This window comes from Pseudonocardia benzenivorans CB1190 (assembly GCF_000196675.2).
Taxonomy (GTDB): Bacteria; Actinomycetota; Actinomycetes; order Mycobacteriales; family Pseudonocardiaceae; genus Pseudonocardia; species Pseudonocardia benzenivorans.
The window spans coordinates 5275998-5331994 of the sequence record NC_015312.1 but is presented as its reverse complement, the minus strand read 5'-3'; the positions used below and the strand labels follow the sequence as shown (position 1 = coordinate 5331994).

General features: G+C 73.8%; 56 protein-coding genes, 2 pseudogenes and 2 riboswitches (1 of these 60 only partly in view). Of the genes and pseudogenes, 20 read left to right on the top strand and 38 right to left on the bottom strand.

Features of this window, described 5'->3' with window-relative positions; all coding sequences use genetic code 11:
- Positions 1–384: 384 nt before the first annotated feature.
- The 8 genes from PSED_RS24990 (at position 385) to PSED_RS24955 (ending at position 7127) form a co-directional block, all read left to right on the top strand.
- Complete coding sequence (locus PSED_RS24990; RefSeq protein ID WP_013677018.1) at positions 385–1398, top strand: thiamine pyrophosphate-dependent dehydrogenase E1 component subunit alpha; 1014 nt, start codon at positions 385–387, stop codon at positions 1396–1398.
- 11 nt (positions 1399–1409) lie between these two features.
- Complete coding sequence (locus PSED_RS24985; protein WP_013677017.1) at positions 1410–2390, top strand: alpha-ketoacid dehydrogenase subunit beta; 981 nt, start codon at positions 1410–1412, stop codon at positions 2388–2390.
- Positions 2387–2626 (top strand): lipoyl domain-containing protein, encoded by a 240-nt coding sequence (locus tag PSED_RS24980; RefSeq protein WP_013677016.1) that lies wholly within the window; start codon positions 2387–2389, stop codon positions 2624–2626. The genes PSED_RS24985 and PSED_RS24980 overlap by 4 nt, the downstream gene beginning before the upstream one ends.
- On the top strand, positions 2623–3159 hold the full coding sequence (locus PSED_RS24975; RefSeq protein ID WP_013677015.1) for a VOC family protein: 537 nt from the start codon (positions 2623–2625) through the stop codon (positions 3157–3159). The genes PSED_RS24980 and PSED_RS24975 overlap by 4 nt, the downstream gene beginning before the upstream one ends.
- A gap of 32 nt (positions 3160–3191) precedes the next feature.
- Entirely contained in the window at positions 3192–4016 is an 825-nt protein-coding gene (locus tag PSED_RS24970; RefSeq protein ID WP_233899150.1) for a class I SAM-dependent methyltransferase, read from the top strand.
- Positions 4017–4123: 107 nt separating this feature from the next.
- Positions 4124–4987 (top strand): dioxygenase family protein, encoded by an 864-nt coding sequence (locus PSED_RS24965; protein ID WP_013677013.1) that lies wholly within the window; start codon positions 4124–4126, stop codon positions 4985–4987.
- A gap of 64 nt (positions 4988–5051) precedes the next feature.
- A complete protein-coding gene (locus tag PSED_RS24960; RefSeq protein ID WP_013677012.1) occupies positions 5052–6278 on the top strand; it encodes a CaiB/BaiF CoA transferase family protein in 1227 nt (408 codons plus the stop codon).
- Between the two features lie 69 nt (positions 6279–6347).
- Entirely contained in the window at positions 6348–7127 is a 780-nt protein-coding gene (locus tag PSED_RS24955) for a DUF4118 domain-containing protein (protein WP_013677011.1), read from the top strand.
- On the opposite strand, the gene PSED_RS24950 is transcribed toward PSED_RS24955, so the two are convergent.
- The 8 genes from PSED_RS24950 to PSED_RS24915 all read right to left on the bottom strand — a co-directional run bounded on the left by PSED_RS24950 (position 7073) and on the right by PSED_RS24915 (position 13967).
- Positions 7073–7369, bottom strand: coding sequence for a hypothetical protein (locus tag PSED_RS24950; RefSeq protein ID WP_013677010.1), 297 nt, complete (start codon positions 7367–7369; stop codon positions 7073–7075). The two genes, PSED_RS24955 and PSED_RS24950, sit on opposite strands and share 55 nt — an antisense overlap.
- A gap of 30 nt (positions 7370–7399) precedes the next feature.
- Complete coding sequence (locus PSED_RS24945) at positions 7400–8218, bottom strand: ABC transporter permease (protein WP_013677009.1); 819 nt, start codon at positions 8216–8218, stop codon at positions 7400–7402.
- Positions 8215–9186 carry a daunorubicin resistance protein DrrA family ABC transporter ATP-binding protein gene (locus tag PSED_RS24940; RefSeq protein ID WP_013677008.1) on the bottom strand — a complete coding sequence of 324 codons (972 nt, stop codon included), beginning with the start codon at positions 9184–9186 and terminating at the stop codon, positions 8215–8217. The genes PSED_RS24945 and PSED_RS24940 overlap by 4 nt, the downstream gene beginning before the upstream one ends.
- A gap of 50 nt (positions 9187–9236) precedes the next feature.
- Positions 9237–10091: a DUF4097 family beta strand repeat-containing protein gene (locus PSED_RS24935; protein WP_013677007.1), complete on the bottom strand. Its 855-nt coding sequence runs from the start codon at positions 10089–10091 to the stop codon at positions 9237–9239.
- Entirely contained in the window at positions 10088–10591 is a 504-nt protein-coding gene (locus PSED_RS24930; protein ID WP_013677006.1) for a hypothetical protein, read from the bottom strand. The genes PSED_RS24935 and PSED_RS24930 overlap by 4 nt, the downstream gene beginning before the upstream one ends.
- A gap of 39 nt (positions 10592–10630) precedes the next feature.
- Entirely contained in the window at positions 10631–11653 is a 1023-nt protein-coding gene (locus PSED_RS24925; protein ID WP_013677005.1) for a helix-turn-helix domain-containing protein, read from the bottom strand.
- 57 nt (positions 11654–11710) lie between these two features.
- Positions 11711–12676 carry an alpha/beta hydrolase gene (locus PSED_RS24920; protein ID WP_013677004.1) on the bottom strand — a complete coding sequence of 322 codons (966 nt, stop codon included), beginning with the start codon at positions 12674–12676 and terminating at the stop codon, positions 11711–11713.
- 94 nt (positions 12677–12770) lie between these two features.
- Positions 12771–13967 (bottom strand): alpha/beta hydrolase family protein, encoded by a 1197-nt coding sequence (locus PSED_RS24915; RefSeq protein WP_013677003.1) that lies wholly within the window; start codon positions 13965–13967, stop codon positions 12771–12773.
- 272 nt (positions 13968–14239) lie between these two features.
- On the opposite strand from PSED_RS24915, the gene PSED_RS24910 reads away from it, so the two are divergent.
- On the top strand, positions 14240–14503 hold the full coding sequence (locus tag PSED_RS24910; RefSeq protein WP_013677002.1) for a hypothetical protein: 264 nt from the start codon (positions 14240–14242) through the stop codon (positions 14501–14503).
- Positions 14504–14553: 50 nt separating this feature from the next.
- On the opposite strand, the pseudogene PSED_RS35390 reads toward PSED_RS24910, so the two are convergent.
- The 6 genes and pseudogenes from PSED_RS35390 to PSED_RS24890 form a co-directional block, all read right to left on the bottom strand.
- Positions 14554–15120 (bottom strand): annotated as a pseudogene (locus PSED_RS35390) (hypothetical protein); the annotation flags it as partial.
- Positions 15121–15188: 68 nt separating this feature from the next.
- Positions 15189–15530 (bottom strand): annotated as a pseudogene (locus PSED_RS35750) (hypothetical protein); the annotation flags it as partial.
- A 110-nt stretch (positions 15531–15640) separates the two neighbouring features.
- Complete coding sequence (locus PSED_RS24900) at positions 15641–15850, bottom strand: hypothetical protein (protein ID WP_132975726.1); 210 nt, start codon at positions 15848–15850, stop codon at positions 15641–15643.
- Entirely contained in the window at positions 15847–16152 is a 306-nt protein-coding gene (locus PSED_RS24895; RefSeq protein WP_041760006.1) for a VOC family protein, read from the bottom strand. Before PSED_RS24895 ends, PSED_RS24900 begins: the two co-directional genes overlap by 4 nt.
- Before the next feature lie 24 nt (positions 16153–16176).
- Entirely contained in the window at positions 16177–16311 is a 135-nt protein-coding gene (locus PSED_RS35385) for a hypothetical protein (protein WP_013677000.1), read from the bottom strand.
- Complete coding sequence (locus PSED_RS24890; protein ID WP_083845282.1) at positions 16287–16646, bottom strand: ATP-binding protein; 360 nt, start codon at positions 16644–16646, stop codon at positions 16287–16289. Before PSED_RS24890 ends, PSED_RS35385 begins: the two co-directional genes overlap by 25 nt.
- Positions 16647–16722: 76 nt before the next feature.
- Between PSED_RS24890 and PSED_RS24885 the strand changes: the two genes are divergently transcribed.
- Entirely contained in the window at positions 16723–19512 is a 2790-nt protein-coding gene (locus PSED_RS24885; RefSeq protein WP_013676999.1) for an FAD-binding and (Fe-S)-binding domain-containing protein, read from the top strand.
- Positions 19513–19753: 241 nt separating this feature from the next.
- On the opposite strand, the gene PSED_RS24880 is transcribed toward PSED_RS24885, so the two are convergent.
- From PSED_RS24880 to PSED_RS24855, 6 genes are all read right to left on the bottom strand, one after another.
- Positions 19754–20014, bottom strand: a complete 261-nt coding sequence (locus PSED_RS24880) for a hypothetical protein (RefSeq protein WP_013676997.1) — start codon at positions 20012–20014, stop codon at positions 19754–19756.
- 202 nt (positions 20015–20216) lie between these two features.
- Positions 20217–21065, bottom strand: a complete 849-nt coding sequence (locus PSED_RS24875; protein ID WP_013676996.1) for a hydroxypyruvate isomerase family protein — start codon at positions 21063–21065, stop codon at positions 20217–20219.
- A 184-nt stretch (positions 21066–21249) separates the two neighbouring features.
- Positions 21250–21714 carry an SRPBCC domain-containing protein gene (locus PSED_RS24870; protein WP_013676995.1) on the bottom strand — a complete coding sequence of 155 codons (465 nt, stop codon included), beginning with the start codon at positions 21712–21714 and terminating at the stop codon, positions 21250–21252.
- Positions 21711–22061 (bottom strand): ArsR/SmtB family transcription factor, encoded by a 351-nt coding sequence (locus PSED_RS24865; RefSeq protein WP_013676994.1) that lies wholly within the window; start codon positions 22059–22061, stop codon positions 21711–21713. The genes PSED_RS24870 and PSED_RS24865 overlap by 4 nt, the downstream gene beginning before the upstream one ends.
- Positions 22058–22528 carry a VOC family protein gene (locus tag PSED_RS24860; protein WP_013676993.1) on the bottom strand — a complete coding sequence of 157 codons (471 nt, stop codon included), beginning with the start codon at positions 22526–22528 and terminating at the stop codon, positions 22058–22060. The genes PSED_RS24865 and PSED_RS24860 overlap by 4 nt, the downstream gene beginning before the upstream one ends.
- 420 nt (positions 22529–22948) lie before the next feature.
- A complete protein-coding gene (locus tag PSED_RS24855; RefSeq protein ID WP_013676992.1) occupies positions 22949–23509 on the bottom strand; it encodes a winged helix-turn-helix transcriptional regulator in 561 nt (186 codons plus the stop codon).
- Between the two features lie 173 nt (positions 23510–23682).
- Here PSED_RS24855 and PSED_RS24850 point away from each other — a divergent pair, with 173 nt between their 5' ends.
- Entirely contained in the window at positions 23683–26145 is a 2463-nt protein-coding gene (locus PSED_RS24850; protein ID WP_013676991.1) for an MFS transporter, read from the top strand.
- A gap of 101 nt (positions 26146–26246) precedes the next feature.
- On the opposite strand, the gene PSED_RS24845 is transcribed toward PSED_RS24850, so the two are convergent.
- Entirely contained in the window at positions 26247–26876 is a 630-nt protein-coding gene (locus tag PSED_RS24845; protein WP_083845482.1) for a TetR/AcrR family transcriptional regulator, read from the bottom strand.
- A gap of 106 nt (positions 26877–26982) precedes the next feature.
- Here PSED_RS24845 and PSED_RS24840 point away from each other — a divergent pair, with 106 nt between their 5' ends.
- Genes PSED_RS24840 through PSED_RS24830 form a run of 3 tightly spaced genes read left to right on the top strand, consistent with a single transcriptional unit; the run spans position 26983 to position 30006 of the window.
- A complete protein-coding gene (locus PSED_RS24840; protein ID WP_013676989.1) occupies positions 26983–27840 on the top strand; it encodes an enoyl-CoA hydratase/isomerase family protein in 858 nt (285 codons plus the stop codon).
- Positions 27841–27847: 7 nt separating this feature from the next.
- A complete protein-coding gene (locus PSED_RS24835; RefSeq protein WP_013676988.1) occupies positions 27848–29071 on the top strand; it encodes a CaiB/BaiF CoA transferase family protein in 1224 nt (407 codons plus the stop codon).
- Positions 29068–30006, top strand: a complete 939-nt coding sequence (locus tag PSED_RS24830) for a fumarylacetoacetate hydrolase family protein (RefSeq protein WP_013676987.1) — start codon at positions 29068–29070, stop codon at positions 30004–30006. The genes PSED_RS24835 and PSED_RS24830 overlap by 4 nt, the downstream gene beginning before the upstream one ends.
- Before the next feature lie 101 nt (positions 30007–30107).
- Here the strand turns inward: PSED_RS24830 and PSED_RS24825 are convergent, their stop codons facing one another.
- On the bottom strand, positions 30108–31061 hold the full coding sequence (locus PSED_RS24825) for an alpha/beta hydrolase (protein WP_013676986.1): 954 nt from the start codon (positions 31059–31061) through the stop codon (positions 30108–30110).
- A gap of 115 nt (positions 31062–31176) precedes the next feature.
- Between PSED_RS24825 and PSED_RS24820 the strand changes: the two genes are divergently transcribed.
- The 5 genes from PSED_RS24820 (at position 31177) to PSED_RS24800 (ending at position 36259) form a co-directional block, all read left to right on the top strand.
- Positions 31177–31641, top strand: a complete 465-nt coding sequence (locus PSED_RS24820; protein WP_013676985.1) for a MarR family winged helix-turn-helix transcriptional regulator — start codon at positions 31177–31179, stop codon at positions 31639–31641.
- A gap of 127 nt (positions 31642–31768) precedes the next feature.
- Positions 31769–31861, top strand: a riboswitch (SAM riboswitch).
- A gap of 244 nt (positions 31862–32105) precedes the next feature.
- Complete coding sequence (locus PSED_RS24815) at positions 32106–33782, top strand: dipeptide ABC transporter ATP-binding protein (RefSeq protein ID WP_013676983.1); 1677 nt, start codon at positions 32106–32108, stop codon at positions 33780–33782.
- Complete coding sequence (locus tag PSED_RS24810; protein ID WP_013676982.1) at positions 33779–35038, top strand: LLM class flavin-dependent oxidoreductase; 1260 nt, start codon at positions 33779–33781, stop codon at positions 35036–35038. Before PSED_RS24815 ends, PSED_RS24810 begins: the two co-directional genes overlap by 4 nt.
- A 4-nt stretch (positions 35039–35042) precedes the next feature.
- Complete coding sequence (locus PSED_RS24805; RefSeq protein WP_143770610.1) at positions 35043–35450, top strand: hypothetical protein; 408 nt, start codon at positions 35043–35045, stop codon at positions 35448–35450.
- Positions 35447–36259 carry a DUF1684 domain-containing protein gene (locus tag PSED_RS24800; protein WP_013676981.1) on the top strand — a complete coding sequence of 271 codons (813 nt, stop codon included), beginning with the start codon at positions 35447–35449 and terminating at the stop codon, positions 36257–36259. The genes PSED_RS24805 and PSED_RS24800 overlap by 4 nt, the downstream gene beginning before the upstream one ends.
- A 48-nt stretch (positions 36260–36307) precedes the next feature.
- Here the strand turns inward: PSED_RS24800 and PSED_RS24795 are convergent, their stop codons facing one another.
- The 7 genes from PSED_RS24795 to PSED_RS24765 form a co-directional block, all read right to left on the bottom strand.
- Positions 36308–37036, bottom strand: a complete 729-nt coding sequence (locus tag PSED_RS24795; protein WP_013676980.1) for a GNAT family N-acetyltransferase — start codon at positions 37034–37036, stop codon at positions 36308–36310.
- Positions 37037–37087: 51 nt separating this feature from the next.
- The gene (locus PSED_RS24790) at positions 37088–38149 is read right to left on the bottom strand and encodes a transporter substrate-binding domain-containing protein (protein ID WP_233899148.1); all 1062 of its coding nucleotides are present in this window, start codon (positions 38147–38149) and stop codon (positions 37088–37090) included.
- A 66-nt stretch (positions 38150–38215) separates the two neighbouring features.
- Positions 38216–39052 (bottom strand): amino acid ABC transporter ATP-binding protein, encoded by an 837-nt coding sequence (locus tag PSED_RS24785; protein WP_013676978.1) that lies wholly within the window; start codon positions 39050–39052, stop codon positions 38216–38218.
- Positions 39049–40059 carry an amino acid ABC transporter permease gene (locus PSED_RS24780; RefSeq protein WP_013676977.1) on the bottom strand — a complete coding sequence of 337 codons (1011 nt, stop codon included), beginning with the start codon at positions 40057–40059 and terminating at the stop codon, positions 39049–39051. Before PSED_RS24780 ends, PSED_RS24785 begins: the two co-directional genes overlap by 4 nt.
- Before the next feature lie 165 nt (positions 40060–40224).
- Complete coding sequence (locus tag PSED_RS24775) at positions 40225–41598, bottom strand: NtaA/DmoA family FMN-dependent monooxygenase (RefSeq protein ID WP_013676976.1); 1374 nt, start codon at positions 41596–41598, stop codon at positions 40225–40227.
- A gap of 85 nt (positions 41599–41683) precedes the next feature.
- A complete protein-coding gene (locus tag PSED_RS24770; protein WP_013676974.1) occupies positions 41684–42688 on the bottom strand; it encodes an LLM class flavin-dependent oxidoreductase in 1005 nt (334 codons plus the stop codon).
- A 91-nt stretch (positions 42689–42779) separates the two neighbouring features.
- Positions 42780–43955 (bottom strand): FAD-dependent oxidoreductase, encoded by a 1176-nt coding sequence (locus PSED_RS24765; protein ID WP_013676973.1) that lies wholly within the window; start codon positions 43953–43955, stop codon positions 42780–42782.
- Positions 43956–44177: 222 nt separating this feature from the next.
- Positions 44178–44269, bottom strand: a riboswitch (SAM riboswitch).
- A 273-nt stretch (positions 44270–44542) separates the two neighbouring features.
- Between PSED_RS24765 and PSED_RS24760 the strand changes: the two genes are divergently transcribed.
- Entirely contained in the window at positions 44543–45754 is a 1212-nt protein-coding gene (locus PSED_RS24760) for a thiolase family protein (protein WP_013676972.1), read from the top strand.
- 14 nt (positions 45755–45768) lie between these two features.
- On the opposite strand, the gene folD is transcribed toward PSED_RS24760, so the two are convergent.
- The 9 genes from folD to PSED_RS24715 form a co-directional block, all read right to left on the bottom strand.
- Positions 45769–46626 carry a bifunctional methylenetetrahydrofolate dehydrogenase/methenyltetrahydrofolate cyclohydrolase FolD gene (folD, locus tag PSED_RS24755; RefSeq protein WP_013676971.1) on the bottom strand — a complete coding sequence of 286 codons (858 nt, stop codon included), beginning with the start codon at positions 46624–46626 and terminating at the stop codon, positions 45769–45771.
- A 10-nt stretch (positions 46627–46636) separates the two neighbouring features.
- Positions 46637–47566 carry a formyltetrahydrofolate deformylase gene (gene purU, locus PSED_RS24750; protein WP_013676970.1) on the bottom strand — a complete coding sequence of 310 codons (930 nt, stop codon included), beginning with the start codon at positions 47564–47566 and terminating at the stop codon, positions 46637–46639.
- A 70-nt stretch (positions 47567–47636) separates the two neighbouring features.
- Positions 47637–48335, bottom strand: coding sequence for a sarcosine oxidase subunit gamma (locus PSED_RS24745; protein WP_013676969.1), 699 nt, complete (start codon positions 48333–48335; stop codon positions 47637–47639).
- A complete protein-coding gene (locus tag PSED_RS24740; protein ID WP_013676968.1) occupies positions 48328–51198 on the bottom strand; it encodes a 2Fe-2S iron-sulfur cluster-binding protein in 2871 nt (956 codons plus the stop codon). The genes PSED_RS24745 and PSED_RS24740 overlap by 8 nt, the downstream gene beginning before the upstream one ends.
- On the bottom strand, positions 51195–51446 hold the full coding sequence (locus tag PSED_RS24735; RefSeq protein ID WP_013676967.1) for a sarcosine oxidase subunit delta: 252 nt from the start codon (positions 51444–51446) through the stop codon (positions 51195–51197). Before PSED_RS24735 ends, PSED_RS24740 begins: the two co-directional genes overlap by 4 nt.
- A 46-nt stretch (positions 51447–51492) precedes the next feature.
- Positions 51493–52791, bottom strand: coding sequence for an FAD-dependent oxidoreductase (locus tag PSED_RS24730; RefSeq protein WP_013676966.1), 1299 nt, complete (start codon positions 52789–52791; stop codon positions 51493–51495).
- A gap of 41 nt (positions 52792–52832) precedes the next feature.
- Positions 52833–54188 (bottom strand): type III glutamate--ammonia ligase, encoded by a 1356-nt coding sequence (gene glnT / locus PSED_RS24725; RefSeq protein ID WP_013676965.1) that lies wholly within the window; start codon positions 54186–54188, stop codon positions 52833–52835.
- Positions 54189–54296: 108 nt separating this feature from the next.
- Entirely contained in the window at positions 54297–55619 is a 1323-nt protein-coding gene (locus PSED_RS24720) for an FMN-binding glutamate synthase family protein (RefSeq protein ID WP_013676964.1), read from the bottom strand.
- A 15-nt stretch (positions 55620–55634) separates the two neighbouring features.
- Positions 55635–55997: the 3' portion of a glutamate synthase gene (locus tag PSED_RS24715; protein ID WP_013676963.1), read on the bottom strand. 342 nt of this gene lie beyond the right edge of the window; the window shows 363 of its 705 coding nt (coding positions 343–705); the start codon falls outside the window, past its right edge — the gene reads right to left on this strand; its stop codon occupies positions 55635–55637.

Below are 55997 nucleotides of genomic sequence, written 5' to 3'. Positions count from 1 at the left end.
GGGGTCGGGGACTGCGGGGCGGCGGGCCGAGTGGGCCGGGTCGCAGACTATGGGCTGTTCGTCGGCCAGGCCGGTCGTGATCGCCGTTGACGGGACATGAGCGCACGCAGCTGCCCTCATGTCCCGCGGATGCCGATCACTACCCGCGCCGCGAGGCGTGACTCCGGCATCCGCAGCCGCCGGGCGGTGGACGCGGGTGGGGGTGCCCCGGTGACGGCTCCGCGAGGTGACCCCGCGGCGCGGCGCGGGAGTCACGGGGCAGACCGCGTCGGTCCCGAGGCGGTCGCGCGCAGGGACAGGTTCTGCTGCACCCGGGGCCGTAGACCGTCGGCCTGCCGTCGGCGAGCCTCGGGGGGACGATCTGGCCATACGGGAAGGACGGCGATGGCGACCCCCCGGACGGACGTGCGAGAGCCCGCCGTCGACGACGCGACGGCCCGCACCCTGCACGAGCGGATGCTGCTCATCCGGCGCGCGGAGGAACGGCTGATCGTCGCCTGTGCCGACGGGAGTCTGCCCGGCGGCGTGCACCTCTACATCGGCGAGGAGGCCGTGGCCGTCGGCGCCTGCTCGGTGCTGACCGACCGCGACTACATCACCAGCACCCACCGCGGCCACGGGCATTTTCTCGCCAAGGGCGGCGACCTCGACGCCATGTTCGCCGAAATCTGGGGCAAGGCCACCGGCATCTGCAAGGGGATGGGTGGCTCGATGCACGTCGCCGACGTGTCGAAGGGGATCCTGGGCGCCAACGGGATCGTCGGGGCCGGGTTCGCGATCGCGACCGGCGCCGCGTGGGGCGCGAGGCTGGAGGGCGAGGGCCGCGTCGCGACCTGCTTCTTCGGCGACGGCGCCGCCAACCAGGGCTCGTTCATGGAGAGCATGAACGTCAGCGCCGCGTGGGAGCTGCCCACGGTGTTCCTCTGCGAGAACAACGGCGTCTCCGAGTTCACCGTCACCTCGACCGTGACCGGCGGGGTGCTCGCCGACCGGGCGCGGGCGTTCATGCCGGTCGAGGTCGTCGACGGCAACGACGTGCTCGCGGTCCGGGCCGCCGTCGGCGCGGCGGTGGAGCGGGCCCGGGCGGGCGGTGGACCGTCGTACGTCGAGGCCACGACCTACCGCATCCGCGGCCACCTGGAGGCCGAGCAGCACATGCTCGGCGGCGGCACCTACCGCAGCGCGGACGAGATCGCGGCATGGCAGGCCGACGACCGCGACCCGGTGCTGCGCTCGGCCCGGCGACTGCTCGACGCCGGAATCTGCGACGCCGCCGAGCTCGAGCGGATCGACGCCGACGTCCGCGCCCGGGTCGAGGCGGCCGTCGCGTTCGCCGAGGCCGGACCGGCCGCGGACCCGGAGCTCGCGCCGCAGCTCATGTTCGGCCCGACGGCGTAAGGGGAGACCTCATGGCGCGCAAGCGGTTGATCACCGCCATCAACGAGGCCCTCGTCGAGGAGCTGGAACGCGACCCGAAGCTGATCGTCTTCGGCGAGGACGTCGAGCTGGCGATCATGGGCGACACCCGCGGGCTGGTCGAGCGCTTCGGGCGCGACCGCATCCGCAACAGCCCCATCTGCGAGCAGACGTTGACCGGGATGGCGGTCGGCCTGGCGTCGGCGGGCTACCGGGTGGTGCTGCACCTGATGTTCAACAACTTCATCTACACCGGCATGGACGCCATCGGGAACCAGATGGCCAAGCTCCGCCTCATGACCGGCGGCCAGATGGAGCTACCGATCACGGTCGTCGCCGGCTACGGCGGGGGCAACTCGAACGCCGCCCAGCACTCCGACACCGCCTACTCGGTGCTGATGAACCTCGGCGGCATCCAGGTCGCGGTGCCGACGAACTCCGCGGACGCGAAGGGCCTGTTCAAGACGGCGGTCCGTGGCGCGACCCCGACGTTCTTCCTCGAGGCAGCCGGGCGCGGCGGCGAGATGGGCGAGGTCCCCGACGGGGAGCACCTCGTCCCGTTCGGCCGCGCCACGGTGGCGCGCGAGGGCACGGACGTCACCGTCGTCGCCATCGGCCGGATGCTCAAGCCGACCCTGCGCGCCGCGAAGGCGCTGGCCGACGACAGCATCTCCGCCGAGGTGATCGACCCCCGCACCCTCGTCCCGTTCGACGAGGAGACGGTGCTCGCCTCGGTCGCGCGGACCGGCCGGCTGGTCGTCGTCGACGAGGCCCGGGACCGCTGCAGCGCGGCGAGCCAGATCGCGGCGGTCGTCGCCGACCGGGGTTTCGACTCGCTGCGCGCGCCCGTCCGCCGGGTGACCGTCCCCGACGTCGCGCTGCCGTACGCGTCCAACGCCGAGGCCGCCCTGATCCCCGGCCCGGAGCGGATCGCCGAGGCCGTCCGCAGCGTCACCGAGAAGCAGTTCGCATGAAGATGACGCTGAAGCTCGTGCGAGTCGGCATGAACATGACCGAGGGCACGATCGTCGCCTGGCACAAGGAGCCCGGCGACCGGTTCGTCCCCGGCGACGTGCTCTACACCGTCGAGACCGAGAAGGTCTCGCACGACGTCGAGGCGACCGCCGACGGGACCCTCGTCGAGATCCTCGTGCCGGTCGACGAGGACGCCGAGGTCGGGCAGGGCGTGTGCGTCGTGGAGGTGTCATGACCGGCGAGTTCGGGTTCGGCCAGCCGCACGGCGGTGTCATCCAGACGGCGTTCGTCGTCACCGACCTGCGGGAGGCCGTCGACTTCTGGACCGGCGACCTGCGCGCCGGACCGTTCTTCCACTTCCCGGAGTGGCGGGGCGGTGACCCGGTCTACCGCGGTCGTCCCAGCACCGCGGCGGTGACCATCGCGATGGGCTTCGCGGGCCGCATGCAGATCGAGCTCATCCAGCCGCTCGACGAGGAGCCGTCGGTCTACAAGGAGCTGCTCGACCGCTCGGGTCCCGGCTTCCACCACCTGGGCGTCGCGAGCGAGGACATCGACGCCGACGTCGCCCGCTACGAGAAGGACGGCTGGACACTGGCCTTCCGCGCGGGCGTCGGGAACGGCGAGGTCGCCTACCTCGACGGCGGTCCCGCGCGGCCGGGGATGATCGAGCTCATCGAGGCGTCCCCGGGCTTGGACGCGAGCTTCACCGCGATGTGGCGGGCCTCGCTGGACTGGGACGGGACGGACCCGCTGCGACCGCGGTGACGACAGGCCCGGTTGCTCGTAGCGTGTGCGCGGTGACCGACCCGACGCTGGGCGAGCTGATGGTGGGCGTGGAGGGGCTCGCGCTGCTGCGGCTGCTCCACGCCGACGCGGCCGAGGCCCGGGCCGCGAGGCTCGCCGAGACCCGCGACGTCCTCGACCGGCCCGACCGCGGCTCGCCGCTGGGTACCGAGGTCGACGTCGACGAGGGCTACGTCCAGTGGTCCGGGTCCTACGACGGCCCGCTGCGGCTGTTCGCCGTCGAGGGTGCCGCGGTTCGCCCGCGGATCGACCCGTGGCCGGCCGGCACCGTCCTCGACGCGGCGTGCGGCACGGGGCGCTGGTCGGAGTACCTCGCCGGGCGGGGGCACACCGTCGTCGGGGTGGACCGCTCGCCCGCGATGCTCGCGCTCGCCCGGCCGAAGATTCCGGACGGCCGGTTCCTGGAGGGCAGGCTCGACGCGCTCCCGCTCGACGACGCGTCGGTCGACGCCGCGATCTGCGCGCTGGCGATGGTCCACCTCGCCGACCTGGCCCAGGCGTTCGCCGAGCTCGCGCGGGTGGTGCGGCCGGGCGGGCGGGTGGTCGTGAGCGACGTGCACCCGTTCCTCGTGACGCTCGGGTGGCAGGCGCAGTTCGCGGGCCGCAACGGGCGGGCGTTCATCCGGCTGCACCCCCACCTGCTCTCCGACTACGCCACCGCGGCGTTGGAGGCCGGGCTGCAGGTGCGCGGTGTCGCCGAACCGGTGCTGACGCGCGAGGCCGCGGCGACACCCACGGCGACCCTCATCCCGGAGGCCAACGAGGCGGCCTACGTCGGACTGCCCGCCGTCGTCGTCTGGGAGCTCGCGCGTCCGTGACCGGGCGTGCCGCGCCCGGGCACACCACCGTTGCCACGCACCCCGTCGCGGGCAGAACATCGAGGGACGAGCGTCGCCACCACCGGCGCGACCCGGAAGGACCGAGCATGGATCTCGTCACCGAGGACAACATCACCGAGCTCGCCGTGGACCGGTGGGCGACCGCCCACGACTCCCGCACGGCCGAGCTGCTCAGCGCCCTGGTCCGGCATCTGCACGACTTCGCCCGCGAGGTCCGCCTGACCGAGGCCGAGTGGATGGCCGCGATGCGCTGGCTGACCCGCACCGGCCAGATCAGCGACGACCGCCGCGAGGAGTTCATCCTGGCCTCGGACGTGCTGGGGCTGTCGATGCTCGTCGTGCAGATGAACAACCGCCTCGACCCGGCCGCGACTCCCGCGACCGTGCTGGGCCCGTTCCACATCGACGGCTCGCCGGAGCGCGGCTACGGCGACGACATGTCCGACGGGCTGCACGGCACCCCGCTCTACGTCCACGGCACGGTCCGCGACCTCGACGGCAAGCCCGTCGCCGATGCCGTACTCGACGTGTGGCAGGCCGACACCGACGGGCGCTACGAGTCGCAGGTCGTCACCGACGAGGCGCGGCTGCGGGCCAAGTACACCTCCCGCGCCGACGGGGAGTACTGCCTGCGCACCGTCGCGCCGCTGGGGTACGCGATCCCGATGGACGGGCCTGTCGGCGAGCTGGTCGCGCGCACCGACATCAGCCACTTCCGGCCCGCGCACATGCACTTCCTGATCGCGGTCGAGGGCTACGAGCCGCTGATCACCCACCTGTTCCGGGAGGGCGCGCAGTACCTCGACAGCGACGTCGTCTTCGGGACGAAGCAGGAGCTGGTGGTGCCGTTCGTCGAGCACGAGCCGGGTCCCGCGCCCGGCGGCGGCCACTGTGACGTCCCGTTCCTCGTCGCGGAGTACGACTTCGTGTTGCAGCCCACGGCCCGGTAGCCGCGTGTCCGGTTAGGCTCCCCTGCGCGTCGCCCGTCGTGGGACGGGCGCCGGAGGAGGAACGGTGCACGGCCGGACGAACCACGACGGGGACCCCACGCGACTGCCGCTGTCCGGGGTCCGCGTCCTGGAGCTGGGCAACTACATCGCGGCACCGACCGCCGGACGGCTGCTGGCCGACTTCGGCGCCGACGTCGTCAAGGTCGAGCGTCCGCGCACCGGCGACGAGCTGCGCAACTGGCGGCTCTACGCCGGGACGACGTCGATGCTCTATCGGACGATCAACCGCAACAAGCGGTCGGTGACGCTCGACCTGCGCTCGCCGGAGGGCCGCGAGGCGGTGCTGGCGCTGGCCGCGCGCTCGGACGTCCTGCTGGAGAACTTCCGGCCCGGGACGCTCGAGAAGTGGGACCTCGGGCCCGACGTGCTCGACGCGGTCAACCCCGAGCTCGTCGTCGTGCGGGTGTCGGCGTTCGGCCAGACCGGCCCGCTGTCGTCGCGGCCCGGGTTCGCCGCGGTCGCCGAGGCCATGGGCGGGCTGCGTGAGCTCGTCGGCGAGGAGGACCGCCAGCCGGTGCGGGTCGGGGTGTCGATCGGCGACTCGATCGCGGGCCTCTACGCCGCGTTCGGCGCGATGATGGCCCTGTTCGAGCGCGAGCGCGCGCGTGCCGCCGACGCGCGGGTCCCGGTGTCGGACAGGACGATCGACGTCGCGCTGAGCGAGGCCGTCTTCTCGATGATGGAGTCGCTCGTCCCCGACCATCTCGCGTACGGCGTCGAGCGGCGCCGGACCGGCGGGCGGATGGAGGGCATCGCGCCGTCCAACGCCTACCCCTGCGCGGACGACTCCAGCGTCGTCATCGCCGGCAACGGCGACGGCATCTTCGGTAGGCTGATGACGCTGATCGGCCGCGCCGACCTGGGCGCCGACCCGGACCTGGCGGCCAACGCGGGCCGGTGGGCCCGGCGCGACGAGCTCGACGACGCCATCGGCGCCTGGACGGCACAGCACCCCCGAGCCGAGGTGCTGCGGCTGCTGGAGGAGGCGGGCGTGCCGGCGGGTCCGATCTACACGGCTGCCGACATCGTCGCCGACGAGCAGTTCAGGGCCCGCGACATGATCCAGTACCTGCCCGTCGACGTCGGCGGGGACGCCCCGCGCGAGGTGGGCTTCCCCGGCATCGTCCCGGTGCTGGGGGAGCGGTCGCTGCCGATCCGGTCGCTGGGCCCGGATCTGGGCGAGCACACCGACGAGGTCCTCGCCGAGCTGCGCGCCGACCCCCGCAGCTGACCAGGTCGGGCGTCAAGGTCTCGTCAAGGACCGTTGTCCGCCGGGCCCGCCGGGTGTCAGCTGGTCGGCATGGGGACCAGGACGTGGGCAGGGCCGTGGGCGCTGACGTGGGCGGTGGTGCTGCCCGTCGCGACGGCCGCGGTTCTCGGGCTGCTGCGTGCGGTGGTGGTCAACACGAGCGCCTCACTGATCCTGGTGCTGGTCGTCACGGCGGTCGCGGTCCGTGCCGAGCGGGCCGCCGGCCTCCTCGCGGCGGTGATCGCCGCGCTCGCCTTCGACTTCTTCCTCGCGCCGCCCTTCTACGAGCTGACGATCTTCGAACGAGCCGATCTCGAGACCACCTTGTTACTCCTCGCCGTCGGTGCTGCCGTCACCGAGCTCGCGCAGTGGGGCAGGCGGGAGCGGGCGCGCGCGAGTCGGCGTGAGGGCTACGTCGCGGGCGTGGCCGGGGTCGCGCGGATGGCCGTGGACGGGGCCACGTCCGACCTCGTCACGACGGTCGGCGCGATGATCGCCGAGGTGCTCGACCTCGACCGCTGCGAGTTCCGGCCCGGACCGCCGCGCCCCGATCGGCCCCGGCTGCACCCGGACGGGAGCGTCACGTGGAACAGGCGCCCCGTCGACGTCGGACGCGAGGGCCTGCCCACGATGGACCGCATCGAGCTGGCGACCGGCCGCGGCGACGGGGTCTACGAGCTGACGGCCTCGACCCGCGTCCGGCGCCCCGACCTGGAGCGACGGCTGGTCGCGGCGACCCTGGCCGAGCAGGTCGACACCCGCCCCACGGCGTCTGCTCATATGAGCGGCTCCGGCGTCCAGGACCGCGGCAGCGGCTCGGGCCCGTCGTAACGCGTGCACCCGCAGCGGTGGACACCCTGGATCCCGTTGAGCCGCAGCACCTCCGAGCCGTGGCAGCGGGCCTCGCCCTCGTGCGTGCCGTAGCCGTGACCGCACGAGCAGATCTCCCGTGCGCCGGGCCGTGGGCCTCGACCCCGGCGGCGTTGCGAGGCGCGGCCGATGAGGTAGCCCGCCCATCCCGGGACCAGTGCCAGCAGCGCGCCGACGAGCAGCGTCGTCGTGGTCGCGTCCATCGGTGTGCTCCTTGCCGGTCGTCGTGGTGCTCAGCCGTGGTGGCGGATCGAGGCGCGTTCGTAGAGGCGGCGCGACCACGCGAACCCGGCGCCCGCGATCACGACGCACCAGCCGAGCGCGAGCCACCCGGTCGCGCCCGCCGGGGCCGTGCCCGTCAGGAACGTGCGCAGCGTCTCGATGACCGGGGTGAACGGCTGGTACTCGGCGAACCAGCGCAGCACCGTCGGCATCGAGTCGGTGGGCACGAACCCGCTGCTCAGGAACGGCAGCAGGATCAGGAACATCGGGGTGTTGCTCGCCGTCTCGACGCTCTTGGCCTTCAGCCCGAGCGCGACCGCGAGCCAGATCATCGCGAGTCCGGCGAGCGCGAGGATGCCGATCGCGCCCAGCCAGCCGAGGACGCCGGCAGTCGGCCGGAACCCGACCGCCAGCGCGACGGCCGTGACGACGGCGAGCCCCACGAACACCTGCAGGAGACTGCCGATGACGTGGCCGGTGAGCACCGCCGTCCGCGAGATCGACATCGTCCGGAACCGGGCGACGATGCCCTCGGTCATGTCCATCGCGATCGAGATCGCGGTGCCCTGGACCGCGCCGGCCACGGTCATGAGCAGGATGCCGGGGACGACGTAGTTCGCGTAGGCCGCGCGGCCGGTGAGGCCGGCCGCCGACCCGGGCAGCCCGCTGCCGAGCGTCCCCCCGAAGACGTAGACGAACAGCAGCAGGAACACCACGGGCATCCCGACGAGCAGGACGGTCAGTGACGGGTAGCGCAGCATCCTCCGGACGTTGCGGCGCAACATGGTGCGGGAGTCGCGCAGCGGCAGGGCGGGGGCGAGGGCGGTCATCGGACCAGCTCCTTCTGCTGGGCCTCCGCCGCGGGGCGGGGGCGACCGGTGAGGGACAGGAACACGTCGTCGAGGTCGGGACGGTGGACGGTGAGCTCGTCGGCCTCGACGTGTGCCGCGTCGAGGCCGTCGAGCACGGCGCGCAGCGAGCGGACCCCGCCGTCGGCGGGGATCTGGAGGGTCAGGGTGTCGTCGTCGCGACGTGCCCGGGAGAACGTCCGCGCGGCCGTGTCGAAGGCGGCGCGGCCGGTGAACCGGACCTCGATGTGGCCGCCCGGGATCATCCGCTTGAGCTCGGCGGAGGTGCCCTCGGCGACGATCCGGCCGCGGTCGAGCACCGCGATCCGGTCGGCCAGCTCGTCGGCCTCGTCGAGGTACTGCGTGGTGAGGAAGATCGTGACGCCGCCGGCCGCGAGATCGCGGACGACGTCCCACATCATCCGGCGGGTGCGCGGATCGAGACCGGTGGTGGGTTCGTCGAGGAAGATCACGGCCGGGTCGCCCATCAAGGTCATCGCGAGGTCGAGCTTGCGACGCATCCCGCCCGAGTAGGCCGACGGTGCCTTGGCGGCCGCGTCGACGAGGTCGAACTGCTCGAGCAGCGCCGCGGTGCGCCGTCGTCCATCGGCCCGGTCCAGGTGCAGCAGATCGGCCATGAGCCGCAGGTTCTCCTCCCCGGTGAGCAGGTTGTCGACCGCGGAGAACTGCCCCGTGACCCCGATGGCGCGACGAGCGGCATCGGGGTCGGTGGCCAGGTCGTGACCGGCGATGCGGACGGTTCCGCCGTCGGCGGCCAGCAGGGTCGTGAGGATGTGGACGGTCGTGGTCTTGCCGGCGCCGTTGGGTCCCAGCAGGGCGAAGACGGAGCCGGCAGGGACGGCGAGATCGATGCCGTCGAGCACGACCTCGGTCCCGAACGACTTGCGCAGGCCGGTCGCGAGGACGGCCTCCGGGCGGGTTGCGGACATGGGTTGTCTCTCCTCGTTGATCGGGAGCTCTCGGTGGTCTCGGGACGGCATCAGGCACGGCGGACGACGATGTCGCCGCCGGCGGTGCGGGCGTGGACCTCGACGGTGTCGGTGAACCCGTCCGGGTTGTCGCGGGGGTTGAGGGAGTTGCGGATCCGGCCGGACGCGGAGCTCACGTCGAGCCATGCGGCCGTCCCCGCCCGGATGCCGACCTCGAGGACGCCCGAGGTCGTCACCAGGTCGACGACGCCGCGCGCGACGTCGTCGACCCGGACGCCGCCGTAGGCGGTGCGGGCGGTGACACCCGCCTCCGCGCGGTCGACGCGGATGTCCCCGTAGAGGCCGGTGACCTGCAGGTCGCCGCCGACGTGGCCGACACGGGTCTCGCCGTAGTCGTTCTTGAGGACGCCGCCCGCGTCGAGGGTGCGGACGTGCAGCTCACCGGCGCTCGTCGTGAGCTCGGCGTCGTCGGTGGCGCGGTCGACGCGGATGTCGCCGTAGGCCGTACTCGCCTGCAACGGGCCGGCCTGCTCGACCCGGATGTCGCCGTAGCGGGTCGTCAGCCGGCACTCGCCGAGCGGGCCCGCGCACCGGTACTCGCCCATCGCGAGCGTGGCCTGGATCCGGGTCCCGGCCGGCGCCTCGATCAGGACGTCCTCCGCGGCGCTGCCGCGGAGCCGGTCGAGCGCCCAGCCGAAGCGGCGCCGGGTGGGGCCGGTGATCGCGAGGACACCCTCGGCCAGGACGACCTTCGATGTCGGCGGGCTGTCGGAGCCCGTGCTGACGGTGACCCGGGTGTCGGTGCGGTCGCCTGCCACCACGCGCACGCCGCCGTGCGGGAGGTCGACGGTGACGAGGACCGGCTCGGGGGTGTCGAAGACGTAGGACTCGTCCACGTCGCTCACCCCACCCAGCCGGTGAGCCGGCCGCTGCGCGAGCGCGCCGCGGGGTCGGGACGGTCGCGGGCCTCGAGCGCCGTCGTCGCCGCGCGGACGAGCCACGCGTTGACCGACAGGCCCTCGCGGCCCGCCGCCTCCTCGATCCGGGCCTTCAGGCTCTCCGGCGGCCGGAAGTTGATCCGCGACGTGGCGCCATCGGTGGCGTCAGCCTGGCTCGCCGGCGGCGGCTCCTCCGGTGCCGCGGTGCCGGCGGGCTCCGGCTGCGCGGGCAGGGCCACGACGAAGTCGGGCTCGCGGCCGCGCAGCCGCAGGTGGACCGAGCCGGGTGCCAGCTCACGGGTGATCTCGTCCGCCGCCACCGACAGCGCGTCGAGCAGCATCAGCCGCGTCGCCGAGTCGAGGGCGCGCACCAGCCGCTCCGCGAGCGCCCGCACGTCGTCGCCGCCGGCCTCGGCCGCGACGACCAGCTCGCGGTGCAGGCCGTCGACAAAGCCGTCGAGTTCCATGGCGCCATCATGGCGCCATGATGGCGCCATGTGCAAGTGTCACCAGCGATTTGCTCGTAGCAGGCGCAGAGCGAGGGCGATCGCGAGCCGGGTCCGCCCCGCAGGAGTGACGACCGACCAGCCCAGCGCGTGGCCGATCTGGTCGACGCGCTCCTGCAGCGTCGAATGATGGACGTGCAGCTGGGTCGCCGCGGCCCGCAGGCTCGGGTCGGCGGCCACGGCGAACAGGGTCGTCGGGGCCCAGCCGAAGCGGGCGACCACCCGCTCGATCGCGGCGACCTCGATCGACGCCGCGCCCGAGTCACAGCCGTCGGCGAGGGCGAGCAGACCCGTGACCTCGGCGGCATCGACGCTGGTGGGGCCGGGCTCGTCGGGTGCGGTGGTGAGACGCAACGCGAGCCGGGCCAGCTCGTGCGAGAGGGGCAGGTCGTCGAGCCCGACCGCAGGCCCGACGGCGTGCCGCGCGGGCCGGGGACCGGGGGTCCCGGCGGCCTCGACCGTGACGACGAGATCGCCGGGCCGGACCGCGACCCGGCTCCCCGCGGGCGGCGCGCCGGTCCCGACCGTGACGACGAACGCGTCGCCGACCAGCGCGAGCCGGCGCGCGGCCGCCCGCCGGACCTCCGGCGCCGCCCCGGGATCGACCAGCAGCTCGACGGCAGCCGGGTCCTCCCGCCGGCCCAGCGGCCGGGTGCGGTCGAGCACGATCCGCGCGGTCGCGGCCATCCGCTCCAGGATCACGGCGTCGAGCGCGTCGCGGGCGGGGTCGCCGGCGCCGGCGGGGCGCTCGAGCCAGACGACCGCGCCGTCGTCGTCGTGCAGCGCAGCCCGGGTGCCGGTGGGCTCGCCGTCCTCGCGCCGTCCGTCCAGCAGCACGCGGACGACGGCCCGCCGGGCGGGGTCCCGCAGCCCCGCCGCGCAGCCGGCCAGCACCGCGGCGGCGCGGACGACCGCCTCCAGTCCGGCCCGCGACTCGACGAGCGCGTCGAAGTAGGCGATGGCGTGCAGCGCGGCGCCCGCGTCCGGGTCCAACGAGCTCACACGGCCCGCGAGTTCGCGCATCCCGGCAGTCTCCTTCGCCGAGCCCCGTGCCGTCGAGCAGGTACCGGGTCCGGCCCGTCAGCCGGACAGGACCCGGCGCAACCAGTTCTCGCGCGCGGCGCGGGCCTCGCGCGAGAGCGTCGCCGTGGGCACGACCGAGTCGAACCCGTGGAACGCGCCCGGCCAGACGTGCAGCTCGGCCTGCCCGCCCGCCTGCCAGAGCCGCGTCGCGTAGTCGACGGTCTCGTCGCGGAACGTCTCGACCGCTCCCGCGTCGAGGAACGCGGGCGGCAGCCCGGCGAGCGACGTCGCCCGGGCGGGTGCGGCGTAGGGGGAGACGTCCGGGCCGCCTGCGGCGTCACCGAGCAGTGCCGCCCAGCCCGTCGCGTTCGACGTCCGGTCCCACAGGCCTTCACCGTCGAGCTCGGTGCTGGACGGGGTGCGGGCACGGTCGTCGATCATGGGACAGATCAGCAGCTGCGCCGCGAGGGCCGGGCCGCCGCGGTCCCGCGCGAGCAGCGCGACGCCCGCCGCGAGCCCCCCGCCCGCGCTGCCGCCCGCGACGACCAGCCGGGACGGGTCGACACCCAGCTCGGCGGCCTTGCCCGCCAGCCACTCCAGGCCCGCGTAGCAGTCCTCGAGCGGTGCCGGGTGCGGGTGCTCCGGCGCGAGCCGGTACTCGACCGACGCGACGACCATCGGCACGGTACGCAGCCAGTCCGCGGCCCAGTCCAGACCCACCCGCCGGTTGCCCGCGACCATGCCGCCGCCGTGGATGTGCAGCATCCCGGGCAGCGGCACGGCGGGGTCCGCGTCGGCCGGTCGCAGTACGGTCAGCGCGACGTCCGGCGCACCGGCCGGGCCCGGCGCGACGTGCTCCGCCACGTCGATCCCGGCCAACGACTCCTCGGCGATCCGGTAGGCGTCGGTGATCGCGCGCAGGTCGGCGATCCGTTCGGATGTCACCGTCGGTGGGTTCACCTGGTGCACGAGGCGCAGCGCGGCCTCGAGCTCCGGGTCGAACGGCGGGTGGGTGCGGGTCATCGTCGGCTCCTCGCTGTCGGACGACCCGACGCTATGCGTGCGCCGCGCACCTCCCCAGCCGTCGCGCGGCGGGCGTGCCCCGCCGGATGGCGGGTCACGCGCCGGCCGGGCAGGTCGAGGCAGGAGGCGTGCCCCGCTCCACCGCGGCGAGCCAGGGGAGCAGCGTCGGGAGGGCGTCGAGCGCGACGAAGCCGTGGTCGACGCCGGGCAACGGCAGCGAGGTCACGTGCGTGCCGAGGGCGCACTGCCGGGCCACGAACGCCGTGGTCACCTGGGGCCGCACGAGGGTGTCGGCGCCGCCCTGCGCGACGAGCAGCGGCACGTCGAGCCGGGTCGTGCCGGGGGTGTTGGCGGCCAGCAGCCGCGCCCATGGCTGGACGAGGCCCGGATCGCCCCCGAGATAGTGTCCGACCAGCGGCGTCGCGATGTCGTGCAGCTGTGCGTTCTGGCCGATCAGGCACAGCCGCGCCATCGCCGGCGTCGCGGCGGCGCCGGCGGGGGTGAGGATCGTGTCGAGCGGTACGCCGTACGCCGCCGAGTACGCGGCGAACGCGTAGGCGCCGATCGTCACGCCCGAGACGTCGCCGATGTCGGCGCGCAGCAGGTCGGCGAGGTCGGTCGCCGGGGCCGCGGTGGCGACGCCGAGCAGGCGCAGCTCGGGTGCGTAGGCGGCGGCCAGCTGCGCCGCGAACAGCACCGCGTGCCCGCCCTGCGAGTGCCCCCACAGCAGCAGCCGGTCCGACGCCCCCGCCTCGGGCAGGGCCCGCGCGGCGCGGGCGGCGTCGAGCACGCTGTCGCCCGCCGTCGCCCCGATCAGGTAGGACGCCGGGCCGGGTGCACCCATCGCCGGGTAGTCCGCGGCCGCCACCACGTACCCGGCCCGCAGCAGGTCGGACAGGCCCTCGACGAGATCGAACGGGTCGTCGCCGACCGACGGCGCGCACCGCTGCGCGGTACCGGTCGTCGGGTGCCCCCAGGACACGACGGTCCGCCCGCCGGCGGGAGCGGGGCCTGCCGGGGCGACCACGACGCCGGAGGTGAGCAGGTCGGCACCGGTGACGTCGCGCGAGTGGTAGAGCACCCGCCACGCGATCGCGCCCGCGGGCGCGCTGCCCAGCCGCTCCGACCGCACGAGGGTGCCCGGCGCACCGGGCGGGATCGGGTCGGGCAGCGTGTAGAACGGCCCGGCGGTCCACGAGTCGACGAGTCCGTCGACGGCCCGGCGCTCGGTGTCGCTGCCGCACGACGCGAGCAGCAGGACTCCCGCGAGCAGGAGCGGCAGCCACCGCATGCGTCGGGCCCTCCCGTCGTCCGCGGTCGCCGTCGTCGGGAACGCGGACGACGATCCTCGCCCACCGGACGCCGTGGGCGCCAGTGCCCGTCGCTCGGCGCCACGGCGTCCGAGGTGGACGGGCCGTGCCCGCCAGGAGTCGGGTTTCCCCCCGCGGGATCGGGGGCGCACTCGATCGTCCGCCGCGGCCCGGGACGGCAGGGTTCTCGTCAGCAGGAACACCCCCACGGCACGAACCCCCCAGCACGAACGACACCGAGAAGAGGCCCGAGATGTTCAAGTCCCACTGCAGCACCGGCAAGTACCACAACGACAACACCTGGAACCGCGAGTGCAACGACAGCTGGTCGGAGAAGCACCACAGCTGGGACGACAAGTACTCGCACTGCTGGGACAACGGCCGCTACGACGGCAACGACGACTGGTGCGACAAGTCCTACGACGACAAGAGCTGCCACGACTCCTACGACAAGGGCTGCCACGACTCGTACGACCACTCGTCGTCGGGCTACGGCGGACACCACGTCTACAACTGAGCGACCGCGCCCGCGACCGCCCCGGTCCCCGTGACCGGGGCGGTCGTGTGTCAGAGCTCGACGACAGTGCCCAGGCCACGGGTGCCGGCCGCCCGCAACACGACCGCCGCCGCCGCGACGTCCTGCACCGCGAGGCCGACCGAGCGGTAGATCGTGCGCTGCCGGTCGTCGGTCCGCCCGGCGCGGGTGCCCGCGACGAGCTCGCCGATCTCCACGACGTCGTCGAGCGCGACGAGGCCGCGCGCCACCGCGTCGATGACGTCGTCGGCACCGGCGGGCCACGCGGTCAGGACGGTGTCGCGGTGCTCGACGACGAGCAGCGCGGAGGCCATCAGCGCCGGGTCGACCTCCCCGCCGCCACGGGCGTAGCCGACCGCGGCGACGTGGACGCCGTCGCGCACCTCGCCCGCGCGCACGAGCGGTTCGACGGCGCTGGTCGTGCCACACACGACGTCGCCCTCGCCGACGGCCTCCGCGATCGTGCACGGCGTCGCGTCGACACCGTGCGCGGCGAGATCGGCGACGATCCGCTCCGCGCGCTCACGGTTCCGGCCGCCGACGAGCACCCGGTCGAACAGCCGCTCCCGCACGACGACCCGGGCGTGCGCGAGCGCCTGCGGACCGGTGCCCGACGACCGCGAGCGTCCGCGCGTCCGGCCGCGCGAGCAGCCGCACCGACAGCGCCGAGCCCGCCGGCGGTCCGGAGCTCGGTGATCGCGTCGCCGTCGAGCAGGGCCACGGGACTGCCGGTCTCCGGGTCGACCGCCACGACGACCGCCTGGTGCACGGGCCGGCCGGCCGCCGCGTTACCGGGGTAGACCGTCAGCAGCTTCGCCGCGGCCAGTCCGAGTGACGGGCAGTACGCGGGCATGGCGACCAGGACGCCGGCGGCAGCGATCGCCGCGCCCGTGCGCGGTGGGACGGTGGCGCGGCCGGCACTGAGGTCGGTCATCGCGACGGCGAGCGCGTCCACGAGCTGGTCGAGGTCGAGCAGCTCGGCCACGGTGGCCCGGTCGAGGATGCGCATCGACGCATGATCGGCCGGGTGGGCGCCGGGGGCCCAGGGCCGTTCGGCACGTCCCGCGCGAGGTGTCCGGATCGCGCGGGATGTGCGGGTGTCGGTCGGGTCGGGGCCGGTCAGCGGTACGGGCGCCCGAGCCGGTCGGGGACCTCCTCGTACTGCCAGCGCCCGCCGACGACGGGGCAGTCCGCCGACAGCTGGTAGACCGCGCGCCAGCGGTCGTCGTCGTCGGTGAGGTAGAGCCGGGGCACCGGCGACGACATGGTGTCGTACTCGTCGTCCCTGCCGTCGGCCGGACCGCCCACGAAATGCACGGACAGATTCATGGCGCGCACCATGCCCTACCGGGGTCCGTCCGGTCCAGTCCCCTACCCCGACCGGGTCCGTCGCGACCTCGAGGCCGTGACCGCCGCCCGGGCCCGATGTCGAAGTCGGTGAGATCCCAGGTCACCGTCTCGAAGTCCGGTACGAGCTCGAGGATGCCGGAGGTGCCGAACAGCTCGATGCGGTTGCCGCCGGCCTCGAAGACGTGGAGGAACGCGCCTCGCGTGATCCCGTGGACGTCCGGACCCCGCGCCGAGCTCGTGCACTGGACGACCTGGACGCCGTCGGCCACGGCCAGGTGCACGACGTCGGCACCGGAGCGGCAGTGTCACGACGTCGGGGCGGTGCGGTCCTGCAGGTACGCCGGCACGGCCGCGACCCGCCTGTGCACGGGCTCCTCGACCAGCCCGAGCTTGGCGAAGATCGCGTTGACGGCGATCACCACGCGCAGCAGCTCAGCCATCGGTACCTCCTTGCAGGCAGCTCCGCGCACACCCGCGTGCCCACACCGGGCACGCCGTCGACCTGCAACCGGCCGCCGACGGCCTCGACCCGGTCGCGCAGGTTGGACAGGCCCCGGCCCGTGGCGTTGCCATCGGCACTGCCGTTGCCATCGGCACTGCCGTTGCCACCGGCACTGCCGTTGCCGCTGCCGTTGCCCGACGTCGTGGTGCCGCACCCGTCGTCGCGCACCGACACCGCGCCTCCGTCCCGACGCCGCCCGCTGCCGCGCCACGTCCTGGGTCTACCGGTTGCTCGTGAGTGGCGATGGTCGCCCGGGCGACCATCGCCACTCACCGCGTCGCAGAACTAGACGGCATGGTCGTCCACGGCGGGAGAGAATGCGGCGACCACGACGACGAGGACGAGCGCGATGACCACCACTCTGGGCGACGAGCTCGCCGCGGCCGTACCCGGCGTCAGCACCCGCGCGCTGGACCGGTTCGGGATGGCGCACGACGCCTCACACTTCCTGCGCACGCCGCAGGCCGTCGCGACGGTGCGCGACGCGGGCGAGGTCACCCGCCTGTTCACCGCGGTCGCGGCGGTGGGGACCCACCTGACGTTCCGCTCGGGCGGCACCAGCCTGTCGGGCCAGGCCGTGACCGACGGCGTCCTCGTCGACACCCGGAAGTTCTTCCGCGGCATCGAGATCCTCGACGACGGGCAGCGCGTGCGGGTCGGGCCGGGCGCGACGGTCCGGCAGGTCAACACCAAGCTGGCCCGCTACGGGCGGGTGCTCGGGCCGGACCCGGCCAGCGAGTCGGCGTGCACGCTGGGCGGGGTCGTCGCCAACAACTCCAGCGGGATGTCGTGTGGGACGACGGCGAACAGCTACGTGCTGGTGGAGTCGGTCGAGGTCGTCCTGCCGTCCGGGACGGTGCTCGACACCGGCGCACCCGATGCCGACGAGCGGCTCCGCGACCGCGAGCCGGACCTGTGGGCGGGGCTGGCCCGGCTGCGCGACCGGGTACGCGGGAACGCCGACTCGCGGCGACGCGTCGAGACGCTGTTCTCGATCAAGAACACGATGGGCTACGGGCTGAACTCGTTCCTCGACCACGAGCGGCCGGTCGACATCCTCACGAGGCTGATGGTCGGCAGCGAGGGCACGCTCGCGTTCGTCGCCTCGGTCGTCATGCGCACGGTGCCGCTGTACCCGCACGCGCGCACCGGGTTGCTGGTCTTCGCCGACCTCGCCGACGCGAACCGGGCGCTGCCCGATCTCGTCGCCACCGCGCCCGCGACGGTCGAGCTCCTCGACGCGACGTCGCTGCGGGTCGGCCAGGGCGACGCCGACGCCGCGCCGGTGCTGCGCGACCTGGTCGTGCGCGACCACGCGGCGCTGCTCGTGGAGTACCGCGCGGGGACCGCGGAGGAGGCCGACGCGCTCGCCGGGGCCGCCGCGCCGGTGCTGGAGCGGCTGCCGGTCGAGGGCCCGCGCACGCTCGCGGGTGACCCTGCCGCCAAGGCCGCGCTGTGGCACCTGCGCAAGGGGCTGTACGCGAAGGTCGCGGGCGCCCGCCCCGCCGGGACGGCCGCGCTGCTCGAGGACATCGCCGTCCCGGTCCCCGAGCTGCTCCCGACGTGCCAGGAGCTCACCCGGCTCTTCGAGAAGCACGCCTACGACCACGCCGTGATCTTCGGCCACGCCAAGGACGGCAACATCCACTTCATGCTCACCGAGCGCCTCGGCGACGGCTCGGGGCGCGACCGGTTCGGCCGCTTCACCGAGGACATGGTGACGCTGGTGCTCGGCCGCGGCGGCACCCTCAAGGCCGAGCACGGCACGGGCCGGATGATGTCGCCGTTCGTCCGCCGCCAGTACGGCGACGAGCTCTACGCCGTGCTGCAGGAGATCAAACGGCTCTTCGACCCGCGTGGCCTGCTCAGCCCGGGTGTCGTGCTCGACGAGGACCCGCAGGCGCACCTGGCCGACCTCAAGTCGGCGCCCGTTGTCGAGGACGAGGTCGAGCGGTGCGTCGAGTGCGGGTTCTGCGAGCCCGTCTGTCCCAGCCGCGACGTCACGACGACGCCGCGGCAGCGGATCGTCCTGCGCCGCGAGACCGAGCGGGCCCGGCTCGCCGGCGACACCGACCTGGTCGCCGAGCTGGAGTCCGGCTACGTCCACGACGGCGTCGACACCTGCGCGGTCGACGGCATGTGCCAGACCGCGTGCCCGGTGCTGATCAACACCGGTGACCTGGTCCGGCGGCTGCGCGCCGAACGCCCGCAGCGCGCGGTCTCCGCGGCGTGGACGGTCGCGGCGCGGCACTGGTCGGCGACGACGGCCGCCGCCGGGGCCGCGCTCGACCTGGCCGGCCGGCTGCCGGCCCGGACCGTGGAGCGGGCGACGGATCTCGCCCGGCGCGTCGGCGACCCCGACACCGTGCCGCGGTGGTCGGCCGATCTGCCCGGGTCGGGTGGCGCGCGGGTGCCGGCCTCCCTTCCCACGGGCGACGCCGACGCCGTCCTCTTCAGCTCCTGCACCGGCACGATGTTCGGCCCCGCCGACCCGGGCGCCACCGAGGCGTTCGCCCGGCTCTGCAAGCGGGCCGGGGTGCGGCTGGTGGTGCCCGACCGGCTCCCGTCACTGTGCTGCGGAACCCCGTGGAAGTCCAAGGGGCACAAGGCCGGGCTCGCCGCGATGGCCGCCAGGGTGCTGCCCGCGCTGTGGACCGCGACCGATCGCGGCAGGCTGCCCGTCGTCACCGACGCGTCGTCGTGCACCGAGGGCCTGCACCAGATGCTCGCCGACGGCCATCCCCGGTACCGGGCGATCCGCGTCGTCGACGCCGTCGCGTTCACCGCCGAGCACCTGCTCGGCGCGCTGACGCCGACCCGCATCCCGACGCTCGCGCTGCACCCGACGTGCTCCGCGCAGCGGATGGGCCTCACCGCCGCGCTGCTCCGCGTCGCCGAGGCCGTCGCCGTCGAGGTGACGGTGCCCGACGCCTGGGGCTGCTGCGGGTTCGCGGGCGACCGCGGCCTGCTGCACCCCGAGCTCACGGCCGCCGCGACCGCCCCGCAGGCCGCCGAGCTGGCCGGCAAGGACTTCGACGCCCACGCCTCCTGCAACCGCACCTGCGAGCTGGGGATGTCGCGCGCGGTGGGGGAGCCCTATGTCCACGTGCTGGAACTGCTGGAGCGGGCGACGCGATGACGGCACCCCGAGCGGCGAGAGGGCACACTCCGTAGGACCTCGGCGGGTCCCGACGTGGGGGCCTGACCGTGCCCCAGCTGCGTGTTCCGGCGCTCGATGCCGTCGAGGAGGAAGTCGACGCCGCGAGCCAGCTGCTCGGCGGCGCTCGGTCCCTCGGCGATGCGCATCCACGCGGCGAGCAGCGGGTACCGCGCGGCGTCGGCGCAGCCCGGCGGCTCAGCGTTGCCTGCGGGCCTGCCGGTCATCGCGGCAGCGGAGCGGAACCGCGTAGCCGGACGATCCGGTGCCCCGCGCGGTGTCGTCGTACCAGGACGTCGGCGAGCGCGAACACCCCCGCCCCGACCAGCACCCATGCGGAGACGACGGCGTAGGTCTCGGAGGCCAGGCCGATCGCCAGGCCGACGATCGTGAGGACGGCGGCCGCGATCCACAGCGGCCGCGTGGCGGCGGTCGGGGTGCCGAGGGTCGAGGTGGACGTGGTGGCCGGGGTCGAGATGCTCATCGCCGCGCTCCGTTCCGGAGGACTGTCGTGCTGACGCCCTCCAGACTCGCCCCGTCGCGACGACGGTGCGGTCGGCCGCCCGGCGGACGTGCCGGACGACGCCGCCGTCCACCGACCGGCTGGTGCCCGCCGTGTCCCGGGACAGCGACCCGATCGACGGCGCGGCGCGACGGCACGGGGGACGGCCGGTGGTGCGGCGGGCTCAGGCCCGGGGCGTCAGGGCGGCGAGCCGCGGGGTCTCGTCGAGCCAGCCGAAGGTCTGCTCGGTCGGCACCGTCGGGCTGTACTCGGCGGCCACCGCGCCGCGATAACCGGCGGCCCACAGCGCGTCGACGACACCGGGCACATCGACCACGCCGGTCCCCGGCTGCGCGCGGCCCGGCGCGTCGGCGACCTGGACGTGCGCGATCACCCCGACGTGGTCGGCGATCACCTGCGGGAGGTCGTCGCCGCTGGTGGTGAGGTGGAAGGTGTCGAAGAGGAAACCGGCCGAGTCGGCACCCGCGGTCTCGCGCACCCGGTCGACGACGGCGACGGCCTCCTGCGCGTTCGTGACGGGGTAGGTGCCGTTGAGCCCCCGTCCGAGGGCCTCGACGAGCACCGTGCCGCCGACCTCGCCCAGACGCCGCGCGGCGGTCGCGAGCTGCGCGACGGCGAGCGCGTCCTGTTCCGAGACCGGCACGTCGGGCCGGCGTCGGCCGAAGAGGCCGTTGAAGACGGGGCAGCCGGTCCGTCGCGCGATCCCCACGACCGCGTCCAGGTTGGCGGCGAACTCCTCGGTGCGCGCCGGGTCGCAGGCGATCCCGCGCTCGCCCGCGGGCAGGTCACCGCCGTAGAGGTTGCACCCGGCGAGCCGGAGCCCCGCGTCGTCGAGCGCGGCGACGAGGGTGTCCACCCCGCCCGGTGGCGGCACGGGGTCCGACCAGGGCCACCACGTCTCGACGGCGGTGAAGCCGGCGGCCGCGGCCCTGGCGAAGCGTTCGAGATAGGGAACCTCGGCGAACAACAGCGAGATGTTGGCGACGAGCGGCAGCCGCTCCTCGGCGTTCACGCGGCGATCCCGGGGCCGACGACGGCGACGCGCACGGTCCTCCTCCTGGTAGGCGCCGGTCGACCCGACCGACTCTCGTGGCGCCGACGATTCCCCGCGACGGTGCCGTCGGTCAATGCCGCCGGACAGGATCAGGGTCTCGCGCCCCGGCGGAGCCGCCGACCGGACCGGCGAGCCGCGGCGTTCAGGTGGCCGAAGCCAGCGCCCTCAGCGACGACTGCCACCATTCGGCGAGACGCTGCTGGAACGGCTGCAACGGGAAGCCGTGCCGGGCGACGTGCTCCTGCGGCACACCGTCCCACCCCAGGTGCTCGACGACGACGCGGGTCCCGTCGTCGACCTCCTCGAACCGCACGTGCACCTCGGTCTCCCTGTCGGCGGGGAACGTCGCCGGTCGCCAGCCGAGCACCAGCCGGCCGGGCGGCTCCCAGACCCGCACCCGCCCGACCTCGAACGGCGGGTCGTCGGGGTAGCACTCGAGCACCCGCCCGCCCGGTCCCGCCTCGATGGCGAGCCTGCCGTCGTCGCGGCCGTTGAGCTGGAACAACGTGTTGGGCCGCCACCAGATCGCGGTCTCTGCGGTGAACGCGGTGAACACGCGGTCGGGAGGGGCCGCGATGCGCAGCGCGACCAGCACCCGTGAGGTCACGACGGCCCCTCGACGTGCGCCTTCAGCGCGGCGAGCTGGTCGGCCCAACCCTGCTCGACGGCGTCGAGCCACGAGCGCAGCTCGGCGGTCGCCCCCGGGCGCAGCGAGTAGACCCGCACTCGGGCGTCGAACGCCGGGCTGGTCTCCTCGACCATTTTGCTGTCGCGCAACACCTTCAGGTGCCGGCTCAGCACCGAGGGACGGAGGTCGAGCGCCGCCGCGAGCTCGCCCGCCCGGTGCGGTCGTCCGCGCAGCAGTTCCACGACCTGGCGACGGTGCGGGTCGGCGAGCGCGCCGAGCGTGCGGTCGACGGGGTCCGGCGACGCGGCAGCGGCGGCCGCCGTCACGTCCAGCTCGGCGCGTCGATCCGCCGGCCGATCACGGTCTCCGCCTCGGCCCGGCTCACGTCGCGGACGTGGGCGGCGAACGTCCACACGTGGCCCTCGGGATCGACCGCGCGGTAGGTGCGGTCGCCGTAGAACTGGTCCTCCGGCTCGGCCACGATCCTCGCCCCGGCGTCGCGGGCGCGGGCGCAGTGCGCGTCGACGTCGCCGGTGAGCAGGACGCTCGCGCTCTGGGTGTTGGCGCCGCCGACACCGGCGGGGCTGCGCGTCCAGTCGGCCCACTCGCCGCCGATGACGATGCGGCCCCGGCCCTGTACCGACATCTCGTAGTGCGACGTCATCGCGTCGTCGCCCTCGATCGCCATGCTCACCTCGAAGCCGAACGCGCGCGCCAACCAGTCGAGCGCGGCCTTCGGGTCGCGGTAGGTGACCGCGAGGGTGACGGTCGGGACGTCCTCGGGAGAGGTCACGGGAAACTCCTTCCTCGTTTCGAGAATAGTTTCCGAATCTGAGAACTATCTGTCAACTCGGACGTGCAGCGCCTCTGTCACGATGGCCGGCCCGGCGCTGCGCCCCGAGCACCGTCGGTTCATGGCGGGCCACGCCGCCAAGGGTGACGTCGTGTTCGCCGGACGCTACGCCGACGAGAGCGGCGGGCGCCGGGTTCCGGAGCGCAGCCTCACCGTCGGCGTGAGGCCGGTTGCCGAGGGTGAGTCCTGTGAGGTGAGGTCGGGGCCTGGCCGAGCGGGTAGTGCACGGAACGGTGGCGCCTCGGGGGCGTAGCGGATCGTCGTGTCGTGGGCCTCGGCGCGCGGCGGTGGCGCGGAGCCGGGGTCGTGCCTGCGACCGGGCCGACGGCCCGGCCGGACGCAGGCCGTCCCGGCCGCCGGTCATCGCGGCGCCGCGCGAGGGCTCCGCGGGACGCGGACGACGGTCTCGCCGAGCCCGACGTCGTGCCCCGCCCGGCACCGGACCTGTACGTCGACCGCCGCGCCGCAGCCGGCATGGGCCAGCTCGACGGGACCGTCCTCGATGTGGGTGTCCCCCCACCGTACGAGGGCGACGAAGACCGCGTGCAGGTCACGGCCCTTGTCGGTCAGCAGGTACTCGTGCCGGGTCCGCTGACCGTCCTCGCGGTAGGGTCGCCGCTCCAGCAGGCCGTCGGCGACCAGCTGCCTGAGCCGGGTCGCGGCGGCGGCCTCGGTGATGCGCGCGCGGCGGGCGAGGTCCTCGAAGCGGCGGGCGCCGTAGTAGGCCTCCCGGAGCAGGAGCATCGCCGAACGCGTGCCGACGAGCTCGAGCGCGCGTTCCATCGAGCACCGGCCGGGCCCGGTCCAGTCGTCGCGGCCGGTCAGTCGGCCCTCCAGCGTCATCACCCCGGCCGACGACGCTTCCGCCGCGTTACCGTCCGTCGCGGCGCCGGCCGTTCCGCTGTCGGGTGTCGAGGCCATCACAGCTCCAGGGTAGGAGTCGCAGCGCCGGACCGGTGACGCCCGGCCACCCTGACTATAGTCCGATATAGTTAGCGGCGTCCGCCGCGCGGCGGGCCACCTCGCAGGACGCATCCGGCCTGCCCATGACCGACCACGGCCCCGGCGCCGTGCGATCCCGCGGAGGAACCCCGATGAGTGCTCCGGCGCCACCTGCGACCCAGGGCCGGCCGGTGCGTCGAGGCGCGACGCTCGCCGCGGCCTGCCTCGGCGTGATGATGACGTTCCTCAACATCACCGCGACGATCTCGTCGCTGGCCTCGATCCAGGCCGACCTGCACATCGGGAACACCGCGTTGGTGTGGATCACGAGCATCTACTCGCTCGCGGTCGCGAGCCTGGTCCTCGCGGCGGGCACCGCGGGCGACATCGTCGGTCGCCGGCTCGTCTTCGTCATCGGCGTCGGACTCATCGGGCTCGGCAGCGTGTTCGCGTACCTCTCCGCGGGCGTCGCCCTGCTGCTCACGGCGCAGGTCGTGATCGGCATCGGTGGCGCGATGGTGCTGCCCAACAGCCTCGCGATCGTCAGCCACACGTTCCACGAGCCGCACCTGCGCACCGAGGCGATCAGCATCTGGGCGGGATGCTCGGGTGTCGGTCTCGCCATCGGCCCGGTCGTGGCCGGCGCCCTGCTGGGCCACTGGTCCTGGCACGTCGTCTACGTCGTGAACGTCGTCGTGTCGGTGCTGGTCGTCGCCTTCGCGCTCCTCGTCGTCCAGGAGAGCAGGCACCCGGACAAGCGGCTCGACCCGCTGGGTGTGCTGCTGGCGACGATCGCGGTCGCCGCGCTGACCTTCGGCATCATCGAGGGCGCCTCGATCGGCTACCTCAGCGGCCGGATCCTCGGCGTCTTCGCCCTGTTCGTGGTGGCGCTGGCGGTGTTCGTGATCGTCGAGCTCCGCCACCCCGACCCGATGGTCAACCTCCGGTTGTTCCGCAGCCCGTCGTTCAGCACGGTCATGGTCGTCGCCGTCGTGTTCATGTTCGGGTTCACCGGTTGCGCGCTGCTCATGGTGCTCTATCTCGAGCGCGTCGCACGGCTGTCCCCGATCGACGTCGGCCTCGCCCTGCTGCCGATGTTCGGCGTCTACGTCGTCGTCAGCGCGATCGCCGCGCGGATCGTCCGCAGGCTCGGGACCACGTTGGTGATGACCGTCGGGCTCGTCGTCTCCGCCGGTGGCGCCTTCCTGCTCCTCGCCGCGGGCACCGACTATGCCTACGCGCACGTCTGGCCGGGCTTCGCGATCTTCGGCTTCGGCATGGGTCTCGTCGCGGCCCCGACCACCGCGGCGGCCGTCGTCAGCGTGCCGCCGCAGCAGGCGGGCATGGCCAGCGGCACGGTCAACATGTTCCGCCAACTGGGCAACGTCCTGGGTGCGAGCATCCTCGGCACGATCCTGACCAGCCGGTTCACCAGCGAGCTGCCCGGCGAGCTGGCGGGCAACGGCGTCCCGGCTCCCGTGGCGGCCCAGGTCGCGGCCGCGGCCTCCTCGGGCGGTGCTCCGTCGTCGGCGCTGCCGGTATCGCTCGCGGCGCGCGTCGCCGAGTCCGTCGGGTCGGCGTTCACCACCGGCTTCCACACCGGCGCGATCGTCGCGGGGGTCGTCCTGCTCGTCGTGGCCGTTCCGACCGCTCTGCTCGTTCGTCAACGCGCGGCCGTCGCGGCACCCGCACCGCCGGCCTCGGCTCCCACGGTGCTCGACGCCGTCGCCGCTGGCGAGTCGGCCGCCGCCACCGGCGAGTCGGCCGTCGCCGTCAGCGCGGTCGCCGTCGGTGCCGGTCCCGCGGTCGTCGGCACCGTCCGCGGCGCGGACGGCACGCCACTCGCCGCCGCCGTCACGCTGACCGGGCCATCGGGGGAGCAGATCGGGCGCCTGAGCACCGGTCCGGACGGCACCTACCGCATCCCGGTCGGTGCCGGCGGCCGCTATCTGCTCGTCGCGAGCAGCCCGGGGCGCCGTCCGCACGCCGAGACGGTCGTCGTCGGCGACGGGCCCGTGTGCCACGACGTCACGCTCGTCGGGAGCTTCGCCGTGCGCGGCAGGCTGGCGGACGAGAGCGGTCGGCCCGTCGAACGGGCGACGGTCTCGCTCATCGACGCGGTCGGTGACGTCGCCGCGGTCACCACCTCGGCGCCGGACGGCACGTTCCTCGTCGACGCCGTCGCCGACGGCCGCTACACGCTCACCGCCCATCATCCCGGTTGCGTGCCCGTGGCAGCGGGCATCGAGGTCGGCCACGACGTCGTCGACGCCCCCGGCCACGAGATCGCAATGGTCCGACGGGCGCGCCTGATCGGCTCCGTCGTCGTGGCGGGCAGTGGCCGCGGGGTGGCCGGCGCGACCGCGACGCTCACCGACGAGCAGGACCGGGTCGTGGCGACCGCCGTGAGCGACGAGCACGGACGGTTCGCGTTCGACGACGTCGCGAGCGGCACCTACACGCTCAGCACCCGCGGGTACGACCCGGTCGTCCAGCAGGTGCGGGTCGAGCCCGGGCGGACCGGGTCGACGCACGTCGAGTTCCCCGCACCCGACGGCAGGGCCGTCCCGCTCGACGTGGTGCCCGCCGAGGGCGGGCGTCCGGTCGTTCACTGACCGCGGCGGGAATCCGAGCGGCGCGCAGCGCGCCGACCCGGAACGGCCGACCGTCTATGTAGGCCGACATAGTAATTTGGGGAACGGGCACGCTCGGGCCGTCACGCGCCGCCCGCGGCCCGCTCGGACGCGCCGTCCCCGCCGGCCCCCGCCGCCTCGTCCCGCAGCCGGTCCGCCTCGGCGGCGAGCACGTCGCGCAACGTCTCGAACGACGTGGTCGACCGCAGGCTGCGGCTGATGATCAGGGCGCCCTCGAGGGCGGCGTAGGCCGCGGCGGCGAGCGGGTGGGCGGCCTCGGCGGGCACGCCCTTCTCCGTCAGGCGGGCCGCGAGGATGACGACCGAGTCCTGGAACGACCGGCGGGTCGCCTCCGAGAGCGTCGAGGTCTGCGGCACCTCGAGCACGATCGGCGCGACCGCGCAGCCCTGGCGGTAGCCGCTGGCCACGAGCCGTTCGAGGGAGGCGTCGAGGAACCCGCGGATGATCTCCCCCGGGGTGTCCACGCGCAGGGCGACCCGGTTGATCAGGGCCGTCGTCTCGGCGCTGTGGGTCAGCACCACCTCGGTGCCCAGCTCCTCCTTGCCGCCGGGGAAGTGGAAGTAGACCGAGCCGCGCGGCGCGGCGCTCGCCGCCAGCACGTCGGACATCGCGGTCCCGAGGTAACCGCGCTCGCGGAACAGGCCGCGCGCAGCGGTCACCATGCGGGCCTTGCTGTCGGTGCGGCGAGGCATGCCGACACGGTACATCCGCGGCCGATCGTTGTCCCCGAGCTGCCGTTGACACTATGCCGTGCGGCATATAACGTCCGCCGCCGCAGTCCGAGCAGAGGAGGGCACCGTGGCCCAGGCAGCCCCGCAGGTGACCGACGTCGCCGTCGATCCGGAGCCGGGGGGCGGCGACGTCGCCCGTCCCGCCGAGCGACCTGAGGAGGCGCACGTCGCGCGCGAGATGCACGGAGCGCTGGCCGTGCTCACGATGCAGAGCAGGCCGCACAACTTCCTGGGGACCGACCTCATCGCCGGCGTCCTGTCCGCTGTGGACCGTTCCGTCGCCGACGGCGCCCGCGCGATCGTCCTCCGCAGCGGCCTGCGCAACTTCTGCGCCGGTGCCGACGTCGGGATCTTCGAGAGCGCCGACCGCGGCGAGGCCCCGGACGTCGACCTGGTCGACGTCCTGCGGGTCTTCGACGAGCTCCCGGTCCCGATCGTCGCGGCCGTGCACGGCGTGTGCGTCGGCGGCGGCTTCGAGCTGGCGCTCGCGTGCGACCTGATCGTCGCCGCCCAGTCGGCGAAGATCGGCTGCGTTGAGGCGACGATCGGGATGAACCCGCTGATGGGCGCCATGCAGCGGATCACCGACCGGGCGGGTTCGGCGCGCGCGAAGGAGATGGCGCTGCTGGCCCGCCGCTACGACCCGGCGACGTTGGAGCGCTGGAACGTCATCAACCGGGTCGTGCCCGACGACAGCCTCGAGGGGGTCGCGCTGACGCTCGGTCAGGAGCTCGCGCTCGGCCCGACCGTCGCGCACGCCTCGACGAAGGCGGTCATCTCCTACGCGGCGGGCCACGGCCCCCGCGCGACCGACGCCGTGATGGCCGAGCTGCAGAAGGACATCTGGACGTCGAACGACCTCAAGGTCGGCCTGCGGTCGCTCGCCCAGAACGGGCCCGGCGCCGCCCGCTTCGAGGGTCGGTAGGCCGACGATGCCCCTTCCCCTCAGCGGTCTGCGCGTCGTCGACTTCTCCCGGGTGCTCGCCGGCCCGCACTGCGGCAAGCACCTCCTCGACCTCGGCGCCGAGGTGATCAAGGTCGAGCCGCCCGGTGGTGACCTGTCGCGCAGGGCGTTCCCGGTCCAGGGCGCGGTCACCGGCTACTACGCGCAGCAGAACTCGGGCAAGCGCAACATCAGCGTCGACCTCAACGTGCCGGAGACGCGCGAGGTCGTGACGGCATTGTGTGCGACGGCCGACGTCGTCATCGAGAACTTCCGGCCCGGGGCGCTCGGCTCCTTCGGGCTCGACTACGCCTCCGTCGCGGCGGTCAAGCCCGACATCGTCTACGTCTCGATCAGCGGCTACGGCCAGCGCGGCAACTGGGCCGGCCGGATGGCCTACGCGCCGACCGTCCAGGCCGAGGTCGGCTTCACCCGCAACACGTTGCGGCACTTCGACGCCGAAGGTCCACGGCGACGGACCGACGCCCTCTCGCACGCCGACGTCTACTCCGGGCTGCACGCCACGATCGCCGTGCTCGCGGCCCTGCAGCACCGCGCGGCGACCGGCGAGGGCCAGTACGTCGACGTCGCGATGGCGGCGGTGATGACGTCGATCAACGAGCGCGTGCACGTCGATCTCGCCGACCACGACCTGGGCTCGGAGCGGCCGGTGCTGGGCGCCACCGACGCGCCGTTCTTCACCAGTCCCGAGGGCGATCCGTTCGTGGTCCCGATGAGCCTGGTCGGCTCGCTGACGTTCCAGTTCTACTGCAACGCGATGCGCCGCCCCGACCTGCTCGACGACCCGCGCTTCCTGACCCCGCAGCTGCGCGAGGCCAACTTCGCCGCCCTGCACGCGATCGTCCAGACCTGGATCCACACGTTCGACACCATGGGCGCGCTCGACGCCCAGTTCGACGAGGCCAAGATCGCGACCGGGATCGTCCGCGGCATCGACGAGTTCGCCGCGTCCGAGTGGGCCGAGCAGTGGGGTGTCACCCGCACGGTGTCCGACCGCGCCGCGGGCACGATCACGATCCCGGGCATGCCGTGGCACTTCAGCCGGCACGAGGAGCCTCTCGACGACCAGGTGCCCGCCCTACAGGGCGAGCACAACGTCGAGGTGCTCACCGAGCTCGGGTACGACGCCCAGCAGATCGAGTCCCTCTACAAGGTCGGCGGGCTCGTCGAACCGGCCAGGGAGGGAGTGTGACGCGCTGGGTGACCTACTCGTCCGGACCCGGCGCCCCGCTGCGCGCCGGCGTCCTGCACGAGGGCCGGGTCCACGGCCGGGCGGGGACCGAGACGCTGCTCGACCTCGTCGGCACGGACCTCACCGCTGAGGGGCGCGACGTCCTCGCCGCGCCGGCCGAGGTCCTCGACGAGGCCGCGGTCGTGCTGCACGCACCGATCCCGGTCCCGCCGTCGATCCGTGACTTCATGGCGTTCGAGAACCACGCCGTGACCTCGCTCGAAGCGGTCGGGTCGAGCCTGGCCCCCGCCTGGTACGACGCCCCGGCCTTCTACTTCACCAACCCGCGGGCGGTGGTCGGGACCGGCACGCCCGTCGCGGTCCCGCCGGGCAGCGCGGCGTTCGACTACGAGCTCGAGGTCGCCGTCGTCATCGGGCGGGAGGGCTCGGACATCCCGGTCGAGCAGGCGTGGAGCCACGTCGCCGGGGTGACGATCCTGTGCGACTGGAGCGCGCGCGACCTGCAGGCGCACGAGATGGCGGTGGGACTGGGCCCGGCCAAGGGCAAGGACTCGGCGACGACGCTGGGGCCCTGGCTCGTCACGCCCGACGAGCTGGAGCCGTACCGGCGCGGCCACGGGTTCGACCGGGCCATGCGGGCGAGCGTCAACGGTGTCGGGTATAGCGCCGGGACGCTGGCCGACCTGTACTGGTCGTTCGAGGAGATGATCGCCTACGCCTCGCGCGGCACCCGGCTCGTCCCGGGTGACGTGCTGGGGTCGGGCACCGTCGGCACCGGCTGCATCCTCGAGCTCTCCCGGGTGCACGGCGGCGACCGCTACCCCTGGCTCGTCCCGGGCGACGAGGTCGAGCTGTCCGTCGAGGGACTGGGCTCGATCCAGCACGTCGTGCGGGCGGGGGCGTCGGTGCCGCCGCTGCGGCAACGGCCTGCGTGAGGCCTGCGTGAGGCCTCCGTGCCGCCCGCGACCGACGCGCCGTGCCGGTCGCGGGGCCGGCGGGATCAGCCGTGCGCCATGCCGGTCGCGAGCCGGCGGGATCAGCCGTGCAGGGCGGCCCGCAGGGTCCGGACCGCCTGGTCGATCGCGGCCTGCGCGGCACCGGAGTCGCGCAGCGCGTCGACCATCATGAAGTCGTGCACCATCCCGAGGTAGCGAATGGCGGTGACCGGGACGCCCGCGGCGCGCAGCTTGTTCGCGTACGCCTCGCCCTCGTCGCGCAGCACGTCGGCCTCGTCGGTGAGCACCAGCGCGGGCGGCAGGCCGGCCAGCTGCTCGGTCGTCGCCCGCAGCGGTGACGCGGTGATCTGCGCACGCTCGGCCGGGTCGGTCGTGTACTGGTCCCAGAACCAGCGCATGCCCTCGCGGTGCAGGAAGTAACCGGTGTCGTACCGCTCGTAGGAGCCGGTGTCGAAGTTCGCGTCGGTGACCGGGTAGAAGAGCAGCTGGGCGGCGAACCGGACGTCGCCGCGCTCCTTGGCCAGCAACGTCAGCGCGGCGGTCATGTTGCCGCCCACCGAGTCTCCGGCCACGGCGAGCCGGGTGCCGTCGAGCCCGTGCGCCGCGCCGTCGGTGCCGATCCACTGCGCCGCGCGGTAACCCTGTTCGATCGCGACGGGGTAGCGCGCCTCCGGCGAGGGCGTGTACTCGACGAACACCACCGCGACCCCGGCGCCGACCGCGAGCTCGCGGACGAGCCGGTCGTGGGTGTGCGCGTTGCCGAAGACCCAGCCGCCCCCATGCATGTAGAGCAGGGTCGGCAGCGCGCCCGTCGATCCCTGCGGTCGGACGATCCGCACGTCCACCGGACCGGTCGGGCCACCGTCGACGGACACCCACTCCTCGTCGACCGGGGGCTTGGGGGTGTCGCCGGACTGGACGTCGTCGACCGCCTTGCGGCCGTCGGCCGGGTCGAGCTGGTAGAGGAACGGCGGCGTCGCCGTGGCGTCCACGAACGCCTGTGCGGCGGGCTCCAGTACCGGGTTCTCGCTCATCGTCTGCTCCGATCGCTCGATGTGTCCGCGACGTCGGCCGCGGCCTCACAGCGAGAAAGCTATTGCCCAACTAACTTGTGCACAAGTTAATGTGGCGCGTGCTACTGTGGGACACGTGAGTGACGAGTCCCTGCTCCTCGACGACCAGTTGTGCTTCGCGATCTACGCGGCCTCGCGTGCGGTGACGGCCACCTACCGGCCGCTGCTCGAGGAGCTGGGGCTGACCTATCCGCAGTACCTCGTGATGCTGCTGTTGTGGGACAGGGGCCGCTGCTCGGTCAAGGAGGTCGGCGCTGCTCTCGAGCTCGACTACGGCACCGTCACGCCGCTGCTCAAGCGGCTCGCGGCGCTGGGGCTGGTCGAGCGCCACCGCCGCACCGACGACGAACGCGGTGTCGACGTCGTACTCACCGCCGAGGGGGAGGCGCTGCGGTCCCGGGCCGCCGCGGTCCCGACGCAGATGGGTACGGCCTTCGGCCTGTCCGCGGCCGAGCGCGAGGACCTGCGGAAGCGGCTGCGGACGTTGACCCGGTCGGTGCACGCGTTCACCGCCGAGCGTGTGAGCCCCGCCACCGGATGACCCGGGCCGGGTGCATCCGCGCTGGCTCGGGGCGTACCGGTGTCGTCCCGCATGGTGGGAGCAGATGTCCGGATTGACACCGGTGGGGATCGGGTTCGTACTGTCGGACGACGACGGGCGACCGTCGGAACCATCCAGAGCGGCCGAGAGACCTGGCTCGACGACGCCGCAGCAACCCCCCGTGACCGGGCGAGGGTGCTCATGCCGGGAACGATGGAGGCGGTCGTGAGCACCTACCGGGGGGCCTACCGGCTCCACGTCGACCTGCTGCGGGTGACGAGCGCGAGCTGTCGGGGCTGACCGGCTCGTCCGCCCTGCCCACGTCCCGGGCTCGTCCGCTCCCCGCCGGTCCCGCCGCGCCGGGCACGCTCCACCCGGGCTCGCCCGAAGGACCCGACATCGATGCACCCGACCGCCCTGATCCGGCCACCGCGCGCCCCTCGGACCGCGACGGAGGTGCGCGCGTGAACGGGTCCACCGACCCGCTGCTGCGGGTCCGGGATCTCGAGGTCTCCTACCGGGCGGCCGGCGCCTCGCTGCCCGCACTCCGCGGGGTGTCGCTCGACGTGGCGCCGGGCGAGGTGCTCGCGCTGGTCGGGGAGTCGGGGTCGGGCAAGTCGACGCTGGCCCACGCCGTCGTCGGCCTGCTGCACGCCAACGCCACGGTCGGTGCCGGCAGCGTGCGGCTCGCGGGCGAGGAGGTGCTGGGCCGCTCGGAGAAGGCGATGCGCACGGTCCGGGGCCGGGTCGCCGGGCTCGTCCCGCAGGACCCGACGGTGTCGCTCAACCCGGTGCGCCGCATCGGGCCGCAGGTCGCCGAGGCGCTGCGGGTGCACGGCCTGGCCACGCGGCGCAGCGCCCCGGTGGCGGCCGAGGAGCTGCTCGCCAGGGCCGGCCTGCCGGACCCCGGCGTGCGGGCCCGGCAGTACCCGCACGAGCTGTCGGGCGGCATGCGCCAGCGGGTGCTGATCGCCATCGCGATCGCCGCGGGCCCCGCGCTGCTCATCGCCGACGAGCCCACGAGCGCGCTCGACGCCACCGTCCAGCGGCGCATCCTCGACCACCTCGAGGAGCTGACGCGCGAGTCCGGCACCGCGGTCCTGCTCGTCACCCACGACCTGGGTGTCGCGGCCGACCGGGCCGACCGGATCGCGGTCATGTCCGGTGGGCGGCTCGTCGAGCGGGGGCCGACCGAGCAGATCCTCGCCGGGCCGACCGACCCCTACACGCGCAGGCTGCTCGCCGCGGCACCCGGCCTCGCGAGCGCGACCGCCGCGGCCCGCGCGCCGGCCCGGCCCGTGGTCGCGACCCCTGCGGTGTCGGGGGCGCCCGACGAGACACCGCTGCTCGTGGTCCGCGACCTGGTCAAGGACTTCCCGCTGCCGCGCTCGGCCGGCCGCCGGGCGGTGCACCGCGCTGTCGACGGGGTGAGCTTCGAGATCCGTCGCGGCGAGACCCTCGGGCTGGTCGGAGAGTCCGGATCGGGGAAGTCGACCACCGCGCGGCTCGTGCTCCGGCTGGCCGATCCGACCTCGGGCACCGTCGAGTTCGACGGCACCGACGTCACCACGGTCCGCGGTGCCGCGTGGCGGGAGCTGCGGCGCCGGGCGCAGCTGGTGTACCAGAACCCGTACGCGTCGCTGGACCCGCGCTTCACGATCGCCGACGTGGTCGAGGAGCCGCTGCGCGCCTTCAGGGTCGGCACGCCGGCCGAGCGCCGCGAGCGCGTCGCGGAGCTGGTGGACCGGGTCGCGCTCCCGGCGTCGGTGCTGGCGCGCCGGCCCGTCGAGCTCTCCGGCGGGCAGCGGCAGCGGGTCGCGATCGCGCGGGCGCTCGCGCTGCGTCCCGACCTCGTCGTCTGCGACGAGCCGGTCTCCGCGCTCGACGTCTCCGTCCAGGCGCAGGTGCTCGACCTGCTGGCCGAGCTGCAGGCCGGGCAGGGCCTCGCGTACCTGTTCATCTCCCACGACCTCGCCGTCGTGCGCCGGATCGCCCACCGCGTCGGCGTGATGCGCGACGGGGCGCTGCTCGAGCTCGCCTCCACCGAGGAGCTCTTCGCCTCGCCGCGCGAGGACTACACCCGTGAGCTGCTGGCGGCCGTCGCCGGCAGCCGTTCGCGAAAGGTCCACGCAGCCTCATGAGCGCGCCGTCGTCCTCCGGGCCGTCGTCCTCCGGGCCGTCCTCCTGCGGGCCGGTCCCGCTGTCGGTGCTCGACCTCTCCCCGGTCCCGGCCGGAGGCACCGCCGCCGACGCGCTGCGGCACACCGTCGAGCTGGCGCAGGCCGCCGAGCGCGCCGGGTACCTGCGCTACTGGGTCGCCGAGCACCACCTCGCCACGGGCGTCGCGTCGTCGTCGACCCCCGTACTGGTCGCCCTGCTCGCCGCCGCGACGCGCACGATCCGCGTCGGCTCGGGGGCGGTGCAGCTGCCGCACACGGCCCCGTTGCAGGTCGCGGAACAGTTCGGGACCGTCGCGGCCCTGCACCCGGGGCGCGTCGACATCGGGCTCGGCCGGTTCGACCTGCAGAAGATCCTCGCGATGCTCGCCGCCGGTCGCACCGGGGCCGCGCCGACGCGGGAGCCGGCACCCGAGCGCGTCGTCGACGGCCTGCTCGTCCCGCAGCCGGGCAGGTACCTCGCCGACCTGACGGCGTTCGTGACGCTCGCCGAGCTGCTCGGCATCAGCACGGACTCGCCGCCGCAGGACTACCGGCGCGAGGTGGCCGCGATCCTGTCCTACCTGGACGGCACCGCGCGCGACGCGACCGGGACGCCGCTGCACGTGCTGCCGGCGGAGGGGGTCGACGTCGACGTCTGGGTCCTCGGGTCGAGCCCGGGCGCCAGCGCGGAGGCGGCCGGAGCCCTCGGCCTGCCGTTCGCGGCGAGCTACCACATCGTGCCGCACACCGCGATCGAGACGGTCGAGGCCTACCGCGCCGCGTTCCGGCCGTCGGACCGGCTCGACCGCCCGCACGTCATGGTGTCGGCCGACGTCGTCGTCGCCGAGACCGACGACCGGGCCCGCGAGCTCGCCGCCCCCTACGGCGAGTGGGTGCTCGGCATCCGCACCGGGCGCGGCGCCCGGCCCTACCGGACGCCAGCCGAGGCGTTGGCCCGGGAGTGGACGGCCGAGGAGCGCGCGGCCGTCGCCGACCGTGTGCGCACCCAGTTCGTGGGCTCGGCCGCGCGGGTCGCCGACGGCCTGCAGACCCTGGTCCGCGCCACCGGGGCCGACGAGCTGCTCGTCACGACGATCACCACCGACCACGCCGACCGGGTCGCGAGCCACGAGCTGCTCGCGCCGAGTGGGCGCGTCGCTCCGCCGCCTCGGCAGCGGCCGGGGCGCTGCGGTGACCCGCCGGCCGGGAAGCTTCGCGGCCCGCCGCGAGTTCTCTGAGAACGTGAAGGGACACGTTGCGCGTTACCGCCGCCGGCCCGACGACCTGGTCGTGCTGCCGGTCGCGGCGACCGTACTCGGCGACGCCCACGCCGAGGCGGCGGACGAGGCCGTCGGGGTACGCCGGCCGAGGTACGGCCCGCGCGCCGTCGCGCAGGACCGGCGCGACCCCGCCGCGACCGAGATCGACCGCGCCGTCCAGGAGGGTGCCTGCGACGGGTCCGTCCTCGTCCCGGACCTGATCCCGGGCGGCCGCGACGCGTTCGTCGACACCGCGGTCGCGGAACTCCCGGACCGCGGCAGCCGGCGCACCGAGTACTCGGGCACGACCCCGCGCGAGCACCTCGGCCTGCGCTCCCTCACCCGACCCGCCGCGCCCGCGGCCGAGCATCACCGGAGGACACCCGCATGACCACCACGGAGAGCAGGCTCGCGGCAGACTGGCAGGCCTGGCACGAGGCCCGCGAGGAGCTGCTGGCGACGCCGCACGGCTGGCTCAGCCTCACCGGCCTGTACTGGCTCGACGCGACGCCCGCGGCGTTCCCCGACCTGCCCGGGACGTGGCGGGCGACCGGCGACGGCGGCGTCGAGATCACCGTGCCCGAGGGCGCCGACGTGACGGTCGACGACGCGCACGTGACGGGCACCGTGCGCGTCGAACCGGTCGACGGGCTGCCCGGCGTCCTGGTCGGGCTGGGCGAGCGCAAGGTGGAGGTCATCCGCCGCACCGACTCCTACGCGCTGCGGGTACGCGACCCGCAGGCCGTGACGCGCACGGCGTTCACGGGCGTGCCGACGTTCCCGGTCGAGGAACGGTGGGTGCGGCCGGGACGCTTCGAGCCCTACGACGCGCCGCGGCCGATCACGGTCGGCGCCGTCGTCGAGGGGCTCACGCACCGCTTCGAGACCGTGGGCGAGGTCGTGTTCGACGTCGACGGCGTGCCGCAGCGGCTCGCCGCCCTCCGAGGCTTCGACGGCGGCCTGAACCTGCACTTCCGCGACGCCACGTCCGGGACGAGCACCTACGGCGGCGGCCGCCACGTGCTCGTGGCGGACCCGGCTCGCGACGGCACGGTGACGATCGACCTCAACCGGGTGACCAACCTGCCGTGCGCCTTCACCGCGCACGCGACCTGCCCGCTGCCGCCCGCAGGCAACGTGATCACGGTGCCCGTCGAGGCGGGGGAGAAGAACCCGCCCCGCCCCGACCTCGCGGCCTGACCGTGAGTGCCGATGGTCGCCCTGGCGACCGTCGGCACTCACGAGGGGTCATGCGGGGGCCCGGACGGCCATGAACGTCGTCTCCCGGCGCAGCCGGAACCCGATCGAGAGGTACAGCCGGATCGCGTTGGTGTTCGAGGCCGCCGCGTGCATCATCGGTGTCTCGCCGCGCTCCCGGATGCCGTGGCCGACGGCCCGGACGAGCCGGGTGGCGAGGCCCTGCCCGCGGAAGTCGGGATGGGTGCACACGGCGCTGATCTCGGTCCAGCCCGGCGGGTGCAGCCGCTCGCCCGCAATCGCGACGAGCGCGCCCTCGCGCCGGATGCCCAGGTAGGTACCGAGCTCGACGGTCCGCACCGCGAACGGCCCCGGCTCGGTGAGCGCGACCAGCGCCATCATCTCCGGGACGTCGGCGGCGCCGAGCCGGACCGCCTCCTCGTCGGGAGCGGTCCGCAGGCCGTCGTCGACGAGCTGCACGCCGCGCCCGGAGTCCAGCACCTCCCAGCCGGCGGGGACCGCCGCCGGGTCCTGCGCCGACAGCGCGAACGTCGCGCCCGGCCCGGCGAGCACCGCGAGGTCCGCCCAGGCCGACGGCTCCGCCGCGCTCGGCAGCGCGGTGAACACCGAGACGTCGGGGTGGTAGCGCAGCGCCTGGCCGTGCACCTGGGCGAACCGCCGGTGCGGCCCGGACAGGGAGGCGTGGGCGGGGTTGTCGAGCACCCGCTCCGCGTCGGCGTCGGACGCGGACTCGGGCCGGACCTCGGACGGGATGGTCATCCCGCTCCTTCCGTGCGTCGTGCGGGGCGGCGCGGCGTCGCGCGCGTGCCGTCAGGAGTTGCTGAGCGGCAGGCCCGGAGGGTTGATCTGGGCGGTCGGGACTGCCTCGTTCGCCAGGTTCCAGGTGTCGAGCCAGGCCGCGTACTGGCCATTCTGGATGAGGTGGTTGATCGCGTCGGCGACGGGCTCGGCCAGGCCGTTGCCCTTCTTCGTCGTCGCGCAGATCAGGCCCTGCAGGGAGGCGCCCGCTCCGGAGTACTTGCCCGCGCTGCGTGTCGGCGTCGGGGTGCCCGCGGTCTGGGTGACGTGGTAGGCGACGCTCGGGTTGGGCAGGAAGTAGGCGTCGATCTTGCCCGAGGAAAGCGCCAGGTAGGTGCTGTTGATGTCCGGGAAGTACTTGACGTCGAGGGTCTTGCCCTGCGTCTGCAGCTCGCTCTGCCACTGCAGTAGGATCTTCTCCTGGTTGGTGCCCTTGCCGACGGAGACCGTCCTGCCGGCGAGGCTCGCCGCGGTGCCGTCGAAGTTCCACGGGCTGCTCGCGAGGGTCTCGAACCCGAGGTTGTCCTGGCGGTAGCAGGCGAAGTCGTACTTCTCCTTGCGCTGCTCGGTGTCGGTGATGTTGGAGAAGCCGACGTCGGTGCGCCCGCTGTCGATACCGACGAACAGGTTCGCCCAGGTCGCGTTGTCGATCCGGGGTTCGAGGCCGAGCACGGCGGCGACGAGCCTGCCGAGGTCGGGCTCGGAGCCGGTCAACGTCTTCTGGTCGGTCCCTACGAACCCGAGGGGCGGCGACCCGGTCGGCAGGCTGCCCGAGCCGATGACGAGCGTGCCACTGTCGGGGACCGACCTGGGCACCTCGTTGCGGATCGACTCGACGACGGGGACCTGCAGCGCGGTCTCCTTGGCGGCGCCGTTGGACAGCGCGCCGATGGTGACGCTCGTGGTGCCTTCCGTCCTGCCCGTCGCCGCGGGCGCGCTGCCGCCGCACGCGGCCGCGGTGGCCCCGAGCACGACGGTGGCGACGCCCGCCGCGGCGATGCGTGCCCACCGGGGACCGGAGCCCCCAGGACCTCGTGAGCGGCGATAGTCGCTATCGCGACCGTCGCCGCTCACGGGGGAACGGCGGACGGCGGTTGTCTGTCTGGGGCTGGACACGGTGCTGGTCTCCTGGTGGTTCGCTCAGAGCACCTTGGCGAGGAACTCGCGGGTGCGGGGGTGTCGGGGGTGGTCGATGACCTCGGCGGGGGTGCCCTGCTCGACGACGACGCCGTCGTCGAGGAAGACGACCAGGTCGGCGACCTTGCGGGCGAACCCGATCTCGTGGGTGACCACGATCAGGGTCGTGCCCGTGCTGGCGAGGTCCTCGATGACGCCGAGAACCTCCCCGACCAGCTCGGGATCGAGCGCGGAGGTCGGTTCGTCGAAGAGGATCACGCCGGGGCGCAGGGCCAGCGCCCGGGCGATCGCGACCCGCTGCTGCTGGCCGCCGGACAGCTGGCGCGGGTAGGCGTCGGCCTTGTCGCCGAGGCCCACGCGGGCGAGCAGCTCGGCGGCCCGCGCGCGCGACTCGGACCGCGTGGCCCGGCGGGTCGCGACGGGGGCCGCGGCGACGTTCTCCGCGGCAGTGAGGTGCGGGAACAGGTTGAAGTTCTGGAAGACGAAGCCGATCCCGCCGCGCTGGCGCAGGATCGCGCGCTCGCTGAGCTCCTTGAGCCGTTCGCCGTGCCGCCGCACACCGACGAGCTCGCCGTTGACGCTGACGTAGCCGTGGTCGAGCTTCTCGAGGTGGTTGATCGACCGCAGCAGCGTCGACTTCCCGGACCCGGACGGGCCGAGGACGACCGCGACCTGGCCCGGTCGCACGGTCAGGTCGACGCCGGCGAGGACGTGGTGGGGGCCGAACCACTTGTGTGCGCCGTGGATCTCGACGGCGGCGGGCCGGACGTCGGTGGCCGGGTCGGTTCCTCCCGGGGCCGAACCGGTGATTCCGGCCGGGGTGGCTGCGTCGGTGGTCATCGGAGGGCTCCTGCCGCGATCCGGCCGCGAAGCTCGGCGACGCCGGTCCGCAGCTTCTGCAAGGGCGTCAGCGGCATCGTCCGGACCGAGCCCCTGGCGAACCGGCGCTCGACGTAGTACTGCACGACGGACACGATGCTGGTGAGGATCACGTACCAGACCGTCGCGACCATGAGCAGCGGGACGATGTCGCCGGGATAGGTGCTGCCGAGGCTCTGCACCTGGCCGAACAGGTCGAGCAGCGACACGTAGAACACCAGCGACGTCGACTTGATCAAGCCGATGAGCTGGTTGACGTAGTTGGGCACGATCGAGCGCAGCGCCTGCGGGGCGACGATGCGGCGGAACTGGTAGCGCCGTGGCAGGCCCAGTGCCGCGGCGGCCTCGTGCTGGCCCTGGTCGACCGAGAGGATGCCGCCGCGCACGACCTCGGCCGCGTAGGCGGCCTCGTTGAGGCTCAGGCCGACGACCGCGATGACGATCTCCGTCGCCAGGGCCGTCTCGTCGAACTGCACGAACGTCGGCCCGAACGGGACGCCCAGGCCGAGCGACGGGTACAGCGCGCTGAAGTTGTAGAGGAACAGCAGCAGCACGATCAGCGGCACGGAACGGAAGAGCCACACGTAGCCCCAGCTCACCAGCTGCAGCACCGGGCTGCGGGAGAGCCGGCACAGCGCGAGCACGACGCCACCCAGCAGCCCGAACACCGCGCTGAGCGCGGTCACCTTCAGCGTGATGAGCAGGCCCTCGAGCACGACCGGCCGGAGGAACCAGTAGCCGAACCGGTCCCACTGGAAGTACGGGTTGGTGACCAGCCCGTGCCCGATCTGGGCGAGTACGACCAGGACGACGACGGTCGCGACCCACCGCCCCGGATGGCGCAGCGGTACGACGCGCTGTGCCGATGCGGGCCCGGGTGCCGGCCCGGTGTCCGCGGGCCGCGGATCACGGAGAGAGGTGCCGGTGCGCGCGGCGGGTTCCGGCCGCGAATCGCCGATTTCGCCCATTGTGCTGGCTCCAGGAAAAGGGCAGGAAAGCGCCGGCGAAAGGTCGCGCGCAGCGCAGGGGGACCCGATGTCGAATTCGGGCCGATCGGGGCGGGGGCGTGCGCGGCCCCGGGCATGTTTTCTCCCGAAACCGCTCCGAATTGTTCGGACCATTCATCGGCACGGTCAGCCGCGGCGGGTCAGCGGGTCGCGCAGCCCGAGGTGCTCCCGCAGCGTCGTGCCCCGGTACTCGGTCGGGTACACCCCGCGCTCCTGCAGTTCCGGCACGAGCCGGTCGACGATGTCGTCGAGGCCGTCGGGGGTGAAGATCGGCGAGACGTTGAACCCGTCGACGGCGCCGTGCCGGACGAACCTGGCGAACCTGTCGGCCAGCGACGCCGGCGTGCCGGTGTGCCCGCGCTGGGGCTCGAGAGCCGCGGCGGTCTCCCGCAACGAGAGCTTCTGCTCGGCGGCGACGTCCCGCCAGCGCTGCACGAGCGCGACCTGGTCGTCCCAGCGGCGCGAGCCCATCGCCCCGGTCCGCTCGGCGACGACCGGAGCCTCCTCCGGGAGGGGCCCGTCCGGGTCGCGGTCGGTCAGGTCGATGCCCCAGATCTGGCTCGCGATGTTCAGCGCGGTCGCGCCGGTGACCTGCTCGGAGGTGATCCAGCGGCGCTTCTCCTCGGCCTCCGACTCGGTGTCGCCGAGCACGATCGAGGTGCCGGGCAGGATCCGGATGTCGTCGGCCGGCCGGCCCACCGCGCGCAGCCGGGACCGGATGTCGGTGGCGAACGCGAGCGCGTCGTCGAAGTCGCCGCCGTGCGCCGAGAAGATCACCTCGGCGTTGCGGGCGGCGAAGTCGCGGCCGGCGGCGGAGTCGCCCGCCTGGAAGATCACCGGGTGGCCCTGCTCGCTGCGTGGCAGCACCGGCGTGACGTCGACCGCGAACTGCGACGTGCGGGCCCGCACCGGTACGACGCCACCCGGCCGCGACCAGCTCGCGGCCTCGGCCGACGTCGCGACGGCGTCGTCGTCCCACGCGTCCCACATCGCGCGGGCGACGTGCAGGAACTGCTCGGCCCGCACGTAGCGGTCGGCGTGGTCGAGGAAGCCCCCGCGGCGGAAGTTCTCGCCGGTCCACGCGTTGTCGGTGGTCACGACGTTCCAGCCGGCGCGCCCGCCGGACAGGACGTCGAGGCTGCTCAGCCGTCGTGCGAGGTCGGCGGGCTCGTTGTACGTGGTGTTCTGCGTCGCGACGAGCCCGATCCGCGAGGTGAGCCCCGTCAGGGCGGCGAGCTGGGTGATCGCGTCGGGCCTCCCGGCGATGTCCAGGTCGTGGATCCGTCCACCCGCCTCACGCAGCCGCAGCCCCTCCCCGAGGAAGAACGCGTCGAACAGGCCGCGCTCGGCGGTGGTGATCATCCGCCGGAACGAGGTGAAGTCGATCTGCGAGCCGCTCTCGGGCTGCGTCCAGATCGTCCAGTGGTTGACGCCCTGGAAGAAGACGCCGAGATGGAGCGTCGCGTCGGGGTAGGGCACGTCGTCGGACACGGTGCTCACGCGGATGCCTCCTGCGGGACGAACCGGTTGGCCGGGCGCGGGAGCCCGAGGGTGGTGCGCAGCGACGAGCCGGCGACCGGCCGGCTCACGACCCCGGCGCGCAGCAGCGGGGCACGACCCGCGCCGACAGCTCGGGCAGGTCCTCGTCGAGGACGGCGACGTGCAGCCGCACGCCGTCGACCACGCGGGCGAGGTCGGTGAGCAGGGCGACCAGCCCCGCGGCGGAACCGATGTGGCGCAGCCGTTGCGCCGCCGGCCACGGGGTGTGGGCGTCGAGCGTGGAGAGCCGGTCGACCGCATCCCCGTCGGCGGTGTCGAGCACGACCTCGACCTCGGCGAACACCCGCGGGGTGGCCGCGCGCCGCGCCGCAGCGCCGACGTCGTCGACGGTCGGCTCGTCGACGAGCGTGACGTCGACGAGGTCCGGCGGCAGCAGTCCGTCGGCGGCGAGCACCACCAGCTGGCCCTGCGGCGGCCGCGGCACGATCGCCGGGCCCTTCACCGAGTACGTCTCGCCGACGAAGTCGACGTAGTGCAGCTTGTCGACGTCGAGGTAGCGGCCGGTGGCGACGTCGCGGATCGCCGCGTCGTCCTCCCAGGAGTCCCACAGCGCCCGGTTGACGGTGACGGCGTCGCGGGCCTCGCGGCGCAGACCGTCGGGGTCGGTGACGGCGGGCCGGCCGAGCGCGGCGGCGACCGAGGCGTCGTCGCTGGTGGCCACGACCCAGCCCGCGCGTCCTGCCGCGGCGAAGTCCAGCGACGCCAGCTGGGAGGCGACGTGGAACGGCTCGGTGTAGGTCGTCGAGACGACGGGTGCCACCGCGATGACGCTGGTCAGCGGGGCGACGAACGCGGCCCGCTCGACGGCGCCGATGCGACCGGCGAGATCGGCGCCGCGCGACGGCGGGGCGAGGGAGTCCTCGAACGTCGCGAGGGTGAAGCCGGCGTGTTCGGCGTTGCGCACGACGCGCTCGACCCGGGCCGCGGTCAGCAGCCGGTCGGGGGCGTGCCGGGCCCGCCTCCAGGCGGCGGGGTGCGCGCCGTCGCCGTCGAGCTCGACGGCGAGGTGCAGGGGGCGGTCGGTGGGCATGGTGGTCCTTCGGTGGGCGTCGGTGTCGAAGAGGGTGTCCAGGACTCGGTTGCGAGGACTCGGTGCGAGGCGGGTCGATCGACCGGTTCGGTCAACCAACCGCGGCGAGTGGGGACTCCGTGGCCGCGCCCGCGGCGAGGTCGGCGAGGACCCGGCCGAGCGCGGGCGCGAACTTGAAGCCGTGTCCGGAGAAGCCGGCGGCGACGACGAGCGGGCCGTGCGCGCGCAGGAAGAACCCGGAGTCGGGGGTCGAGGTGTAGGTGCAGCTCACCGGCTCAGGGTGGTCGGCGTCGAGCCCCGGCAGGTGCCGCGCGACGTAGTCCTGCAGCCGGTGCAGCAGGCCGGGCTCGGCGGTGAACGTCCGGCGGTCGGGGTCGCACACCGGGCCCACCCCGTGGAAGCCGACCTTCACACCGTGGGCCGGTGCGGCGAGGCCGTACACCCCGGACGGCCAGCCGTCGGCCGGGCCGGTGTGGTGGACGAACGTCGGCCACGCGGGTCCGGTCCGCCCGACGGGACCGCACGGGTCGTCGCCGCGCACGGGGAAGTGGGCGGGCTGCTCCTGCGTCACGCGCAGCGGCGGCAGGTCGACGAGACCGTCGAGCAACCCGGTCGACCAGGCACCGGCCGCGACGACGGCCCGGCGGGCACGGATGCGCCCCTGCGAGGTCTCGACGTCGACGCGGTCGGTCCCGCGTACCGACAGCCGCTCGACCGTCGTGTGGTGACGCAGACGGGCCCCGCTGCCGACCGCGGCGGCGGTCAGCGCGGCGACGGCCTGGTCGGCGTGCAACCGGCCGGACCGGTCGGGCTGCACGAGGACCGGCCCGGAGAAACGCATGCCCGGCCACCGCTCGCGGGCCTGCTGCGGGTCGAGCCAGTGGTGGGCGATGCCGTGCGCGGCGAGGGAGCCGGCGAGGGCGGTCGTCGCCGAGCGGTCCCCGTGGTCGACACCGCCGGTGACCTGGAGCAACGCCGCGCCGGTGACGTCCTCGAGACATCGCCACAGCTCGAAGGCCTCGACCGCGAGCCGCAGGTAGGGCGCCGCGACGTAGGTCTGGCGGTAGATGCGGCTGGTCCCGTGCGACGCGCCACGGTTGTGCCCCGGGCCGAAGCGGTCGACGAGCAGCACCTCGACGCCACGGCTCGCGAGCTGCCAGGCCGTTGCCGCGCCGACGACGCCGGCACCCACGACGACGACGTCCACATCGGATGGTGGACCGGGCACGGCCGAGCGGGCTGCAGGGACGAGTGCGGGTCGGGACATGCTGCCTCCAGGCGGATCCGGACGGACGGCACCGGGGCCGGGACGGCGGACGGCGGCCCCGGAACGCGGGGGCGCCGAGCGCGGTCCGGCCCGTCGGCCGGGGGACGGACGACCGTCAGCGACCGGCGGCGGCGCGGAGGCGGCAGAGGTCGAGGTGGCGGCGCCGGGTCAGCACGCCGGGACCGGGCGCAGGGGCGGGCGGGCACGCTCGGCGCACGGGAACTCCCATCGTTCCGGGCGTTAGCACCCCGCGCGGTGGCGCGTGGTTGCTGCGACGTCGACGAGCCCGGTCTCTCGGCCGCTCTGGATGGACGGTTCAACTGAACGCGGCGGGCCGCATCGCTGTCAAGACGCCGGACGGGGATGTGGTGTGCACCGCATTCGTTCGGTACCGCTCGAATGTCCGGTCATTGCGAGCCACTTGGCACGCCGGCCGCGTCGCCGTGGCGCGCCGGGCGTCGGCCGAATGCACGAATGTGAGCAACGAGACGGACCGATCGGTCCCCCATGTCTTGAACGCGTCGTCCCCGGAGCGCACCCTCAACGTCACGGACCGATCGGTCCGCTGCGACGAGGCGGAGGTGGCCATGCGGGACGCGGTGATCGTGGAGGCGGTGCGGACGCCGTTGGGCAAGGGCAAGCCGGGCGGGGCATACCACGACGTCCATCCGGTGGACCTGCACGCGCACGCCATCCGCAGCCTGCTGGCGCGGGTGGACGGCCTCGATCCGGCCGAGATCGACGACGTCATCGGCGGCGCGGTCGGCCAGGTCGGGGAGCAGAGCGGCAACACCACGCGCTACGCCGCGCTGGCCGCCGGGCTGCCCGAGTCGGTGCCGGGCGTGACGGTCGACCGCCAGTGCGGCAGCAGCCAGCAGGCGATCAGCTTCGCCGCGCAGGGGGTCGTGGCGGGGGCGTACGACATCGTCGTCGCCTCCGGGGTGGAGTCGATGAGTCGCATCCCGATCGGCAGCCAGTTCACCGTCGGCGGGAAGCAGGTCGACGTGCACGGACCGACGATCGCCGACCGCTACCCGGGTGGGCTGGTCCCGCAGGGCGTGAGCGCCGAGCTGATCGCGCGACGGTGGGAGCTCTCCCGCGCCGAGCTCGACGAGTTCGCCCACCTGAGCCACGTCCGCGCCGCGACCGCGTGGCGGGAGGGCCGGTTCGCCGCCGAGGTGGCCGCGCTGAAGGTCACCCATCCCGACGGTTCGGTGTCGACCCTGGACGTCGACGAGACCGTCCGGCCCGGGACGACCCTCGAGGCCCTCGCCGGACTGCGGACCCCGTTCGCAGCCGAGCGCTGGACCGAGCGTTTCGGTGACATCGACTGGAAGGTCACCGCCGGCAGCTCCAGCCCGTACAACGACGGGTCGGCCGCGCTGCTGATCACCACCAGCGAGGTCGCGGCCGCCCACGGCTGGACGCCACGGGCGCGGATCCACACCGCGGTCGCGGTGGGCGACGACCCGGTCTACATGCTGACCGGCGTCATCCCCGCCACCGCGAAGGTGCTCGCCAGGTCCGGGCTCTCGATCGCCGACATCGACGCCTTCGAGGTCAACGAGGCCTTCGCGCCCGTCGTGCTGTCGTGGCTGAAGGAGACGGGCGCGGACCCGGCGAGGGTGAACGTCAACGGGGGCGCGATCTCGATCGGCCACCCCCTCGGCGCCAGCGGCGCCCGCCTCGCGACGACGCTGCTGGGCGTCCTCGAGCAGACGGGCGGTCGCTTCGGGCTGCAGACGATGTGCGAGGCGGGTGGCACCGCCAACGCCACCATCTACGAGCGCCTGGGCTGAGTCGGCGCGCGGCCTCACACCGTGGCGGTTCCGCCCACCCGTTGCAGGCGGGCGGCCGCCACCGTGTTCCACAGCAGCATGGCGATCGTCATGGGTCCGACGCCGCCCGGCACCGGGGTGACCGCGGCGGCGACCTCGGCCACCGCGGCGGTGTCGACGTCACCGCACAACCCTGCCTCGGTGCGGTGGATGCCGACGTCGACCACCGTCGCGCCGGGCTTCACGGCGTCCGCGCCGACGAGGTGCGGCACGCCCGCCGCGACGACCAGCACGTCGGCGGTGCGCGTGATCGCGGCCAGGTCCGCGGTATGGCGGTGGCAGACCGACACGGTCGCGTCGCGTTCGAGCAGCAGCTGCGCCTGCGGTTTCCCGACGAGGTTCGACCGGCCCACCACGACCGCGTGCCTGCCCTTGAGCTCGACCCCCGCGCGGTCGAGGATGTGGACCACACCCGACGGGGTGCACGGCCGCAATCCCGGTTTGCCCAGTGCGAGCCGGCCCGCGCTGGCCTCGGTCAGCCCGTCGACGTCCTTGTCCGGGTCGATCAGCTCCAGCAGGTCCGCCGGGCGCAGGTGCGACGGCAGCGGCAGCTGCAGCAGGATGCCGGTCACGGCGGGGTCGGCGTTGAGCCCGGCGATCGTCGACGCGAGCTCGGCCTGGGTGACGTCGGCGGGCAGATGGCGGTGCAGGTCGCGCATCCCGACCTCGGTACACAGCCGTCGCTTGTTGCGGACGTAGATCTCCGACGCCGGGTCGTCCCCGACGAGCAGCGTCGCCAGGCCGGGCGGTTCGGCCATCGAGGCGACCTGCGTCGCGACCTCGTCGCGCACCCGGGCGGCCAGCGATCTGCCGTCGATGAGCCGTGCGGTCACATGCTCCTCCTCAGAAGACGATCGTGGTGCGCCCGTTCACCATGACGCGGTCCTCGCAGTGCCAGCGCACGGCCCGGGCGAGGACCGTGCGCTCGATGTCCGCGCCGAGCCGGACGAGATCGGCGGCGTTGTGGCGGTGCGACACCCGGATGACGTCCTGTTCGATGATCGGGCCCTCGTCGAGGTCCTCGGTCGCGTAGTGGGCGGTCGCGCCGATCAGTTTCACGCCGCGTTCCCTGGCCCGGTCGTACGGGCTCGCTCCGGCGAACGCGGGCAGGAACGAATGGTGGATGTTGATGACGGGGACGCCGATCCGGTCGAGGAGGTCCCCGGACAGGATCTGCATGTACCGCGCGAGGACGACGAGGTCGACCCGGTCGCGCAGCAGGTCGAGCTGGGCCTGCTCCGCCTCGGGTTTGGTCGCCCGGGTCACCGGGATGTGCGCGTAGGGGACACCGAACCCGGCGACCGCCTCGGCGAGGTCCGGATGGTTCGACACCACCTGGACGATGTCGATCGGGAACTCCCCGCGACGCCATCGCCACAGCAGGTCCAGCAGACAGTGGTCGTACCGCGACACGAACAGGGCGACCCGCGGGAGGGCGTCGACGTCGCGCATCCGCCAGGTCATGCCGAACCGCGGCGCGACCGTCTCGCCGAACTCACGCTCCAGCTGCGGGAGGCGTTCGCGCAGCCCGGGGAGGTGGAAGACGAGCCGCTGGAAGAACCGGCCGCCGACCGGGTCGGTGGTCTCCTGGTCGTACTGGGTGATGTTGGCCCCGCGGTCGTGCAGGAACGCCGTGATCGCGGAGACGATGCCCGGCCGGTCGACGCACGAGGCGAGCAGCCGCCCGAGGTCGGACGCGGCCGGACCGGCGGTACCGGGAGCAGCGGCGGCGCCCGGTCGCGGAGGTCGGGGTGAGGTGACGGTTTGTGTCATCGCGGGCGGATCCCTGTGGCTCCTGGTGGCGCGACCGCCCGGCCGGGCGGTCGCGGTGGCGGTCGGGTCGTCAGCGGGCCGAGGGCGGCGCGCCGACCTCGATGCCGTACTCGGTGCCGGCGTCGACGAGCGCGTCCGCGAGGTACTGCCCCGAGGACCGCTCGCAGTGCAGCAGGTAGGACCGGGTGCGGGCGGTGCCGTCGCCGGCGGGATCGTCGAGCTCGTCCCTGATGTCGTCGCGCACCACGTCGGTGACGACGCGCGCGACCGACGAGCGGAACGCGGACCCGTCGGGCACCACCCGGTCGGCCAGGTCGATCGCGCAGACCTTGGCCAGCAGCGCCGGGGCGGCGGCGCCGGTGAGCCGGACCAGGGCGCGGCCGTGGGTCACGTCGACGACCGAGGCGAACTCGCCGCTGTCGGCGACGACCGCACGGGTCGCCGCGAGCAGCTCACCGCCCGTCCCGGCCGGGCCGAGCACCAGCCATTCGCCCGGGCCCGCGCCGACGACGAGCGCGCCGGCGAGCGCGCCCTCGTCGTGCCGGGCCGTCCTGCCGAACCCGGTCCCGAGCGCGGCCCGCACGGCCCCCTCGGCCGGCCCGCGGACGGTGAGCTTCACCAGTGGCCCGAGGTCGGCCAGGACGAGGTCGCCCGTCGCGTGCCGGGCGGTCAGCTCCCAGCCGTCGACGATCCGGCGCGGGCCGGGGAAGGCGAGCGCGGTCCTCGCGACGGGCGGGGCGGTGGACACGGCCGCAGCGGGCTCAGACACGTTGACGTTCCCCCTCGGGGTCGAAGTGCGCGTGCTCGGCCATGACCTCGACGAGGGTGTCGCGGCCGTCGCGCAGGCGGACGGTCAGCCGGGTCCCGGCGTCGGCGAGGTGGGCGTCGACCTGGCCGAGGCAGATCGAGCGGCCGAGCGTCGGGGACATCCGGCTCGAGGTGATGCGACCGACGATGTGCCCGCCGTCGCTGATGATCTGGCTCGCCTCCTCCGGCACCACCGTCGGGTCGAGAGGCTGCAGCCCGACGAGCCGCGGGTGGTCGTCGTGCTCGGACTGCCACTGCAGCTCGGGCTTGCCGACGAAGTCGGGCTTGTCGAGCTTGACCGCCCAGGCCAGACCGGCGGAGTAGGCCTTGGTCAGGCCGTCGGTGTCCTGGCCGACGATCAGGTGGCCCTTCTCCAGGCGCAGGATCCGCTGGGCCTCGACGCCGAACGGGGCGACGCCCAGGTCGGCGCCCGCCGCCATGAGCGACTCCCAGACGTGCAGCCCGTAGCTCGCGGGGACGTGCAGCTCGTAGGACAGCTCACCGGTGAACCCGATGCGCCACAGGACGCAGTCGGCGACGCCCGCGATCGTGCCGGTGCGGACGTTCATGTAGCCGAACGCCTCGTTGGCGAGGTCGACGTCGGTGAGCCGGGCGAGCAGCTCGCGCGACCGCGGACCGGCGACGTTGATGCTGGCGAAGGCCGTCGTGACCGGGGTGATGTGGACCCGCCAGTCGGGGTGCTCGGTCTGCAGCCAGTTCTCCGCCCACTCCCAGACGGTGCCCGCGCCCGACGACGTCGTCGACATCAGGTAGTGGTGCTCGCCGAGCCGGCCGGTGACGCCGTCGTCGAGGACGACGCCGTCGTCGGCACACATGACCCCGTAGCGCACCCGCCCGACGCCCAGCTGCGACCACTTGTTGACGTAGAGCAGGTTGAGCAGCTTCGGGACGTCGGGACCCTGCAGGTCGAGCTTGCCGATCGGGGTGACGTCGATGATCCCGACGCCTGCGCGGACGTTGCGGACCTCGGCCGCGGGGTCGCCGTAGTGCTCGGGACGGATCCACTGGCCGGCCACGAGGGGGGCGGCCCGGTGCGCCTCGTGCCACGGCTGCATCGGGGAGTGGCGGACCGGTTCGAACCTGCGACCGGCCAGCGCCCCCAACGTGACGGGCGTGTACATCGGCCGCCACGTCGTCGCCCCGGTCTCGGCGATCGTCGACCCGGTCGCGTGGGCGACGAGCGCGACCGTGTTGACCGTCTCGAGCTTGCCCTGCGCCGGGCCCATCGTCGCGGTCGTGTAGCGCTTGACCAGCTCCGAGGAGTCGTAGCCCTCCTGCACCGCCGTGAGGATGTCCTTCGCCGACACGTCCTCCGACATGTCCACGAAGCCGCCGATCGGCGTCGCGAAGAACAGCTCGGGGTGGCGGCGTAGGCCCAGCGGCGCAACGGGTTCCGGCGCGCGTTCGGCCGCGTCGGCGCCCCCGGGCGAGGTGGGGCGGATGCGCGCGTGCGCCGCCGCGAGGGACAGCGCGCGGGCGGCCGCCTCCCGGCCCGCCGCCTCGGCGTGGGCGACCAGCTCCTCGAGCGTGCCGTCGCCTGCGATGCCACCGACCGCGATGACGGTGTCGGGCGTCGCGGCCGGGTCGGGCACGAACCGCGCCGCGTCGGGCCGGTAGACCGGGTTCGAGCCGGACATGTTCAGCAGCGACGTCGGTGCGGTCCACCCGGTCGCGGTGACGAGCAGGTCGGCGTCGAGACGGCTGCCGTCGGACAGCTCGACGGCCTCGACACCTCCGCGCCCGGCCGCCCGCACGACGGTGCGGCCGTGGCGGGCGTCGACCTCGACGACGTCGACCCCGGCGGCGCGGAGGTCGGTGGCGGCCGCGTCGCCCTCGGGGTTGGCCGTGACCACCACGGCCCGCTGCCCCGGTCGCACCGAGTACAGGTTGAGCAGCCGCCGGACGGCCGTCGAGAGCATGACGCCGGGCAGGTCGTTGCCCGCGAACACGTACGGGCGCTCGATGAGCCCGGCCGCGACGACGAGCGTGCCCGCCCGCGCCTTGACCAGCCGCTCGGCCACGTGGGGGAGGCCGCGCTGGACGACGGCGAGCCAGTTGTCGTCGTAGCGGGCCGCGACGACGGAGTCGGTGAGCACCTCGATGCCCGGCTCGGCCTCGACCGCGGCGACGAGCTCCGCGCGCACCCGCAGGTCGTCGGCGTCGCCCCAGCGCAGGTGCCCGCCGAGCTGGTGCTCCTGCTCGACGAGCATGACCGTCGCGCCCGCGCGGGCGGCGGCGACGGCGGCCGCCATCCCGGCGGGCCCGCCACCGGCGACGAGCACGTCGGGGTGGGCGTAGCGCTTGTCGTAGTAGAGCTGTTCGCCGTCGGGCGGCACCTCGCCCGCGTGCACGAACCGCCGCAGCACCCGCTCGTAGGCCGGCCACAGCCGCTCCGGCTTGATGAACGTCTTGTAGTAGAAGCCGGTCGCGAGGAACCGGCCCGCGACCTGGTTGACGGCCTTCACGTCGTAGCGCAGCGACGGCCACGTGTTCTGCGACCGCACGTCCATCCCGGCCTCGGCGAGGCGGTGCGCGCCGCGGACGTTGGGCTCGTCGCCGACCTGCAGCAGACAGCCCGGGTCGAGGATGTCGGCGGTGAGCAGCCCGCGCGGGCGGTGGTACTTGTAGCTGCGCGAGAACACCCGGACCCCGGCCGCGGCGAGCGCCGAGGCGATGGTGTCGCCGGGGTGGGCCCGGTGGACGGCGCCGTTCCAGCGGAACTCGAGCGTCCGGCTGCGGTCGATCACCTCGCCGGGACGGGAACCGAGCCGGCAGTCACCCGTGCCGACGGTCCGCCGCGTCACGACGTCGCTCCGGCCGTGCGCACCGCGTTGTCGACGGTGTTGCGCTCGATCGCGAAGTACCGCCGGCAACCCGATCCGTGGTACCAGGTCTCGCGGGTCCAGCCCGCCGGGTTGCGGTGCAGGTACAGGTGGCGGCGCCACTCCTGCGGGGTGGCGGTGGTCGGGTCGGGCCGGGTCTTCGCCTCGCCGACGTAGCGGAACTCGCTCACGTTGCGAGCCCCGCAGTTCGGGCACGGGAGCAACATCATGGAAGGTCTCCGGGGTCGGTGCGGTGGGGACGGGAGGGGGCGCGGCTCAGTGCCCGACGGCGGCCGCGCCCTTCTCCCCGACGAGGCGACCCTCGTCGAACCGGTCGAGGCCGAACGCGGCGATGATCTCGGGTGGCTTGCCGTTGGCGATGCACGCGGCCATCGCCTCGCCCGACACCGGCCCGGCCTTGAAGCCGTACGTTCCCCACCCGACGTCGACGTAGAAGCCCTCGACCGGGGTGAGGCCCATGATCGGCGAGTAGTCCGGGGTCATGTCGCACAGGCCGGCCCACTGCCGCAGCAGCCGCATCTTCGACAGCGCCGGCATCAGTTCCAGCACGTGCCCCGCCAGCCCCTCGACGAAATCGAGCGACCCGCGGGTCGAGTAGGACGCGAACGGGTCGACGCTGGCGCCGAACACCAGTTCGCCGCGGTCGGTCTGGCTGACGTAGGTGTGCAGCGTCCCCGACACGACCACGGTGTCCAGGAACGGCCTCACCGGTTCGGTGACCGCCGCCTGCAACGGGAACGTCTGCACCGGCATGGCGACGCCCGCCATGTCCGAGATCAACGTCGACCAGCCCGCGGTGCAGTTGACCACCACCGGCGCGCTGATCCGCCGTCCGTCGGCGGTGCGCACGCCCGTCACCCGGTTCGCGACGACGTCGATCCCGACGACCTCGGTCTTCTGGTGGATGTGCACGCCGTGGGCGTCGGCCGAGCGGGCGTAGCCCCACACCACCGCGTCGTGGCGGATGATGCCGCCCGGTGGGTGGTAGAGCGCGCCGAGGATCGGGTAGCGCGTCGACGGGGAGACGTCGAGGTAGGGGACCAGCTTCTTGATCTCCGGCGGGTCGATCACCGACGAGTCGACGCCCTGCAGCTTGTTGACCTCGGCCCGCCAGTGCATCGTCCGCAGCGAGCTGTCGTTGTGCGCCAACGTCATGTGTCCGCGCTGGGAGAACATGACGTTGAAGTTGAGGTCGGCGGCGAGGTGCTCGTAGAGCTTCACCGAGCGGTCGTAGAACCGCACGCCCTCGGGGGTGAGGTAGTTCGACCGCAGGATCGCGGTGTTGCGTCCCGAGCCGCCGGACCCGATGTAGGACTTCTCCAGCACCGCCACGTTCGTGATCCCGTGGTTCACGGCGAGGTAGTGCGCCGTGGCGAGCCCGTGCACGCCGCCACCGACGATGACGACGTCGTAGCTCTCCCTGGGCGTGTGGTGGCGGAACGCGCGCTCCCAGTCCCGCCCCACGCCGAGCCCGTGCCTGACGAGGCTCCACGCGGAGTATCTCGGCCTGCGCCGGCTCCGTCCCGCGCCGTCGTCGTGTTCCTTGCGGCTCATTCCGGCTGTTCTCCGATTCCCCTGCCGACCGTTCGAGGACGTCAGACCTGAGTGAGGTAGCGGTCGATCTCCCACTGCGAGACCGTCGAGTGGTAGGCGTCGAACTCGGCGCGCTTCACGCCCGCGAAGTAGTCGACGAAGTCGCTGCCGTCGGGCAGCACGCCCAGAGCGCGGCGGAGCACGGCGTCGTCGACCAGCTCGTCGACGGCCCGGTCCAGCGACCCGGGCAGGTGCGCGATGCCCCGCGCGGCGATCTCGTCGGGGCTGAGCGCGAACAGGTTGTCGGTGGTCTGCTCACCGGGGTCGAGCGCGCGGTCGACGCCGTCCAGACCGGCCGCCAGCAGGACCGCCGCGGCGAGGTAGGGGTTGGCCGAGCCGTCGACCGCCCGGTGCTCGACGCGTCCGCCGTCGGGGACGCGGAGCATGAGGCTCCGGTTGTTGCCGCCGTAGGCGACGTAGGCGGGCGCCCACGTCGAGCCCGAGTTCGGGGCGCCGACGCCGATCCGCTTGTAGGAGTTGACGGTCGGACAGATCACCCCCGCGCTCGCCCGGCCGTGGTCGAGCAGGCCGGCGACGAACTGGTACGCGAGCTTCGACAGGCCGAGCGCGTCACCGTCGCCGTCGAACAGCGGCTCGTCGCCGGTCGTCCACAGGCTCAGGTGCGTGTGCAGCCCGTTGCCCGTGACGTCGCTGAACGGCTTGGGCATGAAGGTCGCGCACATGCCCGCGTCGTGGGCGAGCATGTGGACCATGTAGCGGAAGAAGATCGTCCGGTCCGCGGTGGTGACCGCGTCGGAGTAGGTGAAGTTGCTCTCGAACTGCCCGTTGCCGTCCTCGTGGTCGTTGGCGTAGTTGCCCCAGCCGAGCTCGTTCATGTTCCGGGACAGCGTCGAGAGGAAGTCCCACATCCGGGTCAGGCCCTTGACCTCGTAGCAGGGCTTGGCCGAGCGGTCGAGCGCGTCGGCGACCTCGAGCCCGCCCTCGGGGGTGCGGCGCAGCAGCGAGTACTCGGCCTCCACGCCGGTCTTGAGCACCCAGCCGCGTTCGGTCCCGAGCTGCTCCAGCAGCCGCTTGAGGATCACCCGAGGCGCGTACGGCCAGGGGTCGCCGCCGACCTGCGGGTCGCAGTGCAGCACGGCGACCCCGGGCTTCCAGGGGACCCGCGTGTAGGACGCGGCGTCGGGCAGCACCGTCAGGTCGGGGTCGGCGGGACCCTGACCCATGTCACCGGCGGCGAACCCGGCGAACCCGGCGCCGCCGTCCATCAACATGTTCAGGCTCGACCGTGGCACCGCCTTCGCGCACGGTTTCCCGTGCAGGTCGACGAACATCGCCAGGAAGAACTCGATCCCGTCCTCGTCCGCCCGCGCCGCGAGGTCGTCCCGACCGTCACCCATGCCAACTCCTCCGCCGTAGGGGGGCACTGCCTGCACACTCGAACTGCTGTCACCCGCACCGCTGTGTTTCGTACCGCTGTGTTCGTTCTGCTGGGTCCTGCACGTGCGTCAGAAGCCCTGTCCGGGAATCCAGGACGTGCCCGCGAGGGGCACCCTGGCCATCGCGGCGGCCTCGATCGTCAGCGCCACCAGGTCCTCGGGTTCGAGATTGCGCAGGTGCGCCTTCCCGCAGGCCCGCGCGAGCGTCTGCGCCTCCAGCGTCAGCACCCGCAGGTAGTTGGCCACCCGCCGGCCACCCTCCACCGGGTCGAGCCGGGCGGCGAGCTCCGGGTCCTGGGTGGTGATCCCCGCGGGGTCGCGGCCGTCCTGGAAGTCGTCGTAGAAGCCGGGTGCCGACCCGATCGCCGCGTACTCGTCGGCGTAGCGGGGGTGGTTGTCGCCCAGGGCGATCAGCGCCGCCGTTCCGATCGCGACGGCGTCGGCGCCCAGCGCCATCGCCTTGGCGACGTCAGCGCCCGTGCGGATGCCGCCGGAGACGATCAGCTGCACCTTGCGGTGCAGTCCCAGCTCGTCGAGCGCCTGCACGGCCTGCGGGATCGCGGCGAGCGTCGGGATGCCGACGTGCTCGATGAACACCTCCTGTGTCGCGGCGGTGCCGCCCTGCATCCCGTCGACGACGACGACGTCGGCTCCCGCGGCGACGGCCAGCTTCACGTCGTAGTAGGTCCGGGTGGCGCCGACCTTGACGTAGATCGGCTTCTGCCAGTCGGTGATCTCGCGCAGCTCGAGGATCTTGATCGTCAGGTCGTCCGGGCCGGTCCAGTCCGGGTGCCGGCACGCGCTGCGCTGGTCGATGCCCGCGGGCAGGGTGCGCATCCCGGCGACACGCTCGCTGATCTTCTGACCCAGCAGCATGCCGCCGCCGCCGGGCTTGGCGCCCTGGCCGAGGACGACCTCGATCGCGTCGGCGGCACGCAGGTCGTCGGGGTTCATCCCGTAGCGCGACGGGAGGTACTGGTAGACGAGGTGCTTGGACTGGCCGCGCTCCTCGGGGGTCATGCCGCCGTCGCCGGTCGTCGTCGAGGTGCCGACCTCCGTCGCCCCGCGCCCCAGCGCCTCCTTGGCCTGCGCCGACAGGGCGCCGAAGCTCATCCCCGCGATGGTGATCGGGATGTCGAGGTGCAGCGGGTTGCCCGCGTGCCGGTCGCCGAGGACGACGTCGGTGTCGCAGCGCTCGCGGTAGCCCTCCAGCGGGTAGCGCGACATGCTCGCGCCGAGGAGCAGCAGGTCGTCGAAGTGCGGCACCGCGCGCTTGGCGCCCCAGCCGCGGATGTCGTAGACGCCGGTCTCGGCGGCCCGCTGGATGGCCGCGATCGTGGCGCGGTCGAACGTGGCGGACTCGCGCAGCCCGGCCTGGGCGGGATCGATCATCTCTTCCCCCGGGGGTCAGTAGGCGGCGGAGTTGTGCGCGGCGAAGTGGTAGAGCCGGCGGGCCGACCCGAAGCGCCGGAACTCGCCGGGGTCGTGCGGGAGTCCGGCGTCGGCGAGCAGCTGTCCCAGCTCGGCGACGTGCTCGTCGCGCATCTCCTTCTCGACGCAGTCCGCGCCCGGCGAGCCGACGCGGCCGCGGACGTAGAGCCGCGCCTCGTAGATCGAGTCGCCCAGCCCGTCACCGGCGTCGCCGCAGACGACGAGCCGCCCGGCCTGGGCCATGAACGCGCTCATCGGGCCGACGTCCCCGCCGACGACGATGTCGATGCCCTTCATCGAGATGCCGCAGCGCATCGACGCGCTGCCCTCGACCACCAG

Coding starts and splice junctions, on each gene's coding strand:
- PSED_RS24990 (WP_013677018.1), top strand. CDS start 385: ATGGCGACCCCCCGGACGGACGTGCGAGAGCCCGCCGTCGACGACGCG.
- PSED_RS24985 (WP_013677017.1), top strand. CDS start 1,410: ATGGCGCGCAAGCGGTTGATCACCGCCATCAACGAGGCCCTCGTCGAG.
- PSED_RS24980 (WP_013677016.1), top strand. CDS start 2,387: ATGAAGATGACGCTGAAGCTCGTGCGAGTCGGCATGAACATGACCGAG.
- PSED_RS24975 (WP_013677015.1), top strand. CDS start 2,623: ATGACCGGCGAGTTCGGGTTCGGCCAGCCGCACGGCGGTGTCATCCAG.
- PSED_RS24965 (WP_013677013.1), top strand. CDS start 4,124: ATGGATCTCGTCACCGAGGACAACATCACCGAGCTCGCCGTGGACCGG.
- PSED_RS24955 (WP_013677011.1), top strand. CDS start 6,348: ATGGGGACCAGGACGTGGGCAGGGCCGTGGGCGCTGACGTGGGCGGTG.
- PSED_RS24950 (WP_013677010.1), bottom strand. CDS start 7,369: ATGGACGCGACCACGACGACGCTGCTCGTCGGCGCGCTGCTGGCACTG.
- PSED_RS24945 (WP_013677009.1), bottom strand. CDS start 8,218: ATGACCGCCCTCGCCCCCGCCCTGCCGCTGCGCGACTCCCGCACCATG.
- PSED_RS24940 (WP_013677008.1), bottom strand. CDS start 9,186: ATGTCCGCAACCCGCCCGGAGGCCGTCCTCGCGACCGGCCTGCGCAAG.
- PSED_RS24930 (WP_013677006.1), bottom strand. CDS start 10,591: ATGGAACTCGACGGCTTTGTCGACGGCCTGCACCGCGAGCTGGTCGTC.
- PSED_RS24925 (WP_013677005.1), bottom strand. CDS start 11,653: ATGCGCGAACTCGCGGGCCGTGTGAGCTCGTTGGACCCGGACGCGGGC.
- PSED_RS24920 (WP_013677004.1), bottom strand. CDS start 12,676: ATGACCCGCACCCACCCGCCGTTCGACCCGGAGCTCGAGGCCGCGCTG.
- PSED_RS24915 (WP_013677003.1), bottom strand. CDS start 13,967: ATGCGGTGGCTGCCGCTCCTGCTCGCGGGAGTCCTGCTGCTCGCGTCG.
- PSED_RS24910 (WP_013677002.1), top strand. CDS start 14,240: ATGTTCAAGTCCCACTGCAGCACCGGCAAGTACCACAACGACAACACC.
- PSED_RS24900 (WP_132975726.1), bottom strand. CDS start 15,850: ATGAATCTGTCCGTGCATTTCGTGGGCGGTCCGGCCGACGGCAGGGAC.
- PSED_RS35385 (WP_013677000.1), bottom strand. CDS start 16,311: ATGGCTGAGCTGCTGCGCGTGGTGATCGCCGTCAACGCGATCTTCGCC.
- PSED_RS24885 (WP_013676999.1), top strand. CDS start 16,723: ATGACCACCACTCTGGGCGACGAGCTCGCCGCGGCCGTACCCGGCGTC.
- PSED_RS24880 (WP_013676997.1), bottom strand. CDS start 20,014: ATGAGCATCTCGACCCCGGCCACCACGTCCACCTCGACCCTCGGCACC.
- PSED_RS24855 (WP_013676992.1), bottom strand. CDS start 23,509: ATGGCCTCGACACCCGACAGCGGAACGGCCGGCGCCGCGACGGACGGT.
- PSED_RS24850 (WP_013676991.1), top strand. CDS start 23,683: ATGAGTGCTCCGGCGCCACCTGCGACCCAGGGCCGGCCGGTGCGTCGA.
- PSED_RS24845 (WP_083845482.1), bottom strand. CDS start 26,876: ATGCCTCGCCGCACCGACAGCAAGGCCCGCATGGTGACCGCTGCGCGC.
- PSED_RS24835 (WP_013676988.1), top strand. CDS start 27,848: ATGCCCCTTCCCCTCAGCGGTCTGCGCGTCGTCGACTTCTCCCGGGTG.
- PSED_RS24825 (WP_013676986.1), bottom strand. CDS start 31,061: ATGAGCGAGAACCCGGTACTGGAGCCCGCCGCACAGGCGTTCGTGGAC.
- PSED_RS24810 (WP_013676982.1), top strand. CDS start 33,779: ATGAGCGCGCCGTCGTCCTCCGGGCCGTCGTCCTCCGGGCCGTCCTCC.
- PSED_RS24800 (WP_013676981.1), top strand. CDS start 35,447: ATGACCACCACGGAGAGCAGGCTCGCGGCAGACTGGCAGGCCTGGCAC.
- PSED_RS24795 (WP_013676980.1), bottom strand. CDS start 37,036: ATGACCATCCCGTCCGAGGTCCGGCCCGAGTCCGCGTCCGACGCCGAC.
- PSED_RS24785 (WP_013676978.1), bottom strand. CDS start 39,052: ATGACCACCGACGCAGCCACCCCGGCCGGAATCACCGGTTCGGCCCCG.
- PSED_RS24780 (WP_013676977.1), bottom strand. CDS start 40,059: ATGGGCGAAATCGGCGATTCGCGGCCGGAACCCGCCGCGCGCACCGGC.
- PSED_RS24770 (WP_013676974.1), bottom strand. CDS start 42,688: ATGCCCACCGACCGCCCCCTGCACCTCGCCGTCGAGCTCGACGGCGAC.
- PSED_RS24765 (WP_013676973.1), bottom strand. CDS start 43,955: ATGTCCCGACCCGCACTCGTCCCTGCAGCCCGCTCGGCCGTGCCCGGT.
- PSED_RS24760 (WP_013676972.1), top strand. CDS start 44,543: ATGCGGGACGCGGTGATCGTGGAGGCGGTGCGGACGCCGTTGGGCAAG.
- purU (WP_013676970.1), bottom strand. CDS start 47,566: ATGACACAAACCGTCACCTCACCCCGACCTCCGCGACCGGGCGCCGCC.
- PSED_RS24735 (WP_013676967.1), bottom strand. CDS start 51,446: ATGATGTTGCTCCCGTGCCCGAACTGCGGGGCTCGCAACGTGAGCGAG.
- PSED_RS24730 (WP_013676966.1), bottom strand. CDS start 52,791: ATGAGCCGCAAGGAACACGACGACGGCGCGGGACGGAGCCGGCGCAGG.
- glnT (WP_013676965.1), bottom strand. CDS start 54,188: ATGGGTGACGGTCGGGACGACCTCGCGGCGCGGGCGGACGAGGACGGG.
- PSED_RS24720 (WP_013676964.1), bottom strand. CDS start 55,619: ATGATCGATCCCGCCCAGGCCGGGCTGCGCGAGTCCGCCACGTTCGAC.